Origin of the sequence: Rhodococcoides fascians A44A, from assembly GCF_000760735.1 — a bacterium.
GTDB lineage: Bacteria > Actinomycetota > Actinomycetes > Mycobacteriales > Mycobacteriaceae > Rhodococcoides > Rhodococcoides fascians_E.
In genome coordinates this window covers 2,264,099-2,320,826 of record NZ_JMEX01000008.1, presented here as the reverse complement: position 1 = coordinate 2,320,826, position 56,728 = coordinate 2,264,099, and the positions used below count along the sequence as shown (strand labels likewise).

At 63.8% G+C, this 56,728-nt stretch carries 59 protein-coding genes and 1 pseudogene (2 of these 60 cut by a window edge); 35 read left to right on the top strand and 25 right to left on the bottom strand.

The features are described from left to right. The 6 genes from BH95_RS23245 to BH95_RS23220 form a co-directional block, all read left to right on the top strand. Positions 1 to 983, top strand: partial view of an ABC transporter substrate-binding protein gene (locus BH95_RS23245; protein ID WP_037184391.1) — the 3' portion only. 25 nt of this gene lie to the left of the window's left edge; 983 of the gene's 1,008 nt are visible here — the last part of the coding sequence; the start codon falls outside the window, past its left edge; it ends in the stop codon at positions 981 to 983. Between the two features lie 327 nt (positions 984 to 1,310). Continuing rightward, the gene (locus BH95_RS23240; protein WP_020110622.1) at positions 1,311 to 1,523 is read left to right on the top strand and encodes a hypothetical protein; all 213 of its coding nucleotides are present in this window, start codon (positions 1,311 to 1,313) and stop codon (positions 1,521 to 1,523) included. 34 nt (positions 1,524 to 1,557) lie between these two features. Then, positions 1,558 to 2,103 (top strand): GNAT family N-acetyltransferase, encoded by a 546-nt coding sequence (locus BH95_RS23235; RefSeq protein WP_037184389.1) that lies wholly within the window; start codon positions 1,558 to 1,560, stop codon positions 2,101 to 2,103. Positions 2,104 to 2,631: 528 nt separating this feature from the next. Beyond that, complete coding sequence (locus BH95_RS23230; RefSeq protein WP_033188985.1) at positions 2,632 to 3,384, top strand: SDR family oxidoreductase; 753 nt, start codon at positions 2,632 to 2,634, stop codon at positions 3,382 to 3,384. 16 nt (positions 3,385 to 3,400) lie between these two features. Next, on the top strand, positions 3,401 to 4,258 hold the full coding sequence (locus BH95_RS23225) for a helix-turn-helix transcriptional regulator (protein ID WP_037184386.1): 858 nt from the start codon (positions 3,401 to 3,403) through the stop codon (positions 4,256 to 4,258). Between the two features lie 18 nt (positions 4,259 to 4,276). Further along, entirely contained in the window at positions 4,277 to 4,912 is a 636-nt protein-coding gene (locus BH95_RS23220) for a hypothetical protein (protein ID WP_037184383.1), read from the top strand. 29 nt (positions 4,913 to 4,941) lie between these two features. Here BH95_RS23220 and BH95_RS23215 read toward each other — a convergent pair whose 3' ends face one another. From BH95_RS23215 to BH95_RS23200, 4 genes are all read right to left on the bottom strand, one after another. Beyond that, a complete protein-coding gene (locus BH95_RS23215; RefSeq protein ID WP_371828340.1) occupies positions 4,942 to 6,096 on the bottom strand; it encodes an acyl-CoA dehydrogenase family protein in 1,155 nt (384 codons plus the stop codon). Between the two features lie 101 nt (positions 6,097 to 6,197). Next, complete coding sequence (locus BH95_RS23210; RefSeq protein WP_037184380.1) at positions 6,198 to 7,376, bottom strand: CaiB/BaiF CoA transferase family protein; 1,179 nt, start codon at positions 7,374 to 7,376, stop codon at positions 6,198 to 6,200. After that, a complete protein-coding gene (locus BH95_RS23205) occupies positions 7,373 to 9,082 on the bottom strand; it encodes an acyl-CoA dehydrogenase family protein (protein WP_037184377.1) in 1,710 nt (569 codons plus the stop codon). Before BH95_RS23205 ends, BH95_RS23210 begins: the two co-directional genes overlap by 4 nt. Before the next feature lie 3 nt (positions 9,083 to 9,085). Next, entirely contained in the window at positions 9,086 to 10,450 is a 1,365-nt protein-coding gene (locus tag BH95_RS23200) for an MFS transporter (protein WP_052060137.1), read from the bottom strand. A gap of 161 nt (positions 10,451 to 10,611) precedes the next feature. Between BH95_RS23200 and BH95_RS23195 the strand changes: the two genes are divergently transcribed. Next, complete coding sequence (locus tag BH95_RS23195) at positions 10,612 to 11,532, top strand: LysR family transcriptional regulator (protein WP_020110614.1); 921 nt, start codon at positions 10,612 to 10,614, stop codon at positions 11,530 to 11,532. 19 nt (positions 11,533 to 11,551) lie between these two features. Here BH95_RS23195 and BH95_RS23190 read toward each other — a convergent pair whose 3' ends face one another. Beyond that, positions 11,552 to 12,265, bottom strand: a complete 714-nt coding sequence (locus BH95_RS23190; RefSeq protein WP_037184374.1) for a hypothetical protein — start codon at positions 12,263 to 12,265, stop codon at positions 11,552 to 11,554. A gap of 333 nt (positions 12,266 to 12,598) precedes the next feature. Here BH95_RS23190 and BH95_RS28400 point away from each other — a divergent pair. The 3 genes and pseudogenes from BH95_RS28400 to BH95_RS23180 form a co-directional block, all read left to right on the top strand. Then, positions 12,599 to 12,811, top strand: a pseudogene (locus BH95_RS28400) (beta-ketoacyl-ACP synthase); the annotation flags it as partial. A gap of 73 nt (positions 12,812 to 12,884) precedes the next feature. Next, positions 12,885 to 13,316 (top strand): hypothetical protein, encoded by a 432-nt coding sequence (locus BH95_RS23185; RefSeq protein ID WP_080738081.1) that lies wholly within the window; start codon positions 12,885 to 12,887, stop codon positions 13,314 to 13,316. 117 nt (positions 13,317 to 13,433) lie between these two features. Then, positions 13,434 to 13,988 (top strand): hypothetical protein, encoded by a 555-nt coding sequence (locus tag BH95_RS23180; RefSeq protein ID WP_033188977.1) that lies wholly within the window; start codon positions 13,434 to 13,436, stop codon positions 13,986 to 13,988. Here BH95_RS23180 and BH95_RS23175 read toward each other — a convergent pair. Further along, a complete protein-coding gene (locus BH95_RS23175; RefSeq protein WP_157773133.1) occupies positions 13,975 to 14,169 on the bottom strand; it encodes a hypothetical protein in 195 nt (64 codons plus the stop codon). The genes BH95_RS23180 and BH95_RS23175 overlap by 14 nt on opposite strands. Before the next feature lie 150 nt (positions 14,170 to 14,319). Beyond that, positions 14,320 to 14,880 (bottom strand): TetR/AcrR family transcriptional regulator, encoded by a 561-nt coding sequence (locus BH95_RS23170; RefSeq protein WP_037185457.1) that lies wholly within the window; start codon positions 14,878 to 14,880, stop codon positions 14,320 to 14,322. 77 nt (positions 14,881 to 14,957) lie between these two features. Between BH95_RS23170 and BH95_RS23165 the strand changes: the two genes are divergently transcribed. From BH95_RS23165 to BH95_RS23145, 5 genes are all read left to right on the top strand, one after another. Beyond that, positions 14,958 to 15,755, top strand: a complete 798-nt coding sequence (locus BH95_RS23165; RefSeq protein ID WP_037184367.1) for an SDR family NAD(P)-dependent oxidoreductase — start codon at positions 14,958 to 14,960, stop codon at positions 15,753 to 15,755. 32 nt (positions 15,756 to 15,787) lie between these two features. Further along, a complete protein-coding gene (locus BH95_RS23160) occupies positions 15,788 to 16,738 on the top strand; it encodes an alpha/beta hydrolase (RefSeq protein WP_037158626.1) in 951 nt (316 codons plus the stop codon). A gap of 49 nt (positions 16,739 to 16,787) precedes the next feature. Next, entirely contained in the window at positions 16,788 to 17,624 is an 837-nt protein-coding gene (locus tag BH95_RS23155; protein ID WP_244165107.1) for an alpha/beta fold hydrolase, read from the top strand. 144 nt (positions 17,625 to 17,768) lie between these two features. After that, positions 17,769 to 18,986 (top strand): FAD-dependent monooxygenase, encoded by a 1,218-nt coding sequence (locus BH95_RS23150; RefSeq protein WP_037184361.1) that lies wholly within the window; start codon positions 17,769 to 17,771, stop codon positions 18,984 to 18,986. Between the two features lie 27 nt (positions 18,987 to 19,013). Then, the gene (locus BH95_RS23145; protein ID WP_244165106.1) at positions 19,014 to 19,463 is read left to right on the top strand and encodes a MarR family winged helix-turn-helix transcriptional regulator; all 450 of its coding nucleotides are present in this window, start codon (positions 19,014 to 19,016) and stop codon (positions 19,461 to 19,463) included. Position 19,464: 1 nt separating this feature from the next. Here the strand turns inward: BH95_RS23145 and BH95_RS23140 are convergent, their stop codons facing one another. The 10 genes from BH95_RS23140 to BH95_RS23100 all read right to left on the bottom strand — a co-directional run bounded on the left by BH95_RS23140 (position 19,465) and on the right by BH95_RS23100 (position 30,176). Beyond that, positions 19,465 to 20,562: a hypothetical protein gene (locus tag BH95_RS23140; RefSeq protein WP_037184358.1), complete on the bottom strand. Its 1,098-nt coding sequence runs from the start codon at positions 20,560 to 20,562 to the stop codon at positions 19,465 to 19,467. A 2-nt stretch (positions 20,563 to 20,564) separates the two neighbouring features. Continuing rightward, positions 20,565 to 21,476 (bottom strand): hypothetical protein, encoded by a 912-nt coding sequence (locus BH95_RS23135; RefSeq protein ID WP_157773131.1) that lies wholly within the window; start codon positions 21,474 to 21,476, stop codon positions 20,565 to 20,567. A 244-nt stretch (positions 21,477 to 21,720) separates the two neighbouring features. After that, complete coding sequence (locus tag BH95_RS23130; RefSeq protein ID WP_244165104.1) at positions 21,721 to 22,818, bottom strand: PQQ-binding-like beta-propeller repeat protein; 1,098 nt, start codon at positions 22,816 to 22,818, stop codon at positions 21,721 to 21,723. Then, positions 22,815 to 24,122, bottom strand: coding sequence for a hypothetical protein (locus BH95_RS23125; RefSeq protein ID WP_244165103.1), 1,308 nt, complete (start codon positions 24,120 to 24,122; stop codon positions 22,815 to 22,817). The genes BH95_RS23130 and BH95_RS23125 overlap by 4 nt, the downstream gene beginning before the upstream one ends. A 177-nt stretch (positions 24,123 to 24,299) precedes the next feature. After that, positions 24,300 to 24,470, bottom strand: coding sequence for a hypothetical protein (locus BH95_RS28820; RefSeq protein WP_155291574.1), 171 nt, complete (start codon positions 24,468 to 24,470; stop codon positions 24,300 to 24,302). Between the two features lie 560 nt (positions 24,471 to 25,030). Further along, positions 25,031 to 25,915 (bottom strand): TolB family protein, encoded by an 885-nt coding sequence (locus BH95_RS23120; protein WP_037158643.1) that lies wholly within the window; start codon positions 25,913 to 25,915, stop codon positions 25,031 to 25,033. Between the two features lie 258 nt (positions 25,916 to 26,173). Further along, positions 26,174 to 27,307, bottom strand: coding sequence for an EstA family serine hydrolase (locus BH95_RS23115; protein ID WP_037184349.1), 1,134 nt, complete (start codon positions 27,305 to 27,307; stop codon positions 26,174 to 26,176). Next, complete coding sequence (locus BH95_RS23110) at positions 27,304 to 27,927, bottom strand: TetR/AcrR family transcriptional regulator (protein ID WP_019665741.1); 624 nt, start codon at positions 27,925 to 27,927, stop codon at positions 27,304 to 27,306. The genes BH95_RS23115 and BH95_RS23110 overlap by 4 nt, the downstream gene beginning before the upstream one ends. Continuing rightward, on the bottom strand, positions 27,924 to 29,486 hold the full coding sequence (locus tag BH95_RS23105; protein ID WP_019665740.1) for a class I adenylate-forming enzyme family protein: 1,563 nt from the start codon (positions 29,484 to 29,486) through the stop codon (positions 27,924 to 27,926). The genes BH95_RS23110 and BH95_RS23105 overlap by 4 nt, the downstream gene beginning before the upstream one ends. Before the next feature lie 36 nt (positions 29,487 to 29,522). Beyond that, positions 29,523 to 30,176, bottom strand: coding sequence for a nitroreductase family protein (locus tag BH95_RS23100; protein WP_019665739.1), 654 nt, complete (start codon positions 30,174 to 30,176; stop codon positions 29,523 to 29,525). A 169-nt stretch (positions 30,177 to 30,345) separates the two neighbouring features. Here BH95_RS23100 and BH95_RS23095 point away from each other — a divergent pair, with 169 nt between their 5' ends. Both BH95_RS23095 and BH95_RS23090 read left to right on the top strand, forming a co-directional pair. Further along, positions 30,346 to 32,235 (top strand): flavin-containing monooxygenase, encoded by a 1,890-nt coding sequence (locus BH95_RS23095; protein WP_037184345.1) that lies wholly within the window; start codon positions 30,346 to 30,348, stop codon positions 32,233 to 32,235. A 217-nt stretch (positions 32,236 to 32,452) separates the two neighbouring features. Continuing rightward, positions 32,453 to 32,926, top strand: a complete 474-nt coding sequence (locus BH95_RS23090) for a DIP1984 family protein (protein ID WP_019665737.1) — start codon at positions 32,453 to 32,455, stop codon at positions 32,924 to 32,926. Between the two features lie 641 nt (positions 32,927 to 33,567). Here the strand turns inward: BH95_RS23090 and BH95_RS23085 are convergent. From BH95_RS23085 to BH95_RS23075, 3 genes are read right to left on the bottom strand one after another with little or no spacing between them, the layout of a single operon-like run. After that, positions 33,568 to 33,963 (bottom strand): type II toxin-antitoxin system VapC family toxin, encoded by a 396-nt coding sequence (locus BH95_RS23085; RefSeq protein ID WP_037185448.1) that lies wholly within the window; start codon positions 33,961 to 33,963, stop codon positions 33,568 to 33,570. Then, the gene (locus BH95_RS23080; RefSeq protein ID WP_037184341.1) at positions 33,960 to 34,193 is read right to left on the bottom strand and encodes a type II toxin-antitoxin system Phd/YefM family antitoxin; all 234 of its coding nucleotides are present in this window, start codon (positions 34,191 to 34,193) and stop codon (positions 33,960 to 33,962) included. Before BH95_RS23080 ends, BH95_RS23085 begins: the two co-directional genes overlap by 4 nt. A 32-nt stretch (positions 34,194 to 34,225) precedes the next feature. Continuing rightward, positions 34,226 to 35,467, bottom strand: a complete 1,242-nt coding sequence (locus BH95_RS23075; RefSeq protein WP_244165101.1) for a hypothetical protein — start codon at positions 35,465 to 35,467, stop codon at positions 34,226 to 34,228. Positions 35,468 to 35,555: 88 nt separating this feature from the next. On the opposite strand from BH95_RS23075, the gene BH95_RS23070 reads away from it, so the two are divergent. The 3 genes from BH95_RS23070 to BH95_RS23060 all read left to right on the top strand — a co-directional run bounded on the left by BH95_RS23070 (position 35,556) and on the right by BH95_RS23060 (position 39,150). Continuing rightward, positions 35,556 to 36,299, top strand: a complete 744-nt coding sequence (locus BH95_RS23070; RefSeq protein ID WP_037184339.1) for a hypothetical protein — start codon at positions 35,556 to 35,558, stop codon at positions 36,297 to 36,299. A 450-nt stretch (positions 36,300 to 36,749) separates the two neighbouring features. Next, on the top strand, positions 36,750 to 37,694 hold the full coding sequence (locus tag BH95_RS23065) for a manganese catalase family protein (RefSeq protein WP_019665728.1): 945 nt from the start codon (positions 36,750 to 36,752) through the stop codon (positions 37,692 to 37,694). Positions 37,695 to 37,779: 85 nt separating this feature from the next. Then, entirely contained in the window at positions 37,780 to 39,150 is a 1,371-nt protein-coding gene (locus BH95_RS23060) for an APC family permease (protein ID WP_244165100.1), read from the top strand. On the opposite strand, the gene BH95_RS23055 is transcribed toward BH95_RS23060, so the two are convergent. The 3 genes from BH95_RS23055 to BH95_RS23045 all read right to left on the bottom strand — a co-directional run bounded on the left by BH95_RS23055 (position 39,147) and on the right by BH95_RS23045 (position 41,819). Continuing rightward, the gene (locus tag BH95_RS23055; RefSeq protein WP_037184332.1) at positions 39,147 to 40,208 is read right to left on the bottom strand and encodes an ABC transporter substrate-binding protein; all 1,062 of its coding nucleotides are present in this window, start codon (positions 40,206 to 40,208) and stop codon (positions 39,147 to 39,149) included. The two genes, BH95_RS23060 and BH95_RS23055, sit on opposite strands and share 4 nt — an antisense overlap. A 90-nt stretch (positions 40,209 to 40,298) precedes the next feature. Beyond that, positions 40,299 to 40,631 (bottom strand): hypothetical protein, encoded by a 333-nt coding sequence (locus BH95_RS23050; protein WP_037158677.1) that lies wholly within the window; start codon positions 40,629 to 40,631, stop codon positions 40,299 to 40,301. Positions 40,632 to 40,676: 45 nt separating this feature from the next. Then, positions 40,677 to 41,819: a PucR family transcriptional regulator gene (locus BH95_RS23045; protein WP_157773129.1), complete on the bottom strand. Its 1,143-nt coding sequence runs from the start codon at positions 41,817 to 41,819 to the stop codon at positions 40,677 to 40,679. Between the two features lie 123 nt (positions 41,820 to 41,942). Here BH95_RS23045 and BH95_RS23040 point away from each other — a divergent pair, with 123 nt between their 5' ends. The 6 genes from BH95_RS23040 (at position 41,943) to BH95_RS23020 (ending at position 46,832) form a co-directional block, all read left to right on the top strand. Next, a complete protein-coding gene (locus BH95_RS23040) occupies positions 41,943 to 42,998 on the top strand; it encodes an NAD-dependent epimerase/dehydratase family protein (RefSeq protein ID WP_208601196.1) in 1,056 nt (351 codons plus the stop codon). Then, positions 42,998 to 43,741, top strand: a complete 744-nt coding sequence (locus BH95_RS27885) for a DUF4286 family protein (RefSeq protein WP_052060135.1) — start codon at positions 42,998 to 43,000, stop codon at positions 43,739 to 43,741. The genes BH95_RS23040 and BH95_RS27885 overlap by 1 nt, the downstream gene beginning before the upstream one ends. A 4-nt stretch (positions 43,742 to 43,745) precedes the next feature. Further along, positions 43,746 to 44,633: a fumarylacetoacetate hydrolase family protein gene (locus BH95_RS23030; protein ID WP_037184327.1), complete on the top strand. Its 888-nt coding sequence runs from the start codon at positions 43,746 to 43,748 to the stop codon at positions 44,631 to 44,633. Positions 44,634 to 44,713: 80 nt separating this feature from the next. Beyond that, the gene (locus BH95_RS23025; RefSeq protein WP_052060134.1) at positions 44,714 to 45,955 is read left to right on the top strand and encodes an MFS transporter; all 1,242 of its coding nucleotides are present in this window, start codon (positions 44,714 to 44,716) and stop codon (positions 45,953 to 45,955) included. A 42-nt stretch (positions 45,956 to 45,997) separates the two neighbouring features. Continuing rightward, positions 45,998 to 46,333 carry a WhiB family transcriptional regulator gene (locus BH95_RS28395; RefSeq protein ID WP_347876825.1) on the top strand — a complete coding sequence of 112 codons (336 nt, stop codon included), beginning with the start codon at positions 45,998 to 46,000 and terminating at the stop codon, positions 46,331 to 46,333. 31 nt (positions 46,334 to 46,364) lie between these two features. Continuing rightward, entirely contained in the window at positions 46,365 to 46,832 is a 468-nt protein-coding gene (locus tag BH95_RS23020) for an NUDIX domain-containing protein (protein ID WP_037184324.1), read from the top strand. Between the two features lie 19 nt (positions 46,833 to 46,851). Here BH95_RS23020 and BH95_RS23015 read toward each other — a convergent pair whose 3' ends face one another. Next, positions 46,852 to 48,186, bottom strand: a complete 1,335-nt coding sequence (locus BH95_RS23015) for an EAL domain-containing protein (protein ID WP_037184321.1) — start codon at positions 48,184 to 48,186, stop codon at positions 46,852 to 46,854. Positions 48,187 to 48,262: 76 nt separating this feature from the next. On the opposite strand from BH95_RS23015, the gene BH95_RS23010 reads away from it, so the two are divergent. The 8 genes from BH95_RS23010 to BH95_RS22975 all read left to right on the top strand — a co-directional run bounded on the left by BH95_RS23010 (position 48,263) and on the right by BH95_RS22975 (position 55,968). Continuing rightward, a complete protein-coding gene (locus BH95_RS23010) occupies positions 48,263 to 49,633 on the top strand; it encodes a serine/threonine-protein kinase (protein WP_037184318.1) in 1,371 nt (456 codons plus the stop codon). Between the two features lie 279 nt (positions 49,634 to 49,912). After that, positions 49,913 to 51,979, top strand: coding sequence for an MMPL family transporter (locus tag BH95_RS23005; RefSeq protein ID WP_371828339.1), 2,067 nt, complete (start codon positions 49,913 to 49,915; stop codon positions 51,977 to 51,979). Positions 51,980 to 52,005: 26 nt separating this feature from the next. After that, complete coding sequence (locus BH95_RS23000; protein ID WP_037185439.1) at positions 52,006 to 52,419, top strand: DUF302 domain-containing protein; 414 nt, start codon at positions 52,006 to 52,008, stop codon at positions 52,417 to 52,419. Positions 52,420 to 52,462: 43 nt separating this feature from the next. Beyond that, positions 52,463 to 52,732, top strand: coding sequence for a metal-sensitive transcriptional regulator (locus BH95_RS22995; RefSeq protein ID WP_019665717.1), 270 nt, complete (start codon positions 52,463 to 52,465; stop codon positions 52,730 to 52,732). Between the two features lie 48 nt (positions 52,733 to 52,780). Next, positions 52,781 to 53,149 carry an ArsR/SmtB family transcription factor gene (locus tag BH95_RS22990; RefSeq protein ID WP_020110587.1) on the top strand — a complete coding sequence of 123 codons (369 nt, stop codon included), beginning with the start codon at positions 52,781 to 52,783 and terminating at the stop codon, positions 53,147 to 53,149. Further along, positions 53,146 to 54,207, top strand: coding sequence for an ACR3 family arsenite efflux transporter (gene arsB / locus BH95_RS22985; protein WP_037158696.1), 1,062 nt, complete (start codon positions 53,146 to 53,148; stop codon positions 54,205 to 54,207). Before BH95_RS22990 ends, arsB begins: the two co-directional genes overlap by 4 nt. After that, entirely contained in the window at positions 54,204 to 54,605 is a 402-nt protein-coding gene (locus tag BH95_RS22980) for an arsenate-mycothiol transferase ArsC (protein ID WP_019665714.1), read from the top strand. Before arsB ends, BH95_RS22980 begins: the two co-directional genes overlap by 4 nt. Positions 54,606 to 54,630: 25 nt before the next feature. After that, positions 54,631 to 55,968, top strand: a complete 1,338-nt coding sequence (locus tag BH95_RS22975; protein WP_037184312.1) for an FAD-dependent oxidoreductase — start codon at positions 54,631 to 54,633, stop codon at positions 55,966 to 55,968. Here the strand turns inward: BH95_RS22975 and BH95_RS22970 are convergent. Beyond that, a complete protein-coding gene (locus tag BH95_RS22970) occupies positions 55,951 to 56,328 on the bottom strand; it encodes an ArsR/SmtB family transcription factor (protein WP_019665712.1) in 378 nt (125 codons plus the stop codon). The two genes, BH95_RS22975 and BH95_RS22970, sit on opposite strands and share 18 nt — an antisense overlap. 61 nt (positions 56,329 to 56,389) lie before the next feature. Here BH95_RS22970 and BH95_RS22965 point away from each other — a divergent pair, with 61 nt between their 5' ends. Then, a protein-coding gene (locus BH95_RS22965; RefSeq protein ID WP_244165099.1) for a heavy metal translocating P-type ATPase crosses the window boundary here: on the top strand, positions 56,390 to 56,728 show its 5' portion. Its footprint extends 1,602 nt past the window's final position; 339 of the gene's 1,941 nt are visible here — the first part of the coding sequence; the start codon lies at positions 56,390 to 56,392; the stop codon falls past the right edge of the window.

Here is a 56,728-nt window from a genome sequence, read left to right as displayed (position 1 = left end):
CCACCACCGTTCTCGCCGTCCTGATCGCGGGTTCGGCAGTTGCCTGTTCCTCTGACAGCGGCGACGCATCCGCGGAGAACGGCGCCGCCGCGTCTGTGACCAACTGCGATCGAACGGTCACCATCGACGAACCCATCGAGCGAGCGGTTGCCGTCAATCAGCCCGCCGCCGAGCTACTGCTCGCGCTCGGCCTCCAGGACCGGATGGTCGGGTACGCAATCAGCGACGACGGTGTGCTTCCCGAGCTCCAAGACGCGCTTGCGCAAGTCGAACCCCTCGATGCCGAGTTCCCGTCGTTCGAAACCGTCCTCGATCGAGACCCGGACTTCGTCTACGCCACCTTCGACTACACCTTCACCTCCGAGGGCATCGCGAGCCGCGACCGGTTCGACGAGATGGGTGTTGCAACCTACCAATCTCCCAGCGAGTGCAGCGGGCAGGAAGCAGAACAGACACGACCGCTGACGCTCGACGACCTCTACGCGGAGATCCGTGAGGTCTCGGCTCTGTTCGGGGTCGAGGAACGCGGCGAAGAACTGGTCACGAGCTTGCGTGATCGGGCTGCCGAGGCGACCACGGATCTCGGTGCCGAGGACGTCAGCCTCGCCTGGTGGTACGCCGCCACCCGCACTCCATACCTCGCGGGCTGCTGCGGTGCGCCCGGACTCATGACATCGGCGGTGGGCGCCACCAACGCCTTCGCCGACAGCAACCAGTACTGGCCCGAGATCAACTGGGAGGCCGTCTACGACCGCGATCCCGACGCCCTCGTCCTTGCCGACCTCGACCGCGGTGGCGACGGAGACAGCGCGGCCGCCAAGATCGCGTTCCTCGAATCCGACCCCGTGGCAAGCCAGCTCACCGCCGTGAAGAACAAGCGCTACATCATTCTCGACGGCACCACCATGGATCCGTCCATCCGCAACGTCGGTGGCACCGAGCAACTTGCGGACGGGCTCCGCCGGTTCGGGTTGGCCGGATGACCTCACAGGAGATCCTGGCGAGCTGGGACGCGCAGCAAGCTGGCTGCACTCGTCGAAGCAGGACTGCAGCAGGACCAGAAGATCGGGAGGAAGCGGTTGTTCAGGTCAAGAGGACGTAGCAAGAAACTTGCCACATCTCGGGTACATGTAAAAATTTCGGCCAAATCTTTGCATGTCATAACCCGGCCGGGCTCGACGTGCAGTTGCGTCGCCTCACGCTGACCGGGCCTGGCATTGATTCGCTCTACCACCTGGTGAATGCGCGCGACCGCCTCACGGAACTTGCGCTCGGCTTCTGCCGGCTACGAGTCCACTACGATGCGAGACATGTCCGATCACAGTGACGCCGCCACCAAAGTCGAGGCCCTGTCCGCTGAGCTACGGCAGTTGGACGAGCGGCGTATCACGATCGGTGCCGAGTTGGTGGACCTGCAGTTCGGGCTCGACGCCGAAGCGAAGATCGCCGCAACCTCAGTGCTGAACGACGAGTACTTCGGTCGGCTGTTCGCGCTCGCCGACGAGTTGAAGAAGGACCACTAGCACCGACTCACACACAAGACGAGAGGATCCACCCGTGGCGACGATCAGGCCCGGAACCGCAGCCGACGCAGGCGAAATCGGTGAGATCTTCAGCGAAGCATTCGAGGATGATCCGGTGTGGGCGACGCATCTTCCCGATTCATCGTCCCGCCGCCGCGCACTCGCCGAGTTCTACGCAAGCGAGGTCGAGAGCGAACCCGAGCACGTCGATGTCGCAGTCGACGAGGATGGACAGCTGCTCGGCGCACTGATCTGGGAACCTCCCGGCTCCCGCGAAGGATCCGGCAGCTTCAGTCCCACCGAAGCCGGACAGGCACATGATCGAGCGATCGACGATCAGCGGCCTGACGAACCGCACTGGTACATCCACGACATCGCTACCTCAGCACGAGCCAGAGGCACCGGAGTCGGCACCAAATTGATTCAGCACCGATTGGACCACGTCGGCTCCGCGCCGGCCTTCCTCGAATCGACGACTCCCGCGAGCCGAAGGCTGTACGAACGCTTCGGGTTCGAAGCCCGCGTCACCGACGACATGGTCCCCGGCTCGTCGGCGATGACCCGACGCCCGTCGAACTGAGCCACACCTGGTTGTATACCGTTCCTCAGCCGAAAGACGTCAGGTGACTGCACCCTCTGGCTATGAGCAGACTGACGCTCGTTTACTCGCTCGGAGACCGTGCTGGAGCCCGATACGCAGCCGGTAACAATCCGCCGGTTCAGGTGCGAAACAAAAGCTTTCAGACTTTTATGCCCGCACCGGTCGCGGGTGCGTGCTGGCTCTGATACCAATGGAGCCGGTACCGGCGGATCACCGATCTCGCTACCTACACCGACCCCAACTCTCGAGGAGCTCAACAGTGTTTTCGTCCAGTGAAATCACCCCTTCCCTTCTGCTTCTGCTCGCTCAGCTGTTCTCGGGAAGCTCCGACACCGCGCCTACCGGCGAAATCTGAGCGACCGAACACCTGGCACCGGCAGTCATCGGCAACGGTGACCGCCGGTGTTCTCGTTTCTCCCGAGCCACCGAACGCCTCGAGACCCGGATCGCCGGTCCGGGGATAAGCAGGGTGTGGTTCGTTAGCCCGAACGGGCGCACAGTCGAAGCATGAACTCAGACGGAAACAACACGATCTTCATCCCCGGCGCTACCTCGGGCATCGGCCTGGGTCTGGCCCTTCGACTCCAAGCCGAGGGCAACACCGTCATCGTCGGTGGACGTCGCACAGCGCTGTTGCGCGAGATCGCAGCCGCCCATCCGGGAATCGACACCATCGAAATCGACACGTCGAGCACGGAGTCCATCTCCGCCGCTGCAGCCGCCCTCACCCAGCGGCACCCGGCATTGAACACCCTGGTCACGATGGCAGGAATCATGGAGCCCGAGAACCTCCTCGACCCTGCATCGATCGACGTCGCCGAACGTACGGTCACCGTCAACCTCCTCGGCACCATCCGTCTCGTCCACGCGTTCCTGCCGCACCTGCAGGCCCAGCCGCGTGCCACGATCATGACGGTCAGTTCCGGGCTCGCGTTCGTTCCCCTCCCCGTGACGCCCACCTACAGCGCGACCAAAGCAGCCGTTCACTCGTTCACCGAATCGCTACGCGTGCAGCTCACCGACACCGCTGTCCGTGTCGTCGAGTTGGCACCTCCGGCCGTCCAGACAACGCTCATGGGCCAGGAAGACAGCCCGTCGGCCATGCCGTTCGACGAGTACCTCGACGAGGTCATGTCCCTGCTCGCCGCGCAGCCCGAGGCCAAGGAGATACTGGTCGAGCGCGTAAAGTGGCTACGCAACGCCACCGCCGAAGGCCGATACGACGAGGTACTCCACGCCCTCAGCGGCCGCAGCCACTGACACAGATTGCCAGGCCATGCCCCAATTTCAGCAGCAGCAACTCGGAGAGTTCCTCCGCAACCGGCGTGACCGCCTGCGGCCCGCCGAAGTCGGCCTGACCGCCGGTCCGCGTCGTCGAACACCGGGATTGCGCCGCGACGAGGTGGCGATGCTCGCGACCATGTCCACCGACTACTACGAACGCATCGAGCAAGGCCGGGGACCGCAACCATCCCCGGCCATGCTCGGCGCCATCGCCCGTGCACTGCGCCTGACCCTCGCCGAACGCGACCACCTCTACGTCCTCGCCGGACACCACCCACCCGAACCCGCCGTCGCCCTGGGGTTCGCCGACCCCGGGCTGATGACCGTCCTCGACGCCCTCGCTCCCCGCGTGCCGGCATTGATCACCGACGACATGCACAACATCGTCGGACAGAACCCACTCAACATCGCACTGCTCGGCAAACTCGTCGGCGAAAGCGGTTTTCACGCCAACTTCATCTGGCACTGGTTTCTGGACCCGGACTACCGCGCGCTGTACGCGCCCAACGACCGAGACCACCTGAGCCGCAACTACGTCGCCGACCTCCGCGTCGCAGTGACACGGCGGCCCGACGACACCCGTGCAACCAGCCTGATCGACGAGTTACACCGCGAGAGCGACGAATTCACGCGGATCTGGGAACTCGGCGACGTCGACACAGTAGCGAAAACGCGAAAGCGGTTGCAGCACCCACGCGTCGGACTGCTCGACTGCGAATGCGACGTCGTCATCAGCCCGCCGTCCGGGCAACGCCTCGTCCTCTTCCGCGGAGCGCCCGGCACCGATACCCACGAAAAGCTCGAACTGCTCGGAGCAATCGGTATGCAGGAGATCGGCTCCGAACACTAGAGCCGATACGCTGACTCGATGGTGCGAAGGACATCGCTCGACAGTTGGGTCTATCGGCGGCTGACGGCCGAGCCGACCCTGGCCAAGCCGCCTGGTCCGATACTGCTGACCTTCGTGACGGTTGCCGCCGCGGTGTGGGTCTGTGTCAAGCGAAACTTCTGGCCGTCGCCGTTCGGCGCGCACACCTGGCTCGACCCGCTACTCGCCCACCTGGTTGTCCTCGCAGTCCTGACCGTCACCGGGCTGATCTGGGCCATCCGAACCCTGTATGTGCTGGGCCGCGACCGCCGGTGGTCCTGGTGGATAGTGCCTGCGCCCATCGTCGTCCTCGGCGCTTTCGCGTTCGTGGTGTGGGGACCTTCCACCACGTTCCTCGACAAGCGCGTCGAGTTCGAAGCCATCGCCATCGACCTTCGGGAGAACCCCGGCACGTACCGCGACGAGTTCGAGATCGGGCCCTTCGACATCGATCGTGCGAACAGCTACACGCCAGGCGAGGTCTACTTCGTCGACAACTCGACCATCTTCTTCAGCTTCACGAGCGGCTGGGTGTACTCACCGGACCATCCACCGACCGGATCCGCCAGCGAGGACAGCTCCTTCACTCACCTCGACGGCCCGTGGTACGAATACGAATCGGTGTACAGGCTCTGATCGTCGTCGCGTCTCGTGCGCCGGCGCGGTTACCGGAACGCCGCTTCTCCCGTCATCGCCCTGCCGATGGTGAGTTGATGCATCTCGGTAGTCCCCTCGTACGTCAGCACGGATTCGAGGTTGTTGGCGTGCCTCATCACCGGATATTCCAGGGTTATGCCGTTCGCTCCGAGGATGGTCCGACACGTCCGTGCCACGTCGATTGCTTCGCGGACGTTGTTGAGCTTGCCCGCACTGACCTGCTCGGGAGTGAGACCGCCACTGTCCTTGAGCCGACCCAACTGGTACGCCAAGAGATGACCTTTGCCGACCTCCAGCGTCATATCTGCGATCTTGGCCTGCGTCAGCTGATAACCGGCGAGGGGCTTGTCGAACACTTCACGGGACATCGAGTACTCGACGGCCGTCTCCAGGCAGTCACGCGCTGCGCCGATCGAGCCGAACACGATCCCGAAGCGGGCTTCGTTGAGACAACTCAGCGGGCCGCGCAAGCCCTGAGCGGTCGGGAGCATCGCCGACGCCGGCAGCCGCACACCGTCCAGAACGAGTTCGGAGGTAACCGACGCACGGAGCGAAACCTTCTTCTTGATCTCCGGCGCGGAGAAGCCCGGGGTGTCGGTCGGCACGACGAATCCCCGAATACCCTCGTCTGTTTGGGCCCAGACCACGGCGACGTCAGCGATCGAGCCGTTGGTTATCCACATCTTCGTACCGTTGAGAATCCAGTCGTCGCCGTCTCTCTTCGCATTGGTTCTCATACCGGCGGGGTTGGATCCGAAGTCCGGCTCGGTGAGCCCGAAACAACCGATGGCCTCCCCGCGCGCCATGGGCGGCAGCCACGTCTGCTTCTGCTCCTCGCTGCCCCACCGGTGAAGTGCGAACATCGCCAGTGAACCCTGCACCGACACCAGGCTACGGATACCGGAGTCGACGGCTTCCAACTCCAGGCATGCCAGACCGTAAGCTGTGGCACTCATCCCGGCACAGTCGTATCCCTCGAGGTGCATTCCCAGAACGCCCAGGGACCCCAGCTCCTTGGCAAGGTCCCGCGCAGGCAGGGTGCCCTCCTCGAACCACTGGGCGACGTGCGGCCGGATTCGATCCGACGCGAACTTCCGCACTGTAGAACGAATTTCGATCTCTTCGGGTTCGAGAAGCGAATCGAGACCGAACAATTTTTCCATCGAGACAAGAGCGGACAAGATTCCTCCGTATGTTGTGCGTTCGTTCGGCAAGAGAGTTCGCGAGTCTTCGCGTCGGCGACGTCCGTAATAGGTGACAGTCGTCAGAGGTGACGGTCCTCCGAGAATCGGGCCAAGACCTCGTCGGTGTCGGCGCCGAGTTCGGGAGGGGCGCTTGCCATCGTGGGCCGAACTCCCCCGAAACTGATCGGCGACGCTACCTGCTCGAGCGGGCCGATCGACGGGTGCTGCACGGTCTCCACCATCCCCAATGCTGCGGTATGCGGGTGTTCGTAGATCTCGTCGAGATGCAGGATCGGCGACACGGGAACCGCATGAGCGTTGAGCTGCGAACACCAGTACTCGACCGACGCCGTGACGAACACCGACGACAACTCCTTCTCGAGAGCGTCGCGATTGTCGACACGGTCGCGGTTGTGCAGAAACCGCGGATCCGCCCCCAGATCGTCGCGTCCGATGGCACGGCACAGCTGTCCCCATTGAGTGTCGTTGCCGACTGCGACGACGAAATGCCCGTCCGACGCAGGAAATGCCTGATAGGGAACAAGGTTGAGATGTGCCGACCCCATGGCGACCGGCCGCTCCCGGGTGGCGAAGTAGCTCGTCGCCCAGTTCACGTGCAGCGCCAATTGGCACTCGTAGAGCGAGGTCGTGACGTACTGGCCTATACCCGTCCGCGAACGTTCGTGCAGAGCAGCGAGAATACCGATCGTGCCGAACAGGCCGGCGCCCAGATCACCCATCGCAAAGCCGGCTTTGACCGGCGCGCCACCCGGCTCGCCGGTGAGAGACATCAGCCCACCCGCTGCCTGGGCGAGAATGTCGTAGCCCGGTTCGTCACGCAGTGGTCCTTCGTCGCCGAAGGCCGAGATGTGCAACACGATGAGGTGGGGGTGCCGCTCGGACAGTGCTCGGTAATCGAAGATCTTCTGTAAACCACTGCCGGGCTTGAAGTTTTCGACCACGATGTCGGATTCAGCAAGCATGCGGTGAATCACCGCCTGCCCCTCGTCCGACTTCAGGTCGACCGTCACCGACTTCTTCCCACGGTTGATCGCGAGGTAATAGGCGGCGTCATCGCCGACGAACGGTGGTCCCCACGCGCGAGTCGGGTCGCCGCCGTCGGGATGCTCGATCTTGGTCACCTCTGCACCCAGATCACCCAGGGACATGGTGGCGTACGGTCCGGCGAGGATCTTCGACAGATCGAGCACCTTGATACCGGCCAGCGGTGCCGGCCCCTGACGGGTGGCGTTGTTCATCGCAGCGCACCCACCGTCGAAGCCGCCAAAGAGCTGACGCGCAGTGCGGATTCACGATCGACGGGGGTTCCGTCCACGACAGCCTCGAGATGGCGCAGCGCCTCGGCCGAGACGTCGTCCGAACGGTCGAGGTATGCGTTGGCCACCAACAGTCCGCGGTAGTCACCCGTGGTGGTGATGGAATGGTCTGCCAGGTCGAACAACAAGGTCTGCATGATCGTCTGCGCGAGCGCGTTCGCGTACCGCGCACACCCGGCCTCGGCTGAGTCGTTCGAACCAGCCAACAGACGGTCGCCTCTCTCGACAAGTTGTTCCCACGCGTCGACGAGAACCGCCCGGCCGTCTGCGCACTCGGATCCGAGGTCGGTCAGCATCGACGTCATGGCGGCGGCAATGTGCCGGTGCGCGTCGAACTTCCGCAAACACCGCAACACATCCAGTGCGATGACGTTGCTCGAACCCTCCCAGATGGAACCGAGGTGCGAATCGCGCACCAAACGCGCATACGCCCACTCCTCGATGTATCCGTTTCCGCCCCGCACCTCCATCGCCTCTCCTGTGACCACGCGCGCCTTCTTGCAGATGAAATGCTTTGCCAGCGGCGTCAGTACGCGAATCAGCTGCTTCGCAGCGGGGTCGCCGGCGTCAGCTGCCTGCAAGCACTGCGCGCTGTAGCCGACCATCGCCAGGGATGCCTCCGATTCCAAGCAGAGCTCGAGCAGGGTGGCACGCATCAGCGAATGCTCGAACAGGGGTTTACCGAACACGATTCGTTGACGTGTGTGGTCGACGGCGTCACGGACAGACCTGCGCATCAGAGCACTGGCGCGCATCGCATTCGACAGTCTCGACGTGTTGACCATCTCTGCCATCTGCAGAAACCCCCGGTCCAACTGCCCCACCTGGAGCGCGAACGCTCCGGTAAGAGTGACCTCGCCACTCGGCATCGACCTGGTGCCCATCTTGTCCTTGAGGCGGTCGATCGTATAGCTGTTGCGTGTGCCGTCGGCGAGTGTCTTCGGCACCATGAACATGCCCACCCCCCTGGTGGAACCGTCCTCGCCGCCGGGGAACCTGGCGAGCGTCACGATCACATCGGCGTCGGGGTTGGACGCGAACCACTTCTTGCCCGTGAGGCGCCATTCACCGTTGCGCGACTCGGCCACGGTCTCGGTCATCGCAATGTCGGTTCCCGCTTGCGGTTCGGTCATGAACATCGCGCCGGTCATCGAGGTGGCCGGATCGGTGGAAGTGAGACCGTCGATCCACCGATCGAAGACATCAGGATCTCCGAACAACTTCAGAACACGCGCTGCTGCGTCAGTCATCGACACTGGGCAGGCAAGGCCGAACTCTGCTTGGACGAACACATAGGACGCCAGGTACTTCACCAGGTGCGGAGGGGCCGCATCCCAGCCGTGCAATCCTCGGTGCGAGAGAGCCGAGAGGCCGTATCGACTGTACGCAGCGTCGCACAGTTCGAGATACGCAGGGTGATAGTCGATGTCGTCGACGCGGATGCCGTCGCGGTCGAACTGGCGGAGCACCGGCGGGTTCTTGTCCGCGACGGCGGCGAGAGCATCGAGTCTCCCCGCCGCGTCCTCTCCCAGGGTGTCGAGCAGGGCGTCGAGCTTCACTCGATCGTCCCCGTCGGTCCAGCGACGGACAACGGCGTGGAGCGCAGGGTCACGGCGTGCGTAGTTCATTGGTCAGGCCTTTCCGGTGGTGCTGAGTGCCGGTGGTGTCGACGAGTCGTCTGCCGCGATCAGTGCGAGCCGCTTGCCCCGGCGCAGAAGCGCCGACATGCAGACAACCGACAACAGCACGTAGAACAGCCCAAGACCGACGACCACCCAGATCGAACCTGTTGTGGTGAGTAAAAACTGAGAGAGCAGGGGGGCTGTACCGGCGAAGATCGCCGTCGAGAACTGATACGAGAGAGAAATCCCGGTGTAGCGAACATTGGTCGGGAAGACCTGGGCCAGGATTCCCGCGAGTGCTGCGTAGTACATGGCGTGCGGGGCGGTAGCAAGAATCATTCCGACCATCGCCCAGCCCACCGACCCTGTCTGGATCAGGACGAACATCAACGGAAGCAAGATCAGCTCGGGAAGCAGCATCCATTTGATGGCCCTGGACGGGTCGATCTTGGTTGCAAGGATGGCGCCGAAAGGCTGGATGAGCACCTGCGCAACCAACGCAAGGGTGATGACGAGGAGGAAATCGCTCCGATCGAACCCGAGATCCGTCGTCGCCCACGACAACGCGAAGGTGGTTTTGACGTACGTGATGGCGACGCCCGCGACCACTGCACCGACGCCCAGAACCAGCTCGATCGGGTGCGAACGCAGCACCTGGACGAGCGGCAAACGAGTCCGCTCCTGCTTCGCGACCGCCTTCTGCATCTCGGGGGTCTCCGAGATGTGCAGACGGATGTAGAGGGCGATGACGACCAGCAGCGCCGATGCGACGAAAGGTATACGCCAACCCCATGATTCGAAGACGCTGTCCGACATCGCGGTCAAGGCGAGGAAGGCGACAGTCGCCATCAGGTTCCCGACGGGCGAACCCTGCTGAGCGAACGCGCCGTAAAGGACCTTCTTCTTGGGAGGAGCGAACTCGGTGGCGATGAGGACGGCACCGCCCCACTCACCACCCATAGCGATTCCTTGCACCACACGGAGCGTGACCAGCGCGATGGGCGCCCAGATGCCGATCGTCTCGTAAGTGGGCAGCAACCCCACTCCGACCGTGCCCACGCCCATCATCGCCAGTGTGATGACCACGGCGTTCTTACGGCCGAACTTGTCACCGAAGTGCCCGAAGATGATGCCGCCGAGCGGACGCGCCAGGAATCCGACAGCGAATGTCGCGAAGGCAGCGAGAGTCCCGACCGCGGGCGACGCATCCGGGAAGAACAACTTGCCCAGCACGAGCGCCGAAGCGGTCCCGTAGATGTAGAAGTCGAACCATTCGATCGTCGTGCCCGCGAATGCCGTGATACCTGCCTTGCGCGCCTTCTTCGAGTCGTGAATGGGCGCCTCTGCGCCGTCACCGTGTTGAGAATGTGTCACCTGATGTCCTGACTCTGTGATCCGTGTCGAGCATGGGCCAATGAGTGCGATGCAGATCACTATTCCCGCTTTTTCTTGTAGAGTCCAAGATGTAATTGCGGCTTATTAGGTGGTAGTGAAGCTCAATTGGTCGCGGACTGCTCTGCCACGAGAGGGCGAACATGGAGTTGCGACATCTGGAGGCATTCCTGGCCGTCGCTGAGGAGCTTCACTTCGGCCGCGCGGCCGAGAAGCTGCACGTCGCCCAATCACCGCTGAGCCAGACCGTGCGCGCGCTCGAACGCGAATTGGGAACCGACTTGTTCACCCGCACCACGCGCTCGGTGCAGCTCACCGAAGCAGGCACAGCTTTACTGGAACCGGTGCGAGTGATCAAAGCCCAGCTCGGGGTCATCCACACTGTGGCCCGTTCCGCGAAGACCGGGGAAATCGGATCCGTCCGGATCGGCTTCGGTGGAGCGAGCGGCTATCAGGCACTGTCGCGTCTGGCGCGGTCGATCGCCGACGCTCATCCGGGCATCGAGCTGGCACTCCGGCCCCAGTTGTACTCAGGGGAAGTAGTCGATGCCCTCGACGACGGAACGCTCGACATGGGGATCGTCGGCCTGCCCGCGCCGCCGCATCTGAAGACCGTGACCGTCAGCGACGAAGTGCTGATCCTCGCCGTTCCTGCGGGCCATCGCCTGGCCGGTGCATCCGAAGTCGATCCGCGCGACCTCGCGCACGAGCGCTTCGTGTTCTACCCGGCCGAACACGGGTCGGTGGTGCGCGACGCGACGATCACGATGTGCGCCGACGCGGACTTCGCGCCCTCCGTTGCGCACGAGGCACCCGACCCGTACAGCCTGCTCGCCATGGTGGGTGCGGGAGTCGGCGTTGCTGTGGTCGTCGCATCCACCCAACTCCTCACCATGGACGGCGTGCAGTATCTTCCGCTGACAGGACCCGCACGGACTCTCCGCATCGCCATGGCATGGGACCCTGCCAATCCCTCGCCCGCGCTCGCTGTCGCAATCGACATCCTCAGAAAATCGCTCAGCAACAAAGGGATCTCGGCCTCACTGTCACCGCCTCTGCCCTAACCATAGGGAACGAACCCCTTCACACCGAGCCAGTCGGTGCGTCGCCGGTAGCGGATCGAGGAGTGTTCCCACCGGCTGCCCATACCCTCGCCGCCACCAACGTGGCCGAAAGAACAAGCATCACAACAAGAGTTGACGACACTACTACGTACGGCCGTGTCGTGAAGTCGTACAACCATGCCGTTCCCACACCACAGGCCGTCGCCGCGATGCCACCGACCGGCAACAACACGGCCGCACGCTTCGTCGTGCCAGGCCCGAAATCGTCGCCGGTTACACGAAGAATGGACCACACCAACAGCAATGCTGCACAGTACGCGAGACCAGCGCACACCGCGTACGTCGTCAACAACGACACCGGCTCCACGGCCACGCTGTAGCCCGGCTGCCACGCGTTCACGGCGTCGAGCACCATGGCCAGAATTGGCGCAAGGCCTACAGCGATACCCACCAGACCCGCACTCACGACGCGCCCGAAGCGGTTCCCTGTGCCGGCGGCTACTCGAACACCAGCGAGGTGCAGGACAACGCCGATCAGCGCGCCCAGCACCGCGCCCACCACCGCAATTTGCCACAGCTGCTCCCAGTCCGGCCCGTAGAACCGCACGGTCAGGCTGCTTCCGCCGTCGAAAACATCCTTCGAATCCCGTCCGGGCGCGATATCCCCGACACCGCTCCCGAGGACGGCTATCAGCGATCCGAGCACAGCAAACCAGAGGGACAGCTTCCACATTCGGACATCATCTCGCACCGGTAAGCGTTCCGGTGACGACGCTCCGGTACCGCAGGTAATCAAGGAACCTCCACGTTCGTTCTCCTTACGACTCCAACGTGGGAGCACCTCGCCAACTGTGTGGGCGAAGCCGGGACATCTCGCGGGTCGACTGGACAGACATACGCAGCAGCCCGCTACCGAGCGGCAACGCATTCGGAAAGCGCTGCAGCTGCGGCGTCGGTTCGGCTTACATCGCCAGTGGCGAACCGGTCGACAAGAAGACCACGGAATGCCGCACCCAGCACCGCCGCACGCTCCAAGGCGTCGTCGAATCCACACCTTCGGAGAGACTCAGCGAGTGCTGTCGGTGCGCTCGAAGCAATCCTGACCATGCTGACCCTCGAGCACTCCGAATTGCCGCCCACCCTGAACCTCGAAAAGCACTATCCGGCAATCGATCTGGATGTGGTGACTCATCGCCGTCAGCAGCGAATCGACTACGCCCTCAGCACGTCCATCGGTTTCGGCGGGCACAACGTCGCGCTGGCGTTCGGGTGGGTGTGAGTCCACCGACGAAGACATTCCGCAATGACCTGTGTAACACGCACCGGACTCCAACCGACCAAGTGGAATGAAAATGATCCGGCTTGCCCGCTATGCCTCCGTCCTCGCTGCCTGCGCAGGCGCGGCGGTGTTCGCTGCCCCGAACGCGTCCGCAGAGGTCGTCTCACTCGACATCCTCCCCGGGCTGAGCTTCGGACCGACAACCCAGTACGGCGTCGGATGCACCTATGTCGCGGTCGCTCGAACCGAGAGCTTCTCGGAGCCTCGAACAGACATCGGGCCGATGGATTACAGCATGGTGATGCCCATCGAGGAATTCATGTGGCAGTTCGACGGATACTGGTACTCACCAACGATTCTCGGGCACAAGTTCACTCTGGTGACACCCACTGCACCCGGCGAACACTCGCTGATGGCCTACCAGACCTCGGCGGGCGGACCGATCGCGACCATCGACGTCAACCCTGCAGTTCCCTTGGGTCCCATATGCCTGGTCGCGCCCTGAGGTGGGCAGATGCTGCACAACGATCCCGTCACAATGAACCACCAGGCCGAGCCCACACGTCACACTGAGGAGTGCTCACCCTGGTTCGGGTGCGAGTGCAGCGAGGATCGGAGACAGATGATTCGACTCGGTAAGGTCGCGGCGATGGTCGCGGCCGCAGTCATGGCCATCTTCGTCGGGTTCGGCGCCGGCGCCGTTGCGCACGCACACCCGGCCGTCGATCCGGTATCCGCCCTGCGCTCCGCTGGCGTACCGGCCGAGATCGCTGCGCTGGCCACCGCGCCCACACCTGTCGCAGGCACCGTCGATACCGTCAACCTCGCCCACCCGACGGGCGGATTCCCCGGATCGCGGATCGACGCCGTCATCGATCACTCGGCCCGCTCCATCACCGTCGTGCAGCGCTGGCTGGAGTACGAGCCGTCGGAACTCCACGCAGGATGGGTCAACCTGAGGACGGGGCAATCGGGAATCACCGAATTCCTCGGCACCGCACCAGGAACGATCGACGGCCTCTACCCGACCATCGACAGGACCGCCGTATTGCCCACCGGCAGCGGCCCGGTCGTCGTCATGGTCTACGGCCGCATACCAGGATGGTCCGGATTGATCCCCTTGGCGCCCGAATACTTCGGCATCCTCACCCCAGCGGTCGCCCTCATCCAGGTCTAGACGAGCAACCGAAACCGTCGTCACCCCCGAAGTCCCCTCCTCCGCCGAAATCCGCGACACCGAGCGTGGCTCCTTCGTATCCGAAATCGTCGTCGGGCCCGGTTGTGACCACCGTGCATGCCGCTGCCGAGAACGTCACCACGGCAACGACCGTCGCGAGAATTGCTGTGCGTGTAGTCATGCGAACACCGACCCCGCTGTCTGCACGATGGACTCGCATCAGTCCACACCCTGCTTCCCCGCCCGAACTCCGTTCTCGCTCCTCGCAGCCCTTTCGTCCGGCTGATGGTCGTCGTTACGCACCATCCGGTCGGTCGAATCGAGTCGGCCGTCAACCGCCCGGAACACGACCGTGGGACATCGCAGTGACGAGCTGGTCGATCACAGCCCGCGTCGCGGCGGGCGACGGCGCGTGTGTCAGAAGACCTTCGACGACGAACGTCCCGATGCGGATCATTGCGTCTGCCTCCGGTCCGGAGAAGCCCGACGCGGCTACGTCGACAGCGAAGATTGATTCGGCATACGCGTGAAAGCCGTTGTGCCAGATGTTGATGACGTCGGACTTGGTCGCACGTTCATGCACGGTGGACACCAACGGCCCCACTCGCTGTAACCGCTCGACAAGCCATTCGAGACGTTCGGCGAGAGGACGATCGGCGATGTCGGCGTAGTCCGCTGCGTCCTCGGCCACGATCGCCGTCAGAACGGCGACCAGGATGTCGTCCTTGTCCTCGAAATACCAGTACAGAGTGTTCGCCGTGATGCCGACAGCTTTGGCCAACCGACTGACGGATGTGCGCTCGAAACCGTCGGACACGAACAGCTCGCGAGCGACGCCGATGATCTCGGCCCGCTTCGCCTCCCTGTCATGTAGTCCGCGGTTTTTCGGCATGCCGGACATCCTATCTTGAATGCCCATCAAGACACTGCTACCGTTCTTGATGACCATTCAAGAGACGGGGGCCTGCATTGACCACGACCGGACGAACAGCGCTGATCACAGGAGCATCGGCTGGTATCGGCGCGCAATTCGCGCGCCACTTGGCCGCGGAAGGACACAACCTCGTTCTCGTTGCACGTCGCGAGGAACGGCTCGTCGCACTTGCGGACGAACTGGCGAAGCGGCACAACGTGCGCTGCGACGTCGTCGTCGCCGACCTGACCGACAACAGCGCCCCGCGCACGATCGTCGAACGCACGAACTCCCTCGGCATCGATATCGACATCTTGATCAACAACGCAGGCATGTCGGGCAACTCGTCGTTCGCGGACGCGCCGTTCGACGCGCTCGCCGCCGAGATCCAGGTGATGATCACCGCCGTCACCGAACTCGCACACCTGACGGTCCCCGGCATGAAGGAGCGCGGATACGGACGGATCGTGAATCTGTCGTCGTTGGCTGCCTTCATGCCGCCGGCAGCAAGCTTGCTCTACACGGGCATCAAGTCCTACGTCCTCGATGTCTCGCAAGCTCTCGACATGGAGCTTCGTCCGTACGGCGTCCACGTCACTGCGCTCTGCCCGGGCTTCACCCACAGCGAGTTCCACGACGTCATGGGGACCCGCGATGCAGCCACCTCGAAACTACCGTCGATTCTGTGGCAAGACCCCGAAGCCGTTGTGCAGGAGGGCTGGCGGGCAGTCGAGGCGGGCAAACCGGTGTGCATACCGGGCGTCGTGAACAAGGTGATCGCAGCCGCAGCTAAGCCGATTCCCACCCGGCTCGGGTACTTCCTGGGCAAGACCTTGAATCCGTTCAAACACTGACTCGCTCATTGCGAATCGCAAGGAGATGCTCGATGACCACCAACGAACGTTCCAAATTCACCCGCACCGAAGCATCGTTCACCTCCGACGGTATCCGCTGCGCAGCAACCATATTTCGACCCCAGGAAGCAAGCGCAACACCGCTTCCGGCGATCGTCATGGCACACGGCTTCGGTACGCCCCGGGCAATGCGGTTGTACGCGTTCGCGGAACGTTTCGCTGCGGCGGGCTACATCGTGTGTGTATTCGACTACCGACACTTCGGTGACAGCGACGGCGAACCACGACAACTGCTCGATATACCGAGACAACTCGCCGACTGGCGTGCTGCTGTCGACTACGCGCGGACGCTCGACGGAGTCGATCCGAGCAGGATCGTCGGATGGGGTACATCCTTCGCCGGAGGCCACGTACTCACCCTCGCGGGCACCGGCGTCGAATTTGCCGCTGTCATCGCGCAGGTACCTCACATCGACGGGATCGCCGCGGTCCGTGCCGTCGGATTCCGGCACACACTGCGTGTCCTGCCCTCGGCCGTCAAAGACGTCGTGCGCGCACTTCGCAAGAAGCCACCGCACTACATCGACAGCGTCGGCCTGCCTGGAACGCGCGCTGTGATGGTGTCGCCGGATGCGAACTCCGGTCGCGATCGCATGATGCAGGAATCCGGCCTCACCCACGGTGACTACCCCGAGACCGTCGCAGCTCGGATTCTGCTGAAGATCGGGCTGTACTCGCCCGGCCGAACGGCGTCGGCGATCGCGTGCCCCACGTTGGTGCAGATCATGTCCGAGGACACGGTGACTCCCGCCTCGGTCGCCCTCCGTGCTGCACAGAAGATCCGCACAGCCACGGTCCGCACCTATACCGGCGGTCACTTCGATCCCTATGTCGATTTACTCTTTTCGGCAGTGATTCGGGACCAATTGGCGTTCCTCGCCGAGAACGTGCCGCTCGCTGGGTGCTCCGCCCCCACTGCGTAGCTGACCGGTTCACCGTTGTCCTTCGTCTCCAGCCGATAACGTGTCGGTCATGTCCATCGATAGGGTACCTGTAGCGGGCGGAAGCATCGCCGTCGAGACTCTCTCCGGCACCACCGAATCCATTCTCGTGGTGCACGGGGTCTCCAGCCAGCGCACACTGTGGGGTTGGCTGCACGCGGAGGCTCCGCACCTGACACTCGTCGCACCGGATCTGCGCGGGAGGGGTGACAGTGTGGACGTCACCGGTCCGTCGTCACTGGCCCAGCACGCCGAGGACCTGGATGCGGTTGTCGATGCACTGGGCCAGGAGGCGGTGCACGTGTGCGGGATGTCGATGGGTGCGTTCGTGGCGGTCGAGTTCGCGGCCCGCTATCCCTCCCGAGTGAAAAGCCTCGTCCTCGTCGACGGCGGCGTGCCGGTAGGACCGCCCGAGGGGTTGACGCAAGAAAACGTTGCAGCAGTGTTCGGGGACAGGATCGCCCGAACGCAGCAGCACTGGAACAGTGTCGACGACTACATCCAATTCTTGGTCTCGACGTCGTTGCCCCTACTCGACCCAGCCGACCCGCTGCTCCGGCAATACGCCGAACACGACCTGGTCGACGGCGCCGTCCGGCTGTCGGCGGATGCAGTCGTCGCCGACGCCACCGACGTGTTCTTCGGCCGCTCGAGATTCGAGGAACTGACGGTGCCCATTCGATTCCTGCACGCGCAGTGGAGCGTCGGAGCCGATTCTCCGCCGATGTACTCACCGCAGGACATCGAGGCCGTCGACCTGACCTCCGTCCGCCCGTTGGCCGGACTCGATCACGCCGGAACGATCATGACCTCGGTCGGCGCCGCCGCTGTAGGCGCGATGATCGCCGAGGCACTGCTTGCAGGGTGATTGCCTGCGATGAGTGAACTGTTCGCGATGACCCGCCGGCACGTTCACGTCTTCGGGTTTGCGGCAACCTGCAGCCGGGCATGTACCTCCACAGTAAAGTAACTTCGTCACAGCGATACCTGATCGGTTCGCGGGAGGAACACCATGTCGAGATCGGATCACCGGCCCACTCGGGTCCTCGTCACCGGCGCGAGCATCGCCGGGCCCACGTTGGCATGGGGTCTGTCCAAAGCCGGATGCGACGTCACCCTTCTCGAGCGATCTCCAGCTCCGCGCGAGACCGGGCAGAACATCGACATACGCGGACTCGGGCGCGACGTGATACGTCGAATGGGCGTCGAGAACACCATTCTGGAAAATCTGACCGGCGAGCAGGGCACGCGGTTCGTCGACCGGCACGGGACGCCCCACGCGGTGTTTCCTCGCGAGGAGGGCCAGGACGGACCGACCGCAGAGATTGAAATCCTCCGCGGACGGCTCGCACAGATTCTCGTCGACATCGTTCCCCGCGACGTGGATCAGCGGTTCGGCGACTACGTCGTCGGTGTGGAGCAAGACTCGTCCGGTGTCGACGTCACCTTCGACGGTGGCAGCACCGAACGCTTCGATCTCGTACTCGTCGCCGAAGGTCGAAGCTCTCGAACCCGACGCATCGTGTTCGACGACGAGACCACGCTGCGGGATTTCGGGGTCAGCATCACCTACGGCACCATCGATCGCCTTCCCACCGACGTCGATACCTGGGACTGGTGCACAGCCGGCGGAGGCCGCGTTGCAACGCTGCGGCCCGACAACGAGGGCACGATACGAGCGTCGCTGTCCTTCGAATCCGAGCCCTTCGGATTCGAATCCCTACCGGTGGATGCCCAATTGCACATCCTGACAGAACGATTCCGCGGGGCGGGATGGCAAACCGAACGCATCCTCGACGGCTTTCACGAGCGGCCGCAAGATTTCTACACCCAGCGTATGGAACAGGTACTCGTTTCCACGTGGAGCAAGGGCCGCGTCGCGCTCATCGGCGACGCTGCATGGGGATCCGGCCCGACCGGCATGGGCACCACACTGTCCCTCGTCGGGGCACATATCCTTACCGGCGAACTCGCAGCCAATCCAGACAACCATCGAGAAGCGTTCAGCCGCTACGAGAAGCAGATGCGCGCGTACGCAGACAGCGCACAAGGGATGCGACGCGGGAGCGCTCGGCTACTCCACCCGTCGTCGAAAGTCGGTGTGAAAGTCCTGCATTCGGCGTACAAAGTCGCGGCTTCGGCACCGGTACGCCGGTTCTTTCAAGCCAACCTGCTGACGCACGAGAAGCAGGTTCCGACGCTTGCGGACTATCCGCTTCTGCGCGCCTGATCACCGCCTGGCCGAAAGGATCGACCGATGTCGACAGTGAGAACCGAAACGCTCGAAGCGCTTCGTCACTATGCGGTGAGCTACCAGGAGTCCGCGTATCAGCTGGCTCGCTGGATGAACCTGCCGACCAGCGACGGCAACGCGCTCGGCGAGATCATCTGGGCCGAAAACGAAGGCACACCACTGTCTCCCGCTGTGCTGTCAGCCCGGATCGGGTTGACCTCTGGGGCGACGACCGCACTGATCGATCGCCTCGAAAGGCAGGAGCTCGTGCGCCGCAGCCGGGAAAGCACCGACCGGCGAAGCGTGGCATTGCGCTCCACGCCGCTCGCGCGCGAACGAATGGACCCGTTCATACGCCGGGCATCCACCGACCTCGAAACCGCTCTCGCCGACTACGACGACACCACACTCGTCGTCGTCCGCGACTTTCTTCTCCGCTTCGCCGCCGTCCTTCCCCGGGAGCGACGGACCTGAACTAAACGCCGCCGTTCCGTCGCCGCTGCAGCACCACCACGCCGACGGCCGATGCAGCGACAGCGACCAACGACGTTGCCCACAGCCACGAATAGGGGGCAGTCAATGCGCTGGTCAGAGGGGTGTACGCGGTCCACCCGTACTGGACGGTGATCGGTATCGCCGCTGCAAGCGGAATCGCGGTGACGGCAATTACCGTCGCCGGCGCACTCGAAGGACGCACCGACGCGTACAACATCCCCAACGCCAACGGCACGAACGCCATCCCCATGAGGAAAACGCCCAACGCCTCGGCGACGACCCCGACAGCCAACAAAGCCAGCGCAACCACAGGTCGCGACCACCTCCACCCCACCCCAAGACCTGCGATCAGAGCGGCCACCAAGATGACACCGGACTCGGACCCGTACACCGGAGACGCCACCGACGCCAGAGTCACCAGCGCCGCGAGCACCACCATGCCCGTCGACCCAGGCAACACGAACGCCGCACCGACGAACACGACGATCATCAGCAGCGCCAGTGGCCACCGCTCGAAGAACTCGAACGACAAAGCAGCCAAAAGGCACGCCGGCAGCCCGAGTCCGGCGACGATGAACCGTCGTCGATCCGCAGCCGTGATCGGGTCACCTGTTCCCGCCGACTGGAAGAGGCCAGCCCAGAACGCCGCAAACAGCAACACCGCGAAAACGCCCATCGCAACGTAATGGGTTGTCGGTATGACCGGCTCCGAGAGGTAGTCGGCGTACCGCCGCGGGATCGACTCGAACATCGGCGACAACGCAAAGCCCGCGACGGTGCCGACCACCAACGCGCCCAGCGCTGCTCGGGTCCCGGCAAGTCCGGAGGCAAGGCCACCGACAACCAAACCCGCAGCAACGCCCGTCACCGGTTCCGAGAACGGAACAGCCAGAATCAGAACACCCAACACCGCAGCTGCACAAGCAGTTCTGCCACCGAGGACCATTGCCGCCGCAAGAGCCACGACCGCGCACACCACACCCGACCCGACACTGCCCTCCATGGTCATTCGCAGCGCGACAACGAACGCACCACTCACCGACGCCAGAACTGCGAGACCGAGTCGCTCTGGTCGCATCGTCATCCCCGTTCGGCTGCGATGGAGTCGACAAGGTAAGCCGGCGCGGCAAGCGGGGCATATCCGTCGGCAAGAATTCTTTTACAGCCGCCGAGTTCGACGTGCACCTGAGCTGTGGTGCCGTCCAACGACATCATGCCGCTCGACGACGTCGCTATCGAGTTGCTCCTCTCGGAGCAGGGGGCTGCATGTTCGAGCCCGCGCAACAGTGCCTCCCAGTCTGGACTGATGTCCGACGTGCTGAACATGCTCGCATTGGCGAACGCGGGAGACTGCCCGACGTTGTCGAAGTAGCAGAACCCGGACGGCCAGAAGGGGAAATCGATTTTCTCCGTCCCGTCGACAGGCGCCGAATAGACGGGTGAGCAGTGATAGAAGTATTCGATTCCGGCCGCATCGATAGCGACGGTGTGCTGGATCGCGTACTTTTCCGGCAGTTCGAGCACTTCCCCTAACGCAGTGGTGTTCTCGAAGCCACAGTCCCACAGAGGGTACGACGGTTGTACCGCACGCCCGTCGGCATCGACCAACCACATGTCGACCGGAGCGGCGAGACTGTAATCACCGCACGACCCCGGAAGGAATGCGCGCCGGGCCGAGGGTGCATTGAAAGCCTGGATCGCAGACCCGAAATCCCCCGAATAGTGGCGCTCGAAGTAGGTCGCGACTCCGTCCGCGCCGATCCGAGGAGCCAGGTCGATGTCGCACACAACAGCCTCAGCGGGAACGAACGAGTCGGGCACGGTTCCTGGAATTGGACGGGGGTTGGTGGAAGGGGCGTAGGAACCAGGAAACCGCTGGTACGCGCCGACGTCCTGAGGCAAGACACACGTGAAGTCGTCGACCGATCCGATGGACGCCACGGGCCTGGGCTCAGGTTCGGTGTACTCACCACACGCCACAAAGCCCGCCATGACTACAACGAACAAGACCAGCCCTATCCGACGTCCCACCACCGACACCCTATACGGGTGACCACGTTCAGATCAGCCGCGAAGCTCTCCGACCCATCGTCAGTGCGGCGGCGCCCGATGGAACTCCGGTGCCGCATCGTAACTGTCGACACGCTCGTTGCTCTCGCGTCGTCACCGGGACTGGATCTGTAGAAGGCTCCCGATCGGCATGCCGGGACAGCACGGTCCGGAAACGATCACCGTCTCATTCGACGAGCTTGACGATCGAGCTGGAGCTCACGAAGTACACCCCGGATTCCGCCTCGACAACCGTTCCCGACGCGGTGAACCCGTCGACATCCACTGGCGGTGACCATGTCCAGGACACTTCCCCGGTTTCACGGTCAGCGGCGATGATCGAACTGCCGTCCTGGGAGTAAACAGTCTGTCCGATCGTCTTCTCGATCGCGTACGGATCCTCCAGCTTCCATACCTCGGTGCCTGACGCAGTGTCGAAGACTGCTGTTTGCGAGCGTAATTCGAGGTTGTCGACGGCCGATCCCGTCACCGTATCGAAGAACTCGGCGTCGCTACCGAGAGTGATGACGCCCCGATCGTCGTGCACGTGTATCAATGTCGACTCGATACCGTCCCAGGTGGCGAACCCGGTGACGGGTAGAGACCAGGCGCCGGCCAGCGCGTCGATGCTGCCACCGTGCAGGACCGATTCACCGTCCTCCGGGTTGCCCTCCAGGATGAACACCGATTCGCCGTCGGACTCGATTCCGTAGGTGAACCATTCTCGCGGCAAGGGAACTCGGCGCATGGCCCCATCCTGCGCATCGATGGCGACGATGGCGGGCACGTCCGCGTACGAATCCAGGCACACCAGTTCTCCGCGAGTGAGTCGACTCGCGCAGGTGTCGACACCTCCGGGCGACGCCGACCAGCGCACGGTGCCGTCACCGGCGTCGATTCCCAGCAGCTTCGGCGAATCGAACGAGTACGTTCGTGGGTCTGGCAAGCCGACGGCGGTGATCAGCACGTCGCCACCGTCGACGACGCCGTAGAGGCTGGAATCGAACAACAGCCCTGCCGAAGGCGCACGCAAGGCGGCGAAGTCACGCCCGTACGCGGCCGACGCGTCGGTCGACCATTCCGGTGTGTGTGCGGGACCGGGCGAGGCCTCGGTGGTGGTCGCGGACTCCACTTCGCTGTACTCGGCCCAGTCGCCCACCGACGCATCGTCGGTGGGCGCATCGGGGGTGGTCCGAGTGAGGGCGACGCCCGCTGCCGCGACGGCAGCCACGGCGACCACCACTGCTACTGCGGTCCGCAGCGTGTCCTTGCGTGCTCTGCTCACGGCCACTGTCCGATCGGGGTGTTGGCGACGGCGTCGAGCACTTCGGCCGACAGGGGCTCGGGAAGCGTCAGGGGCGCTCGTCCCCCTGATGCGATCTCGACCGTCGACCGCGCCGACACCTGCACTCCGGACGGGCGAGTGACCGTCACCGATCGCGACAACAGCCCGGTGCCGTCCTCGGACGTCATCATCTGAGTGATGTCCGTGTCCAGAAACTCGACGACCGATCCGTCGGGCAGCGTTCGGAGAACCGGTAGTTGGCCGTAAAGAGATGGATCGTACGGGTCCGGGGCAGTCGGGAGGGGTTGTCCGCCGGCAACCGACACCGCCAAGCGAATGGTGCCGTCCCCGACGCCCACGTCCGTGCAGATTCCCGACCCGAAACCGTCCGGGACCAATGATCCGATGGGGCGGTCCAACGCCGGTGCGTCCGGAATTGCCGCCCAACTCGCAGTGAATGCTGCGTTCGCTGCATCCACGGCCTCGCGGCTCAGATCTTTCACCGTTCCGTCGCCCGGCGGATACACCGAGCAATCGACCTGGAGCACCGGGCTTTCAGTCGGTGACGGGGCCGAGATCGCCAGTTCCGGAATCGAAGCGACGGCCGCTGCTTCGTGTTGCTCCAGCGGCATCGCCGGCGACGAATCGGCACTTTGATACACACTGACGCGCGTGCCGTCCTCGCGATAGGCGGTGGCCGAGCGTGAGTAGGTCCGCACGCCGTCGATTTCGTACCATGAGTCGCCACTGTCGACGACGGTTCCGTCGGCGTCGATATCGCGCCGTTCGAGAGCGCCCGCGACACATGGGGGTACGCCATCACTCGACGGCCCGACGTTGACCGAGACGAACGCCGTGACACCGTCACGCGTCAACTCCGCGTGCGCGGTGGTCATCGGATCGAACTCGCTGTCGCCGAAATCGGTGACAGGAGCGAAGTTCAGCGAATTGGAGGGTGCAGCCACATCGATCTCGACGTCGGCCGGCAATGCTGCCCGCACGGCCTCGGACATCGCCGCGGCCTTGGCAGTGGTGAACCACGGGAAATCAGGGTTGTCGTAGGTACTTTCCCCACCGACGGTAATCCGGGAGTACAACCCGCCCTCGTCCTCCACCGGTGGTTCGACGGTGTCGCACCCCGGGATGTCCGCGGAAACGTCGACCGGCGCGCTGACGAAATTCCCGGTCGTGGACGAGCCGGTCTCCCTCGACGGGATGAAGCTCGCGACCACGACTCCCACCGCAACGATGGTGACGACCACCGAAACAGTCCTGATTCGATCGAGCAGCCCACTGTCGGTCACCGGATGACAGTACCGAACTGTGCTAGGCCCTCGGCATCGAGCGAGGTCCGCAAGCAAGGGAAGTCGACGCCGGCACAATTGCCGTCAAGACGCGTCCGACGGCCCGTTAAATGTTGCCGTGTGTTCAATCTCAGGGCTGACACGTCCGCACATGGAACTGGCGGATTCGTTCCCCGATCATTCGCATTCACGCCGCACTGGTGCCATCAGAGCTGCGGCCAGCAGAAACGTCGCAAGGAGCACCGTCGTGGTCATGCCCGGAATTTGGACGGCGATTCCTGTGGCGGCAAGCAACTCACAGGCGGCAATCACCTTCGCGTGGAAATTTGCGGTGTTCTTCTTCGACATTCGTTTCTCCAAGTTCTCATCGGATGGCAGCAGAGCCGAACGTACAGCTGGTCGGCAGTCGAATCCAGAGTAAAAGCGTTATGCCACAGGGTTTTTGCAGAATCGAAAGCGGCACCTGACAAAAGTTATGTACCGCTTCCGGTGGCGTCGGCAAGGGGCACTGCCACACTGCCTAATTCTCGCCGAGAGACCGCTGGCCTTGTTCGATCCGGCCGCACTGCCGCCGGCGACTGGGGTTTTCGGCTCTCCGACGGTGATCGCAGAAGCGGCGCATAACACCACCCATTATCTGCCGCCGACGGACGCAAATGTGCCATAGATCACGCCGCTGGAACGTCTGGAGCGACGTTGGCGGCCCTCGGAACGCGCTGATCGACGCATCGGTCGACGCGTGCTGATCGACTGGGGCGAATCCCGCGTCGACGCCGTATTTCTTCGATGTACCGGCGACTCTCGCCGAGGCGCGTGCCTGTCCAGCGTGGGAGGTTGCGACTTGTTGGACTGCCGAACCCGATTACGCACGGTCGCGGCTCGACGATCTGATGGGCCGATTGCAGGCCCTACTGTCCACCACCGACGCTCGGGTGTTGCCCGGTGATCGATCGGGGTGTCAGCCGCCTCTGGTCGGAGCCGTCGGGCTTCATCGATGCCAACTCGACGCCGGTCGACAGGCTGATGTCGGTGACAAGTTCACCGGATTGTGTTGTTGCCCTCGAATAGAAGATGCGTGAACCATCCGGCGTGAACTCGGGATGCACCGCGTACGTGGTGGTGAGCTGCGTGATCTCGCCGCCGCCCACGGGCATCGAGTAGATCTCCGACCCGTTGTTCCCACCGCGGTTGCTGGCGAAGACGAGAGTGGACCCGTCAGGCGACATGACCGGGTCTGCGTTCCAGAACTGATCTCGCAGAACGACCTTCGGTTCACCTCCTGCCGTAGGCACTTCGAGGATGTACCCGGAGACGTCGAACAGGATCTTGGAGCCATCCGGTGAGAACGACGTCGCGTATGCCGCCTCGTCCTTGGTCACCTCACGGACATCGGAGCCATCCGAGTTCATCACTCTGATGCTCTCACCGTCCTTGAATGCGATCGCCGACCCATCAGGGGAGAACTCGGGTTGGCCTCCGCTTCCGTGGAGGGTGCGTCGTTCACCGGACTCGAGGTCTTGGGCCACGAGACCGTCGCGGACGCTGTAGACCAGCTGTGTGCCGTCGGGCGACACCACTGCGTCGTTGGTGTAGTTCCCGTCGGACATGTCATCGGCCACCGTCGGAGTGACCTGGCGCAACCCGGTGCCGTCGGCGTTCACGACGAACACCTGACCCCAGCCGTCGTCGAAAGACACCACAAGGGGTGACGGAGGGGGAGGCGGATCCTCGGCGCACCCGACCAGCAGACCCGACGCAGCAAGCAGGACCGCTATCGACCGAAACAATCGCATCGGGCCATCATTGCAGACCGGCCAGTACGGGATCGTTCATGCAAGAAAGTTCCCATATCGCTGCGACATGTAAAAAATCATCCACATGTCTACATGTCAGCAGCGTCCCCATCAACCGGAATTCCGCCTGGCAAGTACCAGCAACAACGAAGGATGGGTGGGCAACTCGGGCAGTCGGATCGCGAAGGCGTCCTCGCTGCCCCCTACGACTGTCTTCACGACCGGAAATCTGAGGGAAAGGCAGAAGTCCTCTATCGTTTACCCGCCTGCAGCATACGTCGCCCGGAGGTACTGCTCGGCACGATCCGAGCCGATGATTCCCGGGCCCATTTTGTTCATCATGTACGAGAACGTCATTCGGGTATCCGGGTGCATGACGATGAGCGATCCGCCCCATCCTCCCCAGAAGCAGATGCGTTCGTCCGGGATGTAGGGCACTGTGTCCGGTTGCGGGAGTCCGAAGCCGATACCGAATCGCAGGGGCACGCCCAGTGCGAGGTCGATTCCGTTGCTCTGCTCCAGGAAGATCAAATCGATCACGTCCGGCCCCAGCAGGCGTACACCGTCGACTTCACCGCCCCGCGAGATCACCGACAGGATCCGGGCGATCGAACGAGCATTGCCATGGCCGTTGACCGCGCCCATGTCCGCACGTCTCCAAGCCGGGGTGTTCGCAGATGCAGCCTGGACGAGTGGGCCCAGGAATGTTCGACGCCTGATCCTCAGCGGATCGGAGTACGTGTCCACGGCCGGTGGCGGCGGCGGTACGACGTCGGCGATGCGGTGCCAGTCCTTCTCGTCCGCCCCGATCTGGAAGTCCGCGGCCAGAGGTCCTGCTATCTCGTCGGCGACGAACGAGCGCAACGACTTTCCGGCGACGCGTCGTACCAGCTCTCCGATCAAGTGTCCCTGATCGGCAGCGTGATAGCCGGATGTGGTCCTCGAATCCCACCACGGCGCCTGAGCCGCGAGCCTCGATGTCGCCAAGTCCCAGTCGTACATGTCCTCGGTGGAGAACGGCCGATCCCATCCCGAGACGCCGGAGGTATGCGACATCAGGTGTCGTACCTCGATCTGATCCTTCCCTGCGGCCGCGAACTCCGGCCAGTACTGCGCAACAGGCGAATACGGGTCCAGCAACCCACGGTCGATCAGCATCAACGCCGCCAGGCTGGTGACGGTCTTCGTCGTCGACCAGACGTTGGTGATCGTGTCCTCGGTCCACTCCGTCGTTCGATCCACGTCGCGGTACCCGCCCCAGATATCGACGACGCGCCTGCCGTCGATGTCGACGACGATCGACGCACCGAGCTCGTCACCCGAATCGATGTTGGCGGCCAGAGCATCCCGCACACCGCTGAACTCGGCAAGGCACTCACCGTGAACCGTCATGCGCGGGCACCCAGAAGGCGGTGGACAGCAAGTTCGACATAGTTGTCCGCGACGTCCTCGATGCTCAGTTCACCGTCGTCGTGAAACCAGTTGCTGATTCCGTTCAGCATGTCCGTCACCGCGAACGAGGCGAGCCGCGCGTCGGGCACCGTGAATTCACCCGTGCGCATCCCCGCGGCCACCACGTCGCGCACTCGACGTTGATACTGACGGCGATAGTCCTCGACCACAGACCGATGTTCTGTTGTCAGCGACGCCAATTCGTGCAAACCGACGATGTACTCGACGCGCCGAGAATTGAGATGCACAAGGTGTGCGCGAACCAGCGAGGACATTCGTTCGGTCGGTGTGCCCGGCGCGTCGAGCAGCGGAAGTGTCTCCTCCACCGGGACCTGCGTGACCGACAGACAGATCGCGAACAGGATGTCTTCCTTGGACGGAAAGTGGTGATACAGGCTGGCGCCCTTGATGCCCACAGCGTCGGCGATATCGCGCATACCGACGTTCGCGTACCCGTCACGCGCGAAGATCTCGGCGGCTTTCGCCGCGATGTCCTCCTTGCGACGCCTGGTGCGGATCTGGCGAGGGACCGCCACCTCCGCGTCGTCGGGCGCCGTCACACGACCTCCGTCGCGACAGTCATTTTCCGCAGCTCACGCTTGAGAATCTTGCCCTGCGCGTCGACCGGGAGCTCCTCGATGACGTGCACGGCCTTCGGCGCCTTGTACGAAGCCAGCGACGTCCGGCAGTGCTCGATCAGCGCGGCCGGATCCGGCGTCGACCCCTTTGCCGCGATGACGAACGCCGTGACGGCCTCGGACCAGTACGGATCCGGCATCCCGACGACGGCAGCACGCAGCACGTCCGGGTGCGCGTGCAGAGCGCGTTCGACTTCCTGGGACGACACGTTCATACCTCCGGATTTGATCATGTCCTTCATACGATCGTAGAAGAACAGATTTCCGTCGGCGTCGATACGCACCATGTCACCGGTGTGCACCCAGCCATCTGCGAAGACGTCGGCCGTCTTGGCCTCGTCCTTGAAGTACCCGAGCATCACCGACGGTGTCCGGCAGAGCAGTTCACCGATCTCCGCCTCGTTGCCCTCCGCGTCGACCACTTTGATCTCGAGGTGCGTGACCGGCTTGCCGATCCACGACGCATCGCCGCCCGGAATGTCGTCGAGAGTGGTGAACCAGCCGACCGAACCCAGCTGAGACAGCTCCGACTGACCCCAATACGTTCCCCAGATCGCCTCCGGCGCAGCCTGAGCCCACGCGGTGATGGTGTGCGGAGAGACCTGACCACCGTAGGTGAGACAGCGTCGCACCTGCCCGACGGCGGCAGGCCCGAAGCTCGCCTCCCGCGCGAGCGCCAGATAGAACGTCGGAGTCTGCGCGATCACGGAGATATTCTCGTCGGCGATGATCTGCAGCGACCTCGTCGGATCGGCTGTCGCAGGCAGGACCAGCGTCGCCCCCATCAACGTCAACGTCGTCATCGAACCCAAGCCGGCGATGGTGTGGAACGGCATGACGAACAGCCACGTGTCCTCCGGCCCCGTCCGCAGTCCCCAACTCCATGCCGGAGCCGTCGAGATCAGGAAGTTCCGGTGCGGGATCATCACGCCCTTGGGCGCGGCCTCGGTACCCGAGGTGTAGATGACCATCGCGACGTCGTTCTCGTCCATGTCGACGTCGGGTTCCGTGGTGGCCGTGTTCGCGGTGAGCTCGTCGTAGTGGGCCCCGAACCCGACGAGCGTTGCGGAATCCGGCTTCACCGACTCGATGACGTCGAGGAACTCGGGATCGGCGACGATGACCGTCGGCTCCGCGTGCTCGAGTTGGTGCTTCACCTCCGGCCCCCGGTAGAGCACGTTGATGCCCGTGAACGCGGCACCGACCTTGAGCGTGCCGTAGTACGCGACGACGACGTCGACGCTGTTGCGCGCCATCGACGCGACGCGGTCACCGTGCCCGACGCCCAGATCGAGAAGCAGGTTGGCGAATCGATTGGCGCGTGTGTCGAGGTCCGCGTAGGTAGTGACCACACGGGCACCTGCTGCGTCGTAACTGATGAACGCCGTCTTGTCGGGCTGGGTGCGCGCGTGGCGACGAAGTTGATCGCCGATGGTCGCGCGGCCGATGGCGGATCGGTGTTGAGGGGCGGGTCCGGGCACGGTGGGCTCCTGAGATCTTTTTAGTGCGGGGAATCTCTACAGTGCGGGGGACAGATCGAACATCGGCTGCGAGAAGGTCTCCAGCGCAACGATTTCCTCGACCGGGCTGCGGGTCAGCTTCTTCGGGAAATTCTTCTCCGGGTAGCCGACGGTGATGTGCGCAGCAGTGATGTACTCGTCGGGTATCTCCAGCATTGCGCGGACAGCCGGCTCCTCGTGGCACAGCAGCGTGGTGACGGCCGTCGCGACGCCCTGATCTCGGAGCGCCAGGCACAGGTTCTGCACGGTGGGGTAGATCGATGCACCGCCGACGACGGAGAGTCGGCCGAGCTCGTGGTCCGTGGGGTGGAGCCCGTCCATCGCGGCGCAGACCACGACGATCGCAGGGACCTCGGCGAGGTGGCGGGCGAAGTAGTCCGCGTCCCGCACGGTCTTCGGCAACGCACCCACCGCGACGGTGCCGCCGGTGATGCCGGCGAAGTAGGCGTCCCACATGGGTAGATACAGATCCGCGAGGGCCTGCTTGCGCGCGGCGTCACGGACGACGATCCATCGCACCGGCTGACGGTTGCCGCCCTGTGGACCGAAGCGGGCGACGTCGAACGCGCTCTTGAACACCTCGTCGGGTACCGGCTCGGTCGAGTAGCGCCGACATGTGCCGGTGGTGCGCATTGCCTCGGTGAGTTCCATGAGGAGTTCCCTTCGCCTGTCCGCTGTTAGGTAGTGGTGACAGCATTGTGTGGCGCAAGCCACATTATCAAGGGTCGAAATCCGACGTCGTGCGGCTATTGCGTCAGTTTGCCTAACTGTGGTTAGTTTGCGAGAGGCCCGTGCGACTCGTGCCCCGAAGGAGGTTCCGGTGACCGTCACAGCCCCGACTGCACTGAGAAGAGATCGGCTGGTCCGAGCACTCGACGCGGCCAACATGCCCAGTCTCGTCGCCGTGCTTTACCAACTCACCGGCGACCGCACATGGCTCCAAGACCCGTACCGCCCGACGCGCAGCCGCGGCATGGACGACAACGACGGCGGCGGATTCGCACCCGAGGTAGCCGACATCATCCGAGCCGCCGCACTGGACGCGATCACCAGCGGACGCCCCCCAGCACTACCGTCGCCCACAGGAGACGATCTGGTCGAGATGATCTCCGCCGCCGTCGGCGAATCCGTCCCACCCGAGTTCGCGGAGATGGTCGCCGAGGACATGGGGTTCACGCACGCACCTGCGCCGACGCAGACGCCGTGTGACTTCTCGGTCGTCGTGATCGGCGCCGGTGTATCCGGCATGCTCGCCGCCATCAAGCTGCAGGAAGCCGGTATCGAGCACATCGTCCTGGAGAAGAACTCCGACGTCGGCGGCGGATGGTTCGAGAACACCTATCCCGGTGCGGGAGTTGACACCCCGAGCCACCTGTACTCGTACTCGTTCGCCCCGCGGTCCTGGTCCACGCACTTCGGCAAGCGCGACGAGGTGTGGCAGTACCTCAGTGACGTTGCGGCCGAGCATGATCTGAGGGATCGAATCAGGTTCGACACCGAGGTCGACTCCGCCGTGTATCAGCCGGACACACAATCGTGGACCGTCACCACGATGGACGGCGACACCCTGACGGCCGACATCGTCATCACCGCAACCGGCCAGCTCAATCGGCCGAAGGTGCCGAACATTCCGGGACTGGACACGTTCGACGGTCCCATCTTCCACACCGCCGAATGGCCCGACGACCTCGACCTGCAAGGCAAGCGGGTAGCCATCGTCGGCACCGGCGCCAGCGCAATGCAGGTCCTACCCGCCATCGCCGAAACCGTCGGGCATGCGACGGTGTTCCAGCGATCACCGCAATGGGTGGCGTCGAGCGACGTGTACTTCGAACCCATCGACGACGACGTCAGCTACCTCATGGAAGCCGTTCCGCTGTACCGATTGTGGTACCGAGTGCGGCTTGCCTGGAACTTCAACGACCGTGTTCATCCGTCCCTGCAGGTCGATCCCGACTGGGAGAACCCGAGCCGCTCGATCAACGCCATCAACGACGCGCATCGCCGCGTCTTCACACGGTACGTCGAGAAGGAACTCGACGGCAGGCCGGACCTCATCGAGAAGTCTCTGCCCGACTACCCGCCCTTCGGCAAGAGGATGCTGCTCGACAACGGGTGGTACGCCGCGCTCAAACGCGACAACGTCACGTTGGTGACCGAAGGAGTCGCATCCATCGGACCGGACTCCGTCGTCGGGTCCGGCAGACACGTCGCCGAGGTCGACGTCGTGATCCTCGCAACCGGATTCGAAACTCACAAGCTGTTGAGCCCCATCGACATCCGAGGACGATCCGGCGTCTCGATCAAGGACTTCTGGGGACCCGAAGACGCCCACGCGCACCTCGGCATCACCGTCCCCGACTTCCCCAACCTGTTCCTCACCTGCGGACCGGGAACCGTACTCGGCCACGGCGGAAGCTACATCACCATCGCCGAATGCCAAGTGCGCTACATCGTCGACCTGCTACGCACCATGGCGGACAACAACATCGGCGCCGTCGAATGCAAACCAGAAGTGGAACAGGACTACGTCCGACGCCACGACGACGCCCACTCCCGCATGATCTGGACCCACCAGGGCATGGACAACTGGTACCGCAACGACGCCGGCCGAGTCGTCTCCACACTCCCCTGGCGCATCGTCGACTACTGGAACATGACACGACACGCAGATCTCGACGACTTCGACGTCGAGAGCGCGAGGAGGTAGCGCGCACCGGTCCTGGTGTAACAGTTGCGCACGCGTGAGCCGGGATCCCGCCTGACGGGTACGCAACTGTTACGGCAGTCCCGGGCCGTTCGCTGGGGGTAGACCGACGGTCCCCGTCTGTGGTACCAATTTCCTATGACTTCAATCGACACGTCGAAAGGCGCATGAGCGCCCGTACGTTCACCACCTTCGGTCCCAGCGAACCGGGGTGTAGATCATGAAACTCGCGGAAGCCCTCGCGGAACGAGGCGAACTGGTACGCCACACCGAACAATTGAAGGTTCGGATTCTGGCCAACTCCCGGCATCAAGAAGGCGAAACACCTGCAGAAGATGCAGGCAGACTGCTGTCCGAGCTCAGTGCAGCGCTCGATCGGCTGGAAGTGCTGATCCGGGCGATCAATCGCACGAACAGTGCCGCACCCATCGGAGACGGAACCATCACTGATGCGTTGGCCCATCGAGATGTGTTGCGGATCAGACGCAGAGTCCTCACCGCCGCCGCCGACGCTGCGTCCGGTCAGGAACGAGAGCGCTACGGCCCGCGGCAACTGAGATCGGAGTTGACGTATGTTGCGGCACTACCAGTGGCCGAATTGCGCAGCACAGCAGACGATCTTGCTACCCGGATTCGACTGATCGATCTCACGATACAGAGCGCCAACTGGGAACACGATCTGCTGACGGACTGAGGAATTGTCAGGTAGTAGGTAGCTGTCGTTCGAAGCGAGCACGTCCCGCGGTCGGCGGACATCCGACCACCCTCTTGCGTGACGAGCAACGCCTTGATAGACACTGCAGCTCAGCATATTTCACGCATCACGGTGTAACGCGCACATATCATCACCGAGTGCTGGTCGAACGAAAGCGAGGGTGGGCATGGGGCCACCTGACAACAACAACTCGATCCAATCACCGGGCCTGCGTCTCCGTCATGACGCATCGACTATGACCCGCATACAGCACAGGGCCAGACGACCACGCTCGAACAACGGGACGCTCGACTTGCTCGACCAGTGGCGCCGACACGTGGAACGCGTCGAGCGGCGCGTAGCTTTCGAGTCATCCCGTCCCACACCGAACTTCGATACTTATCCCGCCATCGTCGCGGGGCCGACCGGCTGTCCCGCATGTGACGGCCCGTTCACGGGCAACGGAACCCGAGACCGCCTCGAACGGATAATGCGGGGCAACAGCCGCAAAGCCCACCGCCTCAGGGCAGCAGTCACTCACCTCGACGAAAGATACCGCGCCGCAACGGTAGAAGTCGACGCACCTGCCGGCTTGCAATGGTGGGACCGCCGCTTGCCATGGGTATGACGGCGCACGACTTCTACGCGGTTGCAATGATCGGAGGCATCGCGCCCTCCCGTATGACTTTGTCACTTGTCGCGATTGCCAACCCGCGACGAGTGGCCTGTGCAACGATCATCCGATCGAACGGATCTCTGTGCGCCCACTCGAGCTGACCCGCCAAGGTGGCGTCTGCTGAATTCATGGTCAATTCCTGCGCAGCCATGGCCGCCAGCGAGTCCGACCAACTCGACAACACCCCACTACCATCGAGACGCCCCAGCCTCGTCTTGATCGAGATTTCCCACGCGGACGCGGCAGAGACGAACAACTCGTTGGATGGATCCTCGAGAACCGCGAGCGCAGGTTGCGCAATCTTCTGCGGGGACGTCAGCAGCCATAGAAGCGCATTGGTGTCGAGCAAGACTGCGGTCACGACGGCTCGTCCCACGCCGTCAACTCGTCCTCGGGGATCGGCTTGTCGAAGTCCTCCGGAATCACCAACCCTGGGAACTGGCCGAATCTTCGCGTCGTGGGCGCTACCGGCGATATGACAGCGACGGGTCGCCCGTGAGAGGTGACAGTCACGGGGCTGCCAGTTCTCTCCACTTCGGACAGGATGGCGTTCAGTTTCGCTTTCGCTTCCGTACTGCTCACCGTCCTCATGACATCAGCGTACCCAAAATTGACTAGTCCAACTAGTCAGATAAGGCCGACCGAGAACCCCGGCTGTCCGCTCGCGTCAGAAACACGTACGCCCCCGCCGCGACAAGGACGGAACCGACGCTGATTGCCGTCGACGTCCACTCCCATCCGCTCGGAGAGAAGACAGGCTGCATGCTCGTCAGCGGGGTGTACGCAGTCCACCCGAACTCGGCGACGACCGGGACCGCCACTGCTATCGGGGTGGTCACGGCGATCACCGAGGCCGGTGGGCTCGTCGGAAGCAGCGACGCGAAAAGGAGTCCAAGGGCGACGGGCAGGATCACTACGGTGGCTGCCGATTCGATGGGGTCGAGCTGAGAATCGGCGAGAAGTCCAACCGCTGCAACCAGCGCGATCAACAGGAAACCCACCATGGGGAGCGAACGCCGCCACCCCACCACGACGCCCACGACCAACAACGCAACGAACACTACAGCAGAAGCGAATCCCATCGACCCCGTCGTCGGAGCCGCCACGTACGCCAAAGCGGCGAGCACAACGGTGCCGGTCGTCCGGGGCAAGGCGAACGCCGCGCCGACGAGCAACGGCACCACAGCGATGCCCAGAAGCCAGCGATCCTGCATCGCTCCGTCCGCACCGAGCCGGTCCACCGAGCGCACGAAGAGCCAGTACAGAACCAGGCCGCCGGCAGGGACCAGCACCCCCACGGTCAGCACTCGCGTCCGGTGCTGCACCCGCTCGACAACCCCCTCGACATTCGAGGAAATCAACAGAACAGCCAACACCGCAAGGGCTACGAGAATGTAGTGACCGGACGAAGCGTTGGAGAGGTACTCGGCATAGCGGACCGGGCTCGATTCGATGTGCGGCACCAACACCATGCCGGAGAGCACACCGACTACCAACGCGCACTGCATGGTTCGGCGATTACCTACACCGGCGAGCACCGCACAACCACCGAGAATCAACCCACCCGCGATCGCCCGCAGATGCATCTGCACGTCGAACGAACCGAAGGACACAGCCGCGAGCAGCACGACGCCGATACCCGTTGTCGCGTGGACAGTTCGACGGCCGGTCACGAACACAGCCACCACAACGGCCACGACGGCTGCCACTGTGGCCACCGCGGCCGCACTTCCGACGAAGACGTCGAGGCGGTCCCCTCCCGCGACGTACGCGAAGTTACGCGCCGGCGTGACCACCACCGCCCACACTGCCGTGAACGCACCGACGAAAACGGTGAGGTGAGCGAGTACGCGTCGTGCAATCACGTCGAGCAGCTTGTCACGTCTTGTCCGGTTCTGCCGCTGAAGGAAAGTCACTCGACCGCGCTGCGGTCCGCACGGCACGATGGAGGTCATGGACTTCACCGTGTCGGTGCTTGCGGACCGACCCGACCTCGCCGAGACCGCGTGGGGCATGCCCGATTCCTGGCCGACGTTCATGACCCACGACCCCATCGCGTCGCTGTACTACCGACCGGAGGTGGTCGAGCATTTCGCCGATTTCACTATCGTGTGCCAGCACGAATCCGGATCGGTCGTCGGAAAAGCTCATTCGATTCCGTTGCACGTTTCTGCTGGTGGCGGCCTGCCCGACGATGGCTGGGACGGCGCCGTCCTCCGAGGGATCCGCGACCGTATGACAGCAGTCGTCCCGAACACCGTGTGTGCGCTGGAAATCGCTGTGACGCCGGAAATGCAAGGCCATGGTCTGTCTTCGGTACTACTGACAGGTTTGCGTGAGAACGCGGGACGCCTCGGATTCGACGAACTCATCGCCCCCGTGCGACCCAATGGCAAGACCGACCCCCGCGAATCGATGAGCTCCTACGCGGCTGGACGTCGACAGGACGGACTGCCCGCGGATCCGTGGTTGAGGGTCCATGTACGAGCCGGGGGAACGATCGCCGGAGTCGCACCCCGGTCCATGGTCATCCCAGGCACTCTCGAGGACTGGCGGACGTGGACGGGTCTGCCGTTCGACCAGTCCGGGCCCGTCGACGTCCCAGGCGCTCTCGCGCCCGTGTTGTGCGACGCGCAGCAAGGCACCGCGGTCTACGTGGAACCGAACGTGTGGGTGAGGCACCGAACCAGGGCCTGAACAACAGAACGGCCGCCGGGAAACCGGCGGCCGAGGTTACAAGTCGATTCAGATGGTCACAACTATGCGGCTGCGACGTCGTCCGCACCGAGAGGCGGAACAACCGCAAGGGACCGAGCTTCGGGAGCAAGCCCGAGAATCGATTCCCACCACGCCTGCCGCTGAACGTTTTCTTTCCATACCACTACGTCGTGCTCGTCATGCATACGTTTACTTGCCCTCCGCCGTCTTCGATAGCCGTGTCGCGCAAGTGCAGGAGTGCCCCGAAGACGGCGATACCAAACCGGACCTCCGGTCGGATGTGATGTTTCTCCCTGCCATCCAGGGGTATAGCCGGAGTGCTGATGCATTCCCAGCACGCCTTCGAAGGCGGAATAGCGACAGTCAAGTCCCGGCGTCGCAGACAACCCGATCGTTCACGCTCGATGCACTGCTGTCCTAGGGAGAATCGTGTATCTACACACCGAACAATTGATCAACGACATCGCCGTCGACGAGCCGGATCCGGCCGCTGCCAACGCCCTTCAGGAGGGCCTGGGCGGACAGTTCGGCGAAATGCGCACCATGATGCAATACCTGTTCCAGTCCATGAACTTTCGTGGAGATCCGGCATCGAAACCGTACAAGGACCTGTTGCAGGGCGTCGGTACGGAAGAGATCAGCCACGTCGAACTCATCGGCACCACCATCTCCCGTTTGCTCGACGGATCCCCCGAATACAACGGCAAGAAGACGGACCCCGTCGACAAGCCCGGCGCCAAAGGCGCTACACCCCTGAAGATTGCTCTGGACACCAGCAACATTCACCACTATCTCGTCGGCGCACAGGGCGCCCTCCCGGTCGATGCTGCAGGAAACCCGTGGTCGGGCTCCTACGTCTACAACAGCGGCAACCTCGTGCTGGATCTGCTGTACAACCTGATGTTGGAATCGACCGGCCGCCTTCAGAAATGCCGCATCTACGAAATGACCGACAACAAGACGGCCCGCTCGACGATCTCCTACCTGATCGTCCGCGACCAAGCGCACGAGAACGCGTTCGCCAAAGCATTGGAAAGCCTGGGCGTGAACTGGGGCTCGGTGCTGCCGATCCCCAAGACCAACGCGGAACGGTTCCCCGAGGTCAAGAAACTGCTGGACAAGGGCCTGCAAAGCATCCAGTACACCTTCAGCGCCGACGACAAGAGCCAGGCGGCCAAGCTCTACCGCGGCGCCTCACCGTCGAACGACGGAACCGAATTGTCCACGGCCATCATGCCGGAAGGCGTCCCCATCAAGATCTCGCCCGAGCGGCGTGAGGAGTTCTCACCGGGCCTCGACAAGGACCTGCTGGCGCTGATCCAGGCCACCGCCGAGGTGGAGATCGCCGCAGCGAACGACCCGAAGATCAAGTAACACAACCGAATCAGGACAGGTGGAGGCGACGCGGTGACACCGCGTCGCCCTCCACGTGTTTCCCCACCACATCACGGAGGTTCGCATGCGACCGAGACGGACCCACGACGAAGCGGTCGACGCGACGCACGATCGGCAGGACACCACACCTCTCGCCCGCGCGATCAGCGGAAAGATGCTGTTCGTCTTCATCCTCGGCGATGTGCTGGGAGCCGGCATCTACGCCCTCGTCGGCGAAATTGCGGGAGAAGTGGGCGGGGCCGTCTGGGTCCCACTCGTCGTCGCGCTGGTGATGGCGATGCTCACCGCCGCGTCCTATGCAGAACTGGTCACCAAATATCCCCGCGCCGGCGGCGCCGCTGTGTTCGCTCAGCGTGCCTACAAACTCCCGATCGTGTCGTTCATGGTCGGCTTCTGCATGCTGGCAGCCGGCGTGACCAGCGCAGCCGGGCTGGCACTCGCCTTCTCCGGTGACTACCTCCAGGTCTTCGTGGGCGTTCCCACCGTGCCGGCAGCACTGGCGTTCCTGGTCATCGTCGCCCTCCTCAACGCACGCGGCATCACCGAGTCTCTCCGCGCCAACCTCGTCATGACTGTCGTCGAAGTGTCCGGTCTGGTCCTGATCATCGCGCTCGCCGGGCTGGTACTCGGGCGCGGCGACGGCGACCCATCGCGCGTTCTCGAGTTCGACGGCACCACGACGCCTGCCCTGGCGGTGCTCGGCGCAGCGCTGCTGGCGTTCTACTCGTTCGTCGGATTCGAGACCTCCGCCAACATCGCCGAGGAAGTGAAGGACGTCCGTCGGGTCTATCCGCGGGCACTCTTCGGGGCACTCGCCGCAGCCGGAGCGGTGTACGCACTGGTCGGTCTCGCCGTCACCACCGTCGTACCGCCGGAGACCCTCGCCGAGTCGAGCGGGCCGCTCCTCGAAGTGGTCGACGCCGCCGACGCCGGCATTCCCGCGTGGTTCTTCAGCCTCATCGCACTCGTCGCCGTGGCGAACGGAGCGTTGCTGACCATGATCATGGCCTCACGGCTGACCTTCGGAATGGCTCGCGACGGCCTGCTCCCCTCCGTCCTCGCCAAGGTCCTTCCCCGACGCCGCACGCCATGGACGGCGATCATCGCCACCACCGTCGTCGCGATGGGACTCTGCCTCACGGGATCGGTGGCAGCCCTGGCGGAAACCGTCGTGCTGCTGTTGCTGTTCGTGTTCGTCAGCACCAACGTCGCCGTCCTCGTCCTGCGTCGCGACCACACCGGCGAGGACCACTTCCGCGCGCCGACTATCCTGCCGATCCTCGCGCTCGTGACCTGCGTGGTGCTGGCTACCCAGCAATCCGCCGAAACCTGGCTTCGTGCAGCACTACTCCTGGCCGTGGGCGTCCTGCTGTACGTCGTTCGCCGGTTCACCACCGACTCGACGACGAAGAACGCTCCCGCCGAGCGCGGCTAGGTCAGAACCGCCGACAGCTTGGGCACCAGCAGGTCGGCGAGCTCTTCGTGCGCGAGAGGGCCGACGGACCACGCTCGACCGAAGTGACCCGTGAAGTCCTGACGCTCACCGTTGTAGGTGACAGTGTTGTCGGCCGCCAGGTTCAGGACGACGGTCCGGCCCTCCTGCACGCTGGGGAGCCGCTGAAGCAGCGGGCTCGCGTACCAGGCGTCGAACTCCGCCTGGTCGGCAGCCTGGTTGGAGATGACCAGAACATCGCCGGTCAACGAGTCCAGCAGCTCGTCGCCCAGTTCTCCGTCCTGCGGCAGCACTGCGGCGTTGGTGTTCTCCGCGAATCCGAAGGAGGACAGCAGCGCCTCGGGCTCACTGTCGACGGTGTTCATGAAGCCGGTGCCACTTCCGCCTCCCCAGTACACGAGGTAGTCGACGGTCTTGCCCTCGAACTCGGGGTGCTCGGCGCGGATGTTCTCGAAGGTGGTGCTGTACTCGCCGATGAACTGCTCAGCGCGGTCGGACAGGTCCAGAGCTTCGCCCAGAAGACGAAGCCTGTCTTCCCACAGCGGCGCCTCGATGCCGGCCGGTGCGCCGACGACAGGCGCGATGTCGGCCAACTGCTCGGTGTCCACAGGGTCCGCCGCCAGGGTGTCGACGACGAGGTCAGGTGTGGTGTTGGCTACCTGTTCCGCCGGATACGCAGTGTCGCCGATGGGCCAGACCGTCTCGATCTCGCCGGGGATCTTCTCCACCGCCCACGGATAGAAGTCGACCTGCTCATCGGTGCCCACCGGCGTAACACCCAGTGCAGCAAAGAGGTCCGCGTCCCAGGAACTCGCCATCACCACGCGCTCGGGACGCTCCTCGATCACCGCTGGACCGGTTGCCGTGTCCAGCGTGAGCGGATATTCGGTCTTGCCCTCGGCGGCCGGCAGCAGGGAGTCCGCAGCCGCAGCGGATTCCGTCGAGCCGCTGTTCCCGGAGCACCCCGCAAGAGCGATCACGGCAATCGACGCAACCGCGACACCACGAAGGGCAGCAGACGTCCTGGTGGAAATGTTCATCGTGGGGGATCCTCTGGACTCGACGAGCGCCACAGCGGCACCCGAGAGGGAGGTTAGACTAACCTTCCCTTCGTGTCCAGATTGTCGGAGTCAGACCTCGGGTGGCTCGTACTGGCCGTACAGCCCACGGCGCTCACCACGAAGGAACGCCTGATGCTCGGCGTCGGCGCGTGACCGAAGATCTGCGCGGTGCCGCTCCTCGAGCTCACGTCGAGCCTGGCGCTGAACCGCACTGTCCTGAATCAACCACAGCGCAACAGCCAGAATTGCAACCGCACCGAACAACACCCAGAATCGCAGTACGAGACCCAAGGCCATGACCGCCACCAGCAGCGCAGTGACCACCAGCCTGACGTCGCCCGCGCTCCATCGCCACCCGCCCGCGCCGTAGCGCGAACCGCCGTCGAAGGTTCCGCTGGCCATATCACCCACGGTACCGGCGCAGACCGGCGAGCACCGCCCGATCCGTTACCTCGATGCGAGATACAGCTCCACCAGATCGGTGAAAACAAGAGGATTGCGCCCGGTCAGCTCGTGAATCTTTCGGGCTCGCAGCGCAACTGTGTTCACGTGTACGTACAGCTCCTTCGCAGCTCTGGATTGGGACATGTTGCACGTCGCCAACGCCGCGACGGTGTCCATCAGATGATCCAGACCTGCAATCGCCCCCACGCGGGAGTCGACGAAGCGCTCGCGCACAGCGGCGTCGTTACCGATCAACACATCGAGCAACACATCGCTGTAGCGCAACACGGAGTCGCCGATGTGATTGCGAGCCGCGACGTTCTGTACAGCCAGTGCCTGAACGTAGGAGCGGTGACCGGCACGCAGCGTCTGCACTTCGTCTCCGATGAAGATCCCCGCGCAGTCCCCACTCGACCTCAGCAACGAAGAGAGGCATGCGTCGATTGTCGTCAGCGATGCACTCGTCACGACCGGAATGAACACAGTGACGCTACCGTCCCCCTCCCAACAGATGACCGGCTCGATTCCCGCCGCGGCCAGATCGGTGATGACCCGACGTCGAAGGCGTTGACTGAGAAGCGGATCCGACCTCTTGGACAAGGCAAAGATGGCGCTGATGTGAGGAAGGTTCTGATCGACACCGAGGACTCCGGCCCAACGTTCGGCGTCCGCGGGTTCGAGTTCCCAACCGTTGGTGAGCGCTGTCGACAACTCGTTCTCGGCTCGACGACTGACAGCCGCAATTGCAGACGATGCCTCGCGATACGCGTCGATCATCGCGTTGGTGAGGGCGTCGAAACAGGACAATGCCAATTCGGTCGCACCGGCCCCTGAGCCACCTCGGTGAGCATGAAGGACATGCAGCAACATGACCCTTTCGGTGGATCGAAACGCCTGAATGACCGACTCGAGCGGAACACCCTGCTGCGCGCGTTGCTCTCCCAGCTCACGAGCGTGCTCGAGTTGGTCGGTGCCGAGCGGACTTTCCCGATCGACGCATTCCAGCACCACGACGACGTTCATCCGCACGAAATGAGTGAGCTCACCTCGGTCGAACACCTCGCTCGTGTACCCGCGGTATGTGTTCCAGATCAGAGCCACAGCCTCGTCCACCAGACCCTCGATGAGCTGCTCGTTCAAAGCCACAACACCACCATACTGTGGGATTCCCACAGTCCTCTAGCCATACGACTAGGGAATCGCCTGGTTTTGCGCCGCGTCGATGTGTAACAACATGTATGTCGTACGTCACAACGAAAGGAAAACTCAGTGAGCATCGTGCACGACACACCGCGACCTCGGACGACTTACGACGGCGTCGACGCCATCGAGAACGCGCTTGCCGAACCAACGCAGGGCCTGATCGACGCGATGCCATCGATCACGGGTGACATTGCCGTCCTGGGAGTCGGCGGCAAGGTCGGACCCAGCGTCGCGGTGATGGCCAAGAGGGCGGCGGAAGCGGCAGGCGTCGACAAGAAGATCTACGGTGTCGCGCGCTTCAGCGACCCACACAGCCGCGCATTCCTGGAACAGAACGGGGTCGAATGCGTGGCCGCTGATCTCACCGATGACGACCAACTCGCGGCGCTGCCGTCCGCGTCGAACGTCATCTTCATGGCCGGCAACAAGTTCGGAACCACCGGCAACGAGTCCTTCACCTGGGCCATGAATTCCTACCTTCCAGGACGGGTAGCGAACAGGTTCCGCGACAGCCGCATCGTCGCGTTCTCGACGCTCGTCGCATACCCCCTGGCCGACGTCGCCACCGGCGGTTCACGTGAGATCGACCCTGTGGGCCCGATCGGGGAGTACGCAGCGTCATGCGTCGGGCGCGAACGAGTCTTCGAGCATCACTCGCTGAAGTTCGGCACACCACTGCTGATCTTTCGGCTGGGTTACTCGATCGAGACTCGCTACGGCGTCCTGCAGGAGATCGCGCAAGCAGTGCAGGACGGCATCGAAATTCCGTTGGAGATGGGCCACGCAAGCGTCATCTGGCAGCGAGACGTTGCTGATTACGCCATCCGATCCCTCACCTTGGCCACCTCGCCACCGCGTCGTCTCAACATCACAGGACCCGAGATCGTGTCGATCAGATGGCTCGCTCACAAATTCGGCCGGATCCTGGGCAAAGAACCCCGCTTCACGGGCACCGAAACCGGCACCTCGTACGTGATGGACGGTTCTTCCGCCCAGTCGGAGTTCGGCTTCCCGTCGACGACACTGTCCACCATGATCGACTCCGTCGCGGCGTGGGTGGCGGCCGAAGGCGAGACGCTCGGCAAGCCCACGAAGTTCCAACAGCGTCAGGGCAAGTTCTGATGACGACGTTCGCCCGCACCAACAGCCAGAACCGACCGGACACCGAGGTGAGAGAGGGTTCCTTGATGAACGTCATCGCAGTCGATCGCGAGGACGTAACCGAGTTCGACGACTGGTACTCGAGAGAACACTTCCCCGAACGTCTGGCGGTAGGCGGCTTTCGAAACGCACGTCGATTCGTCGAACATCCGGATCGCGGGGCGGACCGCGTCGAGTACTTCTCGATCTACGAGACGGACTCGACCGACACACTCACCAGCGACGAGTACCTCGCCGCACTCGACTCGCCCACTCCCCGTACGACCACGAGCGTCGGCCTGTTCCGCGAAAACGAGCGCACGGTGGGAAGTCTGATCCTTCGAGCAGGAACGGGCCGGACCGGCACCATCGCTCTTGCACGGATCACCTCTCACCGCGAGCACCTCGACGCCTTGATCGAGCACCTGTCCAAGGTCGCCCACGCAGTGATCGCCGACGGAAGCGCGGAGGGTGTTGCCTTGTACGAGTCCGACGACCGTGCCACATCGGCGAAGAACAACACTGCCGAGGGTCGGACGGCCGGGCTGACCGGTTCGGCCGAGGACGGCCCGGGTTCGCTGTTTCTCGTAGTGGATCTACACGGTTCCGTGAATCCACCACGGACGCAGAGCCTCTGCACCGCAGTCGAACAGATCGGTGCTTCTGTTCGCTGGTCGATGTACCGGCTGGTGTCCGACCAGACCTCCCACGCAGAACAGGACTGAAAAGATGCGAATCGCTAATCACGATGGCCGGCTGACGATGCTGACCCGACACGGCGCAATCGATGTCGCCCGCGCGAGCGACGGTCTGTTCGACCATCGCATCGAGGCAATCTACGACCGGTGGGACGAATTCGTCGACTGGAGTCGAACGTGCGAATCCGATGCTCCTGGTCACCGAGAGCACTCGATCGCGACGGTCGGGCCGATCAGCCCGCGACCTCGGCAGATCTTCGGCATAGGGCTCAACTACGTCGATCATGCACGCGAAGCCGGTTCACCCTTGCCCGAGGTTCCGTTGATCTTCACCAAGTTCCCGTCCTCCATCGCCGGGCCCGACGCAGTCGTCGAACTCTCCGGCCCGAGTGTCGACTGGGAGGTCGAGCTCGTCGTCGTCATCGGACGAGAAGCTTCGAACGTATCCGGGAGCGACGCCTGGAGTCACGTCGCAGGGCTCACTGTTGGACAGGACGTGTCGGATCGAGACGTTCAGCTGCAGGGTAAGACAGCACAATTCAGCTTCGGGAAATCGTTTGCCAATTTCGCGCCGATCGGCCCGGCACTCGTGACACCCGACGAATTCGACGACCCGAACGAACTGACCCTGAAGTGCTGGATCGGCGACGAACTGATGCAGGACGGCACCTCCTCGGATCTGGTGTTCTCGGTCGCCGAGCTGATCGAATACATCTCCGCGAAGGTGACACTCTTTCCAGGGGACCTGATCTTCACCGGAACCCCCGCGGGCGTCGGGTTGGGCCGGACCCCGCAGAGGTACCTGGCGGACGGAGACATCATCACCAGCGAGATCAGCGGAATCGGAACGATGACGAACAAGGTCACTGCGCCGCAACGAGCGACATCCCGCCCCGCCGTGGACGTAGGTGCATTGTGAGTGCCCCGGACGCCTCTAGAGTTTCATCCGCCTCCAAGCAGCTGAACGCCGAGAACGCGTACTCACCCAGGGAACGCAAGGTGGTGCTGACTTTCGCTATCGTCGGCGCGCTGATCGAGAGCATGGAACTGAACCTGCTGAGTTATCCCCTCCGCGACCTGTCCGATTCGTTCGCCGTCTCGACGCAGGCAGTCGTCGGTGTCATCACGATGCAGTCGATCGCCTCGATCGCCGGCGGCTTCCTGTTCGGCTGGATCGCCGACCGATGGGGCCGGCGCCCGACGTATGTCGCGTTCACCTCGATCTACGGAGTACTCGCGGTGGTCGGCGCATTCCTGAACAGCTTCGAGGCGTTCACCGTCACCAGAGTTCTTGCCGGGGTTGCCATGGGAGGTGCCTTCGGCGTCATCTTCGCGATGTTCACCGAGACCTGGAAAACGAAGAACCGCGGCCTCATGGGAAGCGTTCTGCAGGGAATGTTCATCTGCGGCACATTGATCACGCAGGCAATCCTGTTCTCCACCATCACAACTCTCGGTTCGGACTCCGGCTGGCGCACCGGATTCGTCGTCATCGGCGCGATGAGTGTCGCGGTGGGACTCGTCGCCTTCAAGATGCTGCCTGAATCCAAGGTGTGGCGTGCAGCTCGAGACGGCACGTCGCAGCCCACCGTCGACGACGCCGCTCACGAACCCGTGAGCGCACAGGAGCGGAAGCGAACGATAGTCGGCGGCATCTTCCTCACCATCGCCACAACCGGAATTTTCGCGGCCAGCTACTGCTACATCACTTTCGGTCCGACCTACCTTCGCGAGTACGCCGGCTTGTCGCTCGGATGGGCGACCGTGGTTCTCACCGTCGGAACCGTCCTCGGCATAGCCTCGTACATCACCTTCGGCGCGGTGTCCGACGCGATCGGTCGACGCGGTTCCACCTTCTGGTCGTGCGCAGTCGGCGTCGTCGGCTTCGGCTTGTTTCTGTGGATCGGATCGGACACCGAGACGGCCGCTGGGTCAGGATCGATCGTATCGGCGGCAACGATCGCCCTGGCCGGCACCGCAATCGGATATGCCGGGTTCGGGGTGATCGGTACGTGGATCTCCGAGTTCTACCCCACCCGCTACCGCGCTTTCGGCTCCGGTGCGACGTACTACGTCGCCCGCGGAATCGGATCGGGGCTGTTCCCTCTGTTCGCACTGATGCTCGCAGACGGGAACATCCACAAGGCAATGGGATTCGGAGTCGCGGGTGCGCTTGTCGGGATGCTCGGATGCCTCCTGGTCCCGGAAACTCGCGGAAAGGTCATCACGACCACGGACTGACCAGCAGCCATCAGCAGCACGCGAGCCGTGGTGACCATCACGATGGTCACCACGGCCACCGTTCTTTTCGAGGAGCCAGCGATGATCCACACCAGACCATCCGTCGATCGGCACTGGCGCCGACACGCTCGATGCCGCGGGTTCGGCTACCTCTTCTTCGGCGTCGAACACGAGTCGCGAGCCGACCGAATCCGCCGGGAAAGCCAAGCGAAGCGCCTCTGCGACGGATGCCCGGTGATCGAGAGGTGTCGACGCTACGCTCTTGCACAGTCCGAGGCTCACGGGATTTGGGGTGGGACGACCGAAGTCGAACGCACGAGGCAGGCGGACTGTCGCACGCGAGGGCATCCCACATGTGCGTCTTCTCCGGCAGGATAGAGGAGTCGTTTCACCCGAGGAGAACAACACCATGGCCAAGCTGAGCGCTGGAATCATTCTGTACAGAACGGTGAACGGTGAGGTCGAAGTCCTCCTCGGTCACCCGGGAGGGCCGTTCTGGGCGAGGAAGGACGCCGGCGCCTGGTCGATCATCAAGGGTGAGTACGAGGACGACGAAGATCCCTGGGCCGCAGCTCAGCGCGAATTCCTCGAGGAAACCGGCTCACCGGTGCCGGCGGGCACGGACCCGATACAGCTCACACCCGTCAAGCAGCCCAGCGGAAAAATCGTGACAGCCTTCGGCGTCGAAGGTGACCTCGACGCCGCCGGCGCGCAAAGCAACACCTTCGAGATGGAATGGCCGAAGGGATCGGGAAACTTCAAGAGATTCCCTGAAATCGACAAGCACGAATGGTTCACCTCCGACGACGCCGAAGCCAAACTGCTCAAAGGTCACCGCCCGATTCTCACTGAGCTGCTGGGCTATTTGCCCAGCTGACACGGTATGTGCGGATTGCCTAGGAACCGATTCGCTGGAGCAGGGTGGTGGCGGCGTCGAGGACCACGTCTCGGGCGTGGGTGAGTCGGTAGTCGTACATGGTGGTGCCGCCAGGTCCTACGCCGATGCGCAGGGCGACGAGCGCGACGGTCAGCACGGGCGACACGACGACGATCGAATGTTCCTCGGCCAGTGGCTCGTTGGGTCCGACGGCTACTTCACGATAGCGATGGTGTGCATCGCTCGTGTCTGGACGAACCGATTCAGGATCGCGTGTGCCGAAGACGGCCGTCAAAGCGCTTTGTGCGGCAACGTCGTTCACGGCGGCAGCGTGAACGCGGCTGAGGGACAGCGATGATCCTGTCGTCACGAGAACGATCGTCGACGGCCCCGCCGTCATCGCACTGAGCAGCAGGCCCGATCCGAGTGCGCCGATCAGAGCTTCGTCCGCACGCCGCGGCCGCGTCGCCGCACTGACGACTCCGTACGGCGTCACGGCCGCCGGGGCGCGAACGGTGACGGCGACGTCGTGCGCCTCCGGGACCACCCGAGGTGCCCCACTGCCGAACGCCGGAAGCGGCGCGGGCGGACCGAACAGATAGCCCTGCCCCCAGCCTGCACCCATGTCCAGCGCCGTCCGCAGGTGCTCTTCCGTCTCGATGCCTTCCGCGACGATCCGCGCGCCGGTCCGATCCGCTTCCGCGGCCACCGCCGACACCACCGCCGCGGTGTGTGCGGTGGGCCTGCTCTGCACGAGCCCCATGTCGAGCTTGATCACGTCCGGTCGCAGGAACGGCAGCAACGCCAAGCTCGACGAGTCCGCGCCCACGTCGTCGACGGCGACGCGCCAGCCCAGGTGCCGCGCATGTTCGACGGCCCGGAGCAGACGAGCAGGATCACGGAGCAGGTTCCGCTCGGTGATCTCGATGACGATCGACAACCCGCGGGCCTGCGCCAGAACCGTCGACGACCGACGAGGCGGCGGAGTCTCGAGCGCGACGGGCTCGGCGTTCACGAACAACATCACGCCGTCGGGCAGGCCTGCATCGAGTGCACCGCGCAGGGCCGTCAACCGGCATCGCCAATCGAAGTCGACGAGCACGTCGTGCGATTCCGCTGCCATCAGCAAGTCGGGTGTCGTCGACCACGGACTACTGGGGCCGACGCGGGTGAGCGCCTCGAACCCGACGATGCCGTTGCCGTCGAGCTCGACGATCGGCTGATACACCGAACCGATGTCCACCGTGAGGGGTGACGCCGCAGCCGTCTCGTGGCGGTGGTTCAACTGCGCGCCTCCTCGTCCCAACACGACAATTCCACCCCACCCGGCCATCATCATGCCCTGCGCGGCCACCGGTCACCGCGTGCGGGCAGGACACACGACGATATGGTTCGACGTAATCGCACACTCGGATCGGACGGACACATCGATGGTTGGATCGGATCGGCACCGTCCACCGAACGAACAGTTCCTGTTCGCCGGCCGGTACAGGCTCGGCGAGGTCCTCGGCCGCGGCGGTATGGCCGAGGTCGTCACAGCCGTCGACGACGTGTTGGGCCGATCGGTGGCGGTGAAGATCTTCGCCCACGCAGGGCCGCACGACACGTCGGGACGTATCGACGCCGAGAAGCGCACGCTGGCCTCGCTCACCCACCCCAACCTCGTCGCGCTGTACGACGCGGGCGAAGCCGCAGACCCCGGCGGAGTCGTCGTGCCGTACCTGGTGATGGAACTCGTCGACGGCCCCACCCTGTCCGCATTCCGCGTCGGCCGCGCTTTACCGCCGCAGGTCGTAGCACGCATCGGAGCGGAGATGGCCTCCGCGCTGACCTACATCCACAGCCGCGGCGTCGTACACCGCGACATCAAGCCCGCCAACATCCTCATCGCCCGGCCCGACGGCCCGGACGACAACCAGTTCACCAAACTCACCGACTTCGGAATCGCCCGCATCGTCGACGGCATCCGCCTGACCGACCACGGCACCACCGTCGGAACCGGGCATTACATGAGCCCCGAACAGGCAACCGGCACCGCCGCCGGACCGGCGACCGACATCTACAGCCTGGGCCTGGTCCTCATCGAATGCCTCACCGGACGCATGGCGTTCGAAGGCAGCGCCGTCGCCGCCGCGATCGCACGCTTGCACCGCGACCCGGTGGTTCCCGACGACGTCGGACCGGAGTGGGCAGCATTGCTCACCGCCATGACGGCGCGCGATCCCCAGAATCGTCCCGACGCCGCCCAAATCAGATCGCGACTGCAGGACCTCATCCGCACCGGGCCCGCAGCTGGCGCCACCGCCGCACTGGACCCGCAGTTCCTGACGGCCTCGTTGACCACCGACCAGATGGCGGTCCAGCCGGTGACCACCCGACGACGCAAGCTCTGGATTCCGATCGCTGCCGCCGTGACCGCCCTCGCCGTCGCCGTTGCCGTCGGATGGTCGAGCTTCGGTAGCGACGACACCCCTGTCCCCGACGCCGTGCAGACATCCCCTGTGACATCCCCTGCGACTCCCACCGAGCCGACGCCGCCCCCGACCACCGTTCCTCCGGAACTGCCGATCACCACGCCACCGGCCGCAGTGATACCCGCACCCGCTCCCCAACCTCAGGCGCCCGTCGTTCCTCCCGCGCAGAACGGCAACGGTAACGGCAACAACGGAAATGGGAACGGGAACAGCAACTCCGGAAACGGAAACTCGGGCAACGGCAACAACGGGAATTCCGGCAACGGCAACGGCAACGGCAACGGCAACAGTAACGGCAACGGCAACGCTGGAAACGGCAGGAACTGACCGATTCCTCGTCGCATGACGGGGGTCGACCGACCCGAAGACTTGGATACCCCCCGGGGTACTTGCATACCCCCCTAGGTATGTGTCACAGTGAGCACCGGCAGAGCATGTCGCCCCAACCCTCGCGGCTCACCCACCCGAGAGACAAGTGGGCCCATGTGTATACCCCCACCCGTATCAGGAGAAATCATGGCCGAGTTCGACACCGCGCCGGCGCCCAGCCGCGTCGCCCCTGATCGAGCCCGCACCCTCGGTGCGCTCGGTCGCCTCGGAAGTGTCATGGTTGCACGCCGCCGATGGGTGTTCGGGATCTGGCTCATCGCGCTCGTCGCACTGGGTTCTGCAGCGCCGTCCGTCTTTTCGTCGCTCGCAGGTGCCGGTTGGCAGGCCAACGGGTCCGAGTCGGTTCAGGTCCGCGAACTCGCCCAGCACCATTTCGGCGGAAACTCCTCCGCCGCGGTCCAGGTCGTCGTTCACTCCGACACCGCAGCCATCGATGACCCCGCGGTGCAGCAGACACTCACCGACGTTGCGGCTGTGTTCGACGGCGACACCCGCTTCGGCGACGTCATCGCCCCACAGCCGGGGATGACCATCAGCCCCGACGGGCACACCGCGATACTCATCGCCGGCGCCAACGCAAGCACCGACGATATGGTGAAAGCCGTCGACGACGTCAAAATGCAGCTCACTGCACTGTCCGGGGACGGTATCGAGGTCTACCCCACCGGATCCTCGGCGCTCTGGTCGGACTTCAACAAAGCCAACCACGATGCGATGATTCAAGCCGAATTGTTCTCGTGGCCGGTCACATTGGCGATCATGGTGCTCGCCTTCGGCTCGCTCGTCGCCGCAGGTTTGCCACTGCTGCTCACCGTCGCCGGTCTCGTCGCCTCCGCAGGCGGATTGGTGCTCCTCAACGAGGTGACGCCCATTTCGGTGTGGGCGATGAACTTCGCGATGATGTTCGCCCTCGCACTCGGTATCGACTACGCCCTGTTCATCGTCGCCCGTTTCCGCGACGCTCTACGTGCGGGCGATCCACGCGCCGCGGTCGCCGAGACCATGGACACCGCAGGCAAAGCAGTGGTCCTCTCCGGACTGACCGTGCTGGTCAGCCTCTCGGCAGTGTTGCTCGTTCCCGCGCCGGCCGTCCGCACCATGGCCGTGGGAATCATGCTCGCCGTCGGCTTCGTCCTGGTCGCGACCATGACACTGCTGCCCGCCACACTGGGCGCGCTCGGCACCAAGGTCAACTCCGCCTCGTTGCCGTTTGCCAAGCGTCAACACCATCGCTCCCCGAAATTCGCTGCATGGGGCGAACTGCTCCACAAACACCCCTGGCCCTTCGCACTCGTCTCCGTCGGCATCCTTGTTGCCCTCGCACTGCCGGTGCTGGGACTGAAGGTCGCGATGCCGTCGATCGCTGTCGTCCCCGAAGACGCACCGGTCAGGCAAGGGTACGAACTGGTGCAAGCGCAGTTCGGCAACGGCGCACCCGGTGCACTGCAGATCGTCGTCCCGACCACCGACGCAGCCACGACGGCGACCACAGCGAGCGAGGTGGACGGGATCTCGATGGTCACTCCACCTCAGCTCGCAGCGGACGACTCCGATTACGCACTACTCCAAGCTCTTCCCGACGTGGACCCCTCCGACGCTGCCATGGGCACGATCCTCGGCGACCTCCGCGCACAGCTGCCGGACTCCGCGCTCGTCGGCGGCGCACCGGCGGAGAACCTGGACCTACAACAGGCCCTGAACACCTACCTCCCGCTCGTCATCGGGATCATCCTCGTGCTCGGCTTCCTCCTGCTGCTCGTTGCTTTGCAGGCACCACTGATCGCGATCCTCGGCACCGGAGTCAGCCTTCTCTCGACCGCTGCGGCATTCGGCGTCGCGAAGTCGATATTCCAGGACGGGCACGGCGCGTCGCTACTCGGTTTCACGCCGCAGGGCTTTCTCGACGGCTGGGGACCTGTGTTCTTCTTCGCGATGATCTTCGCCATCGCCATGGACTACACCGTGTTCCTGCTCGCTACCGCCAAGGAGCATTACGAACGTTCCGGCGACCCGAAGAAGGCCCAGGTCGACGGTCTCGCTCACTCCGGACGTGTCATATTCGCCGCCGCCGCGGTCATGGTCGCAGTATTCTTCACCTTCGCGCTCTCCGATCCACTCCCACCGAAGGAGATGGGCATCATCCTCGGGGTCGCGGTTCTGCTGGACGCGTTCTTGATCAGGCTGATCCTGCTCCCGGTCCTGTTGCGGCTGAGCGGCCACGCCGCCTGGTGGTCACCCTCGTGGCTCCGCAGGGTCCTGCCGTCGATCCATTTCTCGCACTGAACACGTACTCGAAAGGAATCTCAGCCATGAGCATCGCACTGTCCACCACGTTGGCCGACACCGACTTCGGCACCGTCGTCCAATCAGTCAAGGCAGCACTGTCCGACCAAGGATTCGGCGTACTGACCGAAATCGACATGCAAGCCACCTTGAAAGCCAAGCTCGGCGAAGACATGGAGCAGTACCTGATCCTCGGTGCATGCAATCCGACACTCGCGCACCGTGCTGTCGGAGTCATGCCACAGATCGGTTTGCTCCTGCCGTGCAACGTGGTCGTCCGCGCCGACACCGCAACGCCAGGATCGGTGATCGTCGAGGCAATGAACCCGGACATCATGGTTCAGGCCACCGGCGAACCCGGGCTCGCCGACGTCGCCGCCGAAGCCACCACCAAGTTGCAAGCAGCCATCAATGCACTGGGGGCATGCCCCCGGGGGTAACCTGGGACGCACTTCGCTACACCGCACAACGAGGAGCCTCACCATGATCGGCGACGAAGACAGCATCGCACTGGTACTGAACCGCCTGCGCCGCGCCCACGGACAACTCGCCGGCGTGATCGGCATGATCGAGAACGGGCGCGACTGCAAAGATGTCGTCACCCAACTTGCCGCCGTATCCCGCGCGCTCGACAAGGCAGGCTTCAAGATCGTCGCAACGGGCCTTCGCGAATGCATGACCGGTGAGACCGCCGACAACAGAGAGCCGATGACCGAAGCCGAACTGGAAAAACTCTTCCTCGCACTGGCCTAGATTCACGCGGGCCTTGACGCCTGATTCGACAGCAGTCAATATAGACGAATGTCGAATCAGCCCCTGCCGATCGAAGACGTCTCCGCCGGAGAATGCTGCTCACCGCTGGTTCGCGAACCGCTGACGGTCGATCGATCGGTAGACCTGGCTCGGATGTTCAAAGCCTTGGGTGACCCGGTGCGGTTGCGCTTGCTCAGCCTGGTGGCCAGCCACGACGGCGGGGAGGCATGCGTCTGCGACATCTCGCCGCACTTCGATCTGTCGCAACCTACGATTTCCCACCACTTGAAAGTGCTTCGGGAGTGCGGCCTCCTCGACTGCGAGCGACGCGGAACCTGGGTGTACTACTGGGTGATTCCGACTGCGCTGGATGAACTGTCGACGGTCCTCGGCACAACGACGCCGGTCGCCTCGTGAGCAGCACGACCGTCGTCGGCAAGCTCTCCACGCTGGACCGGTTCCTCCCGGTCTGGATCGGCGTGGCGATGGTCGTCGGCCTGCTGTTGGGACGGTCGATTCCCGGATTGAACGACGCTTTGGCCGCTGTGTCGATCGACGGCGTCTCGCTGCCCATCGCGGTCGGCTTGCTGATCATGATGTATCCGGTGCTGGCGAAGGTGCGCTACGACCGGCTCGACACTGTCACCGGAGATCGGAAGCTTCTCGTCGGTTCGCTTGTGCTGAACTGGATTCTGGGACCGGCGTTGATGTTCGCGCTGGCGTGGATATTTCTGCCCGATCTGCCGGAGTACCGAACCGGTCTCATCATCGTCGGCCTCGCTCGCTGCATCGCCATGGTCATCATCTGGAACGACCTCGCGTGCGGAGACCGTGAAGCCGCTGCCGTGTTGGTGGCGATCAACTCGGTCTTCCAGGTGATCATGTTCGCTGTTCTCGGATGGTTCTACCTGTCGGTCCTGCCCGGATGGCTCGGGCTCGAGCAGACCACCATCGAGGCGTCACCGTGGCAGATCGCGAAGTCGGTGCTCATCTTCCTCGGCATCCCGTTGGTCGCGGGCTTCGCATCGCGCTACTTCGGCGAACGCGCCAAGGGCAGGGAGTGGTACGAGTCGACGTTCATCCCCAGGATCGGGCCGTGGGCGCTGTACGGTTTGCTGTTCACGATCGTCGTTCTCTTTGCGCTGCAGGGTGATCGGATCACGTCACAGCCTCTCGACGTCGTACGCATCGCACTTCCGCTGTTGGTCTACTTCGCGGTGATGTGGGGCGGCGGCTACGCCCTCGGCGCCGCGATGGGCCTGGGGTATCAACGCACCACCACACTCGCATTCACCGCTGCGGGCAACAACTTCGAGCTCGCCATCGCCGTCGCGATCGCCACCTACGGCGCCACGTCCGGGCAAGCACTCGCCGGCGTGGTCGGACCACTCATCGAAGTACCGGTCCTCGTCGGACTGGTGTACGTGTCCCTGGCTCTACGCAAGCGGTTCACACCCGAAAGGACGTACCCATGACGAGCGTGCTGTTCGTATGCGTGAAGAACGGCGGCAAGTCGCAGATGGCTGCCGGACTGATGCGCAAAGCCGTCGGCGATTCCGTCGAGATCCACTCCGGCGGAACCGCGCCCGGAAGTGCCGTCAATCCGCTGTCCGCGCAGTCGTTGCTGGAAGTGGGCGTCGACCTCACCGGCGAACGCCCCAAGCCCATCGACCCCGAACTCCTCGCCCGAATGGACTACGTCGTCACTCTCGGCAGCGAGGCGAAAGTCGATGCCGTAGAAGGCCCGACGTTCGAGAACTGGGACACCGACGAGCCGTCGGAACGCGGAATCGACGGCATCGAACGCATGAGACTCGTGCGCGACGACATCGCCACCCGCGTCGACGATCTCGCCCGACGCATACTCCGTTAGGCCTCGACGAAAGGACGTCACCGTCATGTCCGCTCACCCTGTAGTCGTCATCGGAGCAGGACCCATCGGTCTTGCCGCCGCAGCTCACCTCACCGAAGCCGGCACTCCCGTCCTGGTCCTCGAACGTGGACGCTCGGCCGGTACTGCTGTTGCACAATGGAATCACGTCAGATTGTTCTCGCCGTGGTCGGAAATCGTCGACCCGGCCGCCGCACGCCTCCTCGAACCCACCGGATGGTCTGCCCCGGACGGCAAAGGCTACGCAACCGGAAGCGAGTGGGTCGAGAAGTACCTCGCACCGCTGGCCGCAGTTCTCGGCGATTCGGTGCGTTTCGACTCCGAGGTCGTGGGCGTCGCCCGCCGGGGGCGGGACCGTGTCGTCGACTCCGGTCGTGACACCGAACCTCTGGCTGTTCATGTCAGACGAACCGACGGCACCGAGGAACGCATCCTCGCCAGGGCAGTCATCGACGCATCGGGAACATGGGGAAGCCCGAATCCGCTCGGGTCCGAGGGACTCCCCGCAATCGGGGAACATGCTGCCGCCGAGACTGTCTCGTATCGAGTCCCCGACCTCTCGGACGAGTCGGTACGCGGCCGCTTCGCCGGCACACACGTGGTCATCGCCGGAAGTGGTCATTCTGCACTGACCGCGATCATCGCATTCGCCGACCTGGCCGCGGCCAACCCCGGCACGACACTGACGTGGGCCGTGCGGCGCGCAGTCACCGAATCGGTGTTCGGCGGAGGCGAATCCGACGAGCTCGCCGCACGCGGCGCGCTCGGCCTCCGCGCGAAGAAAGCCGTCGACGACGGCCTCCTGCAGGTCGTCTCCGGTTTCCGGACAGAGACGATCCTGCACGACGACGGCAGACTCGCGCTCGTCGGCGACAACGGAACCCGGATCGACGGCGTCGACCACGTCGTCGCGCTGACGGGGTTCCGACCCGACCTGAGTTGGCTGTCCGAAGTTCGTCTGGACCTCGACCCGACACTGCAGGCACCACGGTCGTTGGCGCCGTTGATCGATCCCAACGTCCACTCCTGCGGCACCGTCTACCCGCACGGCGTGGACGAGCTCACCCAACCCGAGCCAGGGTTGTACCTGGTCGGCATGAAGAGCTACGGCCGGGCGCCGACGTTCCTGGCGATGACCGGGTACGAACAAGTTCGCAGCATCGCTGCCGAACTGTCCGGCGACCCCGAGAGCGCTCGCACCGTCGAGCTACGTTTGCCGGATACCGGCGTCTGCGGCGGTGCAGGGTTGTTCGACGATCCCGAAGCCGACGCCTCGGTGGTGGGCGGATGCTGCGGCACGCCGGGACCCGTCAGCATCGGACTGGGATCAGGATCCGGTCGCTGAGTCCACGTCGGAGTCGATGTCCGGCACGGACATACCGAGATGCTCGATGTGATAGACCGCCTCGTCGAGCAGCATGGCGACGTGATTGTCGTACAGACGGTAGATGACGCTGCGGCCCGATCGCGCGCCGGTCACCAACCCCATCGCTCGGAGCAACCGGAGCTGATGGGAGACAGCGGACTGTTCCATCTCGACAGCGTCGGCGAGGTCGTTGACGCCGCTGGGCCCCTGGCGGAGCTGGGTGAGGATGCGTAGCCGACTCGGCGTCGCCAACGCCTGAAGCGTCGCTGCCACCGTCGCGGCGGATTCCGCATCCAACTGCGCCGGAGGAGTGGTGCGTCCCTCGACTCCATGTCCCATTCGACGATCATAGTTTATGTTCACATGTATAGGTCTTCATGTGATGAGGTAGCGTGACGTCATGACTTCCATCGGGACCGCCCCGTCACCGTCGATCGACAGCCCTCGGACCGGGACCGCCACCCGCACCCGGTTGCTCGCCGTCGCCGAAGTCCGGTGGGCACTCGCCGCCACCGCACTGTTCGCGGCAGGGCTGCTCGCGCAGATCACCGGCGGCCCGACGTGGCTCTACTGGGCGCTGTACCTGGCGTGCTACGCCGTCGGCGGCTGGGAATCGGCGCTCGAAGGCCTACGCGCGCTTCGCAACAAGACGCTCGACGTCGACCTGCTGATGATCGTCGCCGCCATCGGAGCAGCGTCGATAGGGCAGGTGTTCGACGGGGCACTGCTCATCGTCATC

What these genes read in the sequence shown, in the direction of transcription:
- BH95_RS23240 (WP_020110622.1), top strand. Translation starts at nt 1,311, where the DNA reads ATGTCCGATCACAGTGACGCCGCCACCAAAGTCGAGGCCCTGTCCGCT.
- BH95_RS23230 (WP_033188985.1), top strand. Translation starts at nt 2,632, where the DNA reads ATGAACTCAGACGGAAACAACACGATCTTCATCCCCGGCGCTACCTCG.
- BH95_RS23225 (WP_037184386.1), top strand. Translation starts at nt 3,401, where the DNA reads ATGCCCCAATTTCAGCAGCAGCAACTCGGAGAGTTCCTCCGCAACCGG.
- BH95_RS23220 (WP_037184383.1), top strand. Translation starts at nt 4,277, where the DNA reads ATGGTGCGAAGGACATCGCTCGACAGTTGGGTCTATCGGCGGCTGACG.
- BH95_RS23215 (WP_371828340.1), bottom strand. Translation starts at nt 6,096, where the DNA reads ATGGAAAAATTGTTCGGTCTCGATTCGCTTCTCGAACCCGAAGAGATC.
- BH95_RS23210 (WP_037184380.1), bottom strand. Translation starts at nt 7,376, where the DNA reads ATGAACAACGCCACCCGTCAGGGGCCGGCACCGCTGGCCGGTATCAAG.
- BH95_RS23205 (WP_037184377.1), bottom strand. Translation starts at nt 9,082, where the DNA reads ATGAACTACGCACGCCGTGACCCTGCGCTCCACGCCGTTGTCCGTCGC.
- BH95_RS23195 (WP_020110614.1), top strand. Translation starts at nt 10,612, where the DNA reads ATGGAGTTGCGACATCTGGAGGCATTCCTGGCCGTCGCTGAGGAGCTT.
- BH95_RS23190 (WP_037184374.1), bottom strand. Translation starts at nt 12,265, where the DNA reads ATGTGGAAGCTGTCCCTCTGGTTTGCTGTGCTCGGATCGCTGATAGCC.
- BH95_RS23185 (WP_080738081.1), top strand. Translation starts at nt 12,885, where the DNA reads ATGATCCGGCTTGCCCGCTATGCCTCCGTCCTCGCTGCCTGCGCAGGC.
- BH95_RS23180 (WP_033188977.1), top strand. Translation starts at nt 13,434, where the DNA reads ATGATTCGACTCGGTAAGGTCGCGGCGATGGTCGCGGCCGCAGTCATG.
- BH95_RS23175 (WP_157773133.1), bottom strand. Translation starts at nt 14,169, where the DNA reads ATGACTACACGCACAGCAATTCTCGCGACGGTCGTTGCCGTGGTGACG.
- BH95_RS23170 (WP_037185457.1), bottom strand. Translation starts at nt 14,880, where the DNA reads ATGCCGAAAAACCGCGGACTACATGACAGGGAGGCGAAGCGGGCCGAG.
- BH95_RS23160 (WP_037158626.1), top strand. Translation starts at nt 15,788, where the DNA reads ATGACCACCAACGAACGTTCCAAATTCACCCGCACCGAAGCATCGTTC.
- BH95_RS23155 (WP_244165107.1), top strand. Translation starts at nt 16,788, where the DNA reads ATGTCCATCGATAGGGTACCTGTAGCGGGCGGAAGCATCGCCGTCGAG.
- BH95_RS23150 (WP_037184361.1), top strand. Translation starts at nt 17,769, where the DNA reads ATGTCGAGATCGGATCACCGGCCCACTCGGGTCCTCGTCACCGGCGCG.
- BH95_RS23145 (WP_244165106.1), top strand. Translation starts at nt 19,014, where the DNA reads ATGTCGACAGTGAGAACCGAAACGCTCGAAGCGCTTCGTCACTATGCG.
- BH95_RS23140 (WP_037184358.1), bottom strand. Translation starts at nt 20,562, where the DNA reads ATGCGACCAGAGCGACTCGGTCTCGCAGTTCTGGCGTCGGTGAGTGGT.
- BH95_RS23135 (WP_157773131.1), bottom strand. Translation starts at nt 21,476, where the DNA reads ATGGCGGGCTTTGTGGCGTGTGGTGAGTACACCGAACCTGAGCCCAGG.
- BH95_RS28820 (WP_155291574.1), bottom strand. Translation starts at nt 24,470, where the DNA reads ATGTCGAAGAAGAACACCGCAAATTTCCACGCGAAGGTGATTGCCGCC.
- BH95_RS23120 (WP_037158643.1), bottom strand. Translation starts at nt 25,915, where the DNA reads ATGCGATTGTTTCGGTCGATAGCGGTCCTGCTTGCTGCGTCGGGTCTG.
- BH95_RS23115 (WP_037184349.1), bottom strand. Translation starts at nt 27,307, where the DNA reads ATGACGGTTCACGGTGAGTGCCTTGCCGAGTTCAGCGGTGTGCGGGAT.
- BH95_RS23100 (WP_019665739.1), bottom strand. Translation starts at nt 30,176, where the DNA reads ATGGAACTCACCGAGGCAATGCGCACCACCGGCACATGTCGGCGCTAC.
- BH95_RS23090 (WP_019665737.1), top strand. Translation starts at nt 32,453, where the DNA reads ATGAAACTCGCGGAAGCCCTCGCGGAACGAGGCGAACTGGTACGCCAC.
- BH95_RS23080 (WP_037184341.1), bottom strand. Translation starts at nt 34,193, where the DNA reads ATGAGGACGGTGAGCAGTACGGAAGCGAAAGCGAAACTGAACGCCATC.
- BH95_RS23070 (WP_037184339.1), top strand. Translation starts at nt 35,556, where the DNA reads ATGGACTTCACCGTGTCGGTGCTTGCGGACCGACCCGACCTCGCCGAG.
- BH95_RS23060 (WP_244165100.1), top strand. Translation starts at nt 37,780, where the DNA reads ATGCGACCGAGACGGACCCACGACGAAGCGGTCGACGCGACGCACGAT.
- BH95_RS23055 (WP_037184332.1), bottom strand. Translation starts at nt 40,208, where the DNA reads ATGAACATTTCCACCAGGACGTCTGCTGCCCTTCGTGGTGTCGCGGTT.
- BH95_RS23050 (WP_037158677.1), bottom strand. Translation starts at nt 40,631, where the DNA reads ATGGCCAGCGGAACCTTCGACGGCGGTTCGCGCTACGGCGCGGGCGGG.
- BH95_RS27885 (WP_052060135.1), top strand. Translation starts at nt 42,998, where the DNA reads ATGACGACGTTCGCCCGCACCAACAGCCAGAACCGACCGGACACCGAG.
- BH95_RS23030 (WP_037184327.1), top strand. Translation starts at nt 43,746, where the DNA reads ATGCGAATCGCTAATCACGATGGCCGGCTGACGATGCTGACCCGACAC.
- BH95_RS28395 (WP_347876825.1), top strand. Translation starts at nt 45,998, where the DNA reads ATGGTCACCACGGCCACCGTTCTTTTCGAGGAGCCAGCGATGATCCAC.
- BH95_RS23020 (WP_037184324.1), top strand. Translation starts at nt 46,365, where the DNA reads ATGGCCAAGCTGAGCGCTGGAATCATTCTGTACAGAACGGTGAACGGT.
- BH95_RS23010 (WP_037184318.1), top strand. Translation starts at nt 48,263, where the DNA reads ATGGTTGGATCGGATCGGCACCGTCCACCGAACGAACAGTTCCTGTTC.
- BH95_RS23005 (WP_371828339.1), top strand. Translation starts at nt 49,913, where the DNA reads ATGGTTGCACGCCGCCGATGGGTGTTCGGGATCTGGCTCATCGCGCTC.
- BH95_RS23000 (WP_037185439.1), top strand. Translation starts at nt 52,006, where the DNA reads ATGAGCATCGCACTGTCCACCACGTTGGCCGACACCGACTTCGGCACC.
- BH95_RS22995 (WP_019665717.1), top strand. Translation starts at nt 52,463, where the DNA reads ATGATCGGCGACGAAGACAGCATCGCACTGGTACTGAACCGCCTGCGC.
- BH95_RS22990 (WP_020110587.1), top strand. Translation starts at nt 52,781, where the DNA reads ATGTCGAATCAGCCCCTGCCGATCGAAGACGTCTCCGCCGGAGAATGC.
- BH95_RS22980 (WP_019665714.1), top strand. Translation starts at nt 54,204, where the DNA reads ATGACGAGCGTGCTGTTCGTATGCGTGAAGAACGGCGGCAAGTCGCAG.
- BH95_RS22975 (WP_037184312.1), top strand. Translation starts at nt 54,631, where the DNA reads ATGTCCGCTCACCCTGTAGTCGTCATCGGAGCAGGACCCATCGGTCTT.
- BH95_RS22970 (WP_019665712.1), bottom strand. Translation starts at nt 56,328, where the DNA reads ATGGGACATGGAGTCGAGGGACGCACCACTCCTCCGGCGCAGTTGGAT.